This is a genomic window from Pirellulales bacterium (assembly GCA_019636335.1).
Lineage (GTDB): Bacteria > Planctomycetota > Planctomycetia > Pirellulales > JAEUIK01 > JAHBXR01.
Genome location: JAHBXR010000010.1, coordinates 115,343 through 173,013, shown reverse-complemented (window position 1 = coordinate 173,013; position 57,671 = coordinate 115,343). Strand labels below are relative to the sequence as shown.

Below are 57,671 nucleotides of genomic sequence, written 5' to 3'. Positions count from 1 at the left end.
GTTCGAGGGGGGGATCGCCCGGAGGAAGATGAAGTAGTTGGCGATCGTTTGCGAAGCCCAACTGTGGGGGTTCACGACGACGAAGACATTCTCGGGGCCGCCCCCTGCTCGGGCGGGTCGGATCCCCAGCGAGAGGGCGACGAGCGTGCAGAGCAGACAGAGCAAGTTCCAGCGAGTCGCGCGGCGACAATGCATGCCAGGGATATCCTGCGAGACGGGGCGGCCAAGCGGAGAGCCGAGCGAGCGCGGCTCGGTGCGTCCTTCTTCGATCTTAAGCCCCTCTTCCATTGGGGTGTAGTAGCGCGAGCCATTCTCCCGCAGGACGAGCCAGCAATGCCGGACGATTATCTTGGGACGCGGCGTTCGCTGGCTCGAATTGGACAGTCGGTTTCTGTGGTGGCTATAATCGCGCGAGCCGTGAAATCCGGCACATTCTCGCCGGTCGCGGCCGATTCAACCAGGGAAGCCCACGCTTATGTCTATGCTCGATCGCCGTACGTTCTTGGGCTCGACCGCCGTGTTGGCCTCGGGCGCGACGCTTGCCCGCGCCGCCGACGAGGCCCCCCAGGCCGATCTCGACCCCAGCACGCTGGGTCGCACGCCGCACACGAAGTTCGCCGTCAACGTCGAAATGTGGTGGGGTAAGCTCCCCTTTCTCGAACGGATTGCAAAGGCGGCCGACTACGGTTTTCCGGCCGTCGAATTCTGGCCATGGCGTGGCAAGGATCTGGACGGCATCAACAGGATTACGCAGGAGCGTGGCCTTGAGGTCGCGCAGTTTACCGCGTGGGGCTTCCGGCCGGGCCTGAACGATCCCAAGAACCACGAGAAGTTCGTCCAAGAGATCGAGGAAAGCTGCGCGGTCGCCAAGAAGATCAACTGCAAGAAGATGACCGTCGTCGGTGGCGACGATCAGAAGGGGATGACCCAGGCCGAGATGCACGAGCACATTATCGCCGGGCTGAAGCTGGCCGCTCCGATCGCCGAGCAGCACGAGGTGATGCTCATTCTCGAGCCGATGAACATCCGTGTCGATCACAAAGGACACTGTCTCTACGGCAGCGAGGCGGCGGTCCGCATCTGCCGCGAGGTGAACTCTCCGATGGTGAAGATCAATTGGGATCTCTACCATATGCAGATCAGCGAGGGGGATCTCTGCGGGCGCCTCAAGGAGGGCTTCGATCAGGTCGGTTATCTGCAACTCGCCGATCACCCCGGCCGCAACGAGCCAGGCACCGGCGAGGTGTACTACAACCGCGTGTTGAAGCAGGCCTACGATCTGGGCTACCAGGGCTACGTGGGGCTCGAGTTGCGTCCCAAGACCGACGAACTGGCCGCCGCCCGGGCCGTGGCGCAGGCCGATCTCTGGTAGCCAGCCGGTGACACCGCGGCGCGGAGCAGATTTACCGCTAAGACGCGAAGGAATTCAGGGAAGGGTCGTTGCTTGATGAACGGCCCTCAAGCGTAAAACAGACAAGTGGCACAGGCTGCCGGCCTGTGTGTTCGAGTGTCTGCGGAACGTGGCCAAGACGAAACTCAGCATCCCTTCGACCGGTAATAACCTAGATACCAACTCCCCTACCCCAGCACCCTCACCGGGAAGCCCAGGTCATGACTCTTGCCTCACGCCGCCGTTTCACGTTGCTTCTGACGCTCAGCCTGGCCCTGCTGGCCGGTTTTGCGTCGACCCCAGTCGCTATTCAGCAAGTAGCAGCCAAGGATTCCAAGAAGCCCGACGTCGTTCGCGGCGCCACCGAGGTGATGGTGCCGATGCGCGACGGCGTGAAATTGGCGACGAACGTCTTCAAGCCGAAGGGAGAGGGCCCCTGGCCGGTGATCGTCACGCGGACCCCCTATAGCAAAGACGGTCAGTTCAGCGCCCTCTGGCCGCGCTATACGGCGGCGGGCTATGTGTTCGTCATCCAAGACACACGGGGAAAGTTCCGTTCCGAAGGGGACTACCGGCCCTTCGAAACCGACCGCGTCGACGGCTTCGACACGATCGAGTGGGTCTCGCAGCAGGACTGGTGCAACGGCAACGTGGGCATGTCGGGCGCCTCGGCCATGGGCATCACGTCGCTGGCCGCCGCCTGTGAGAAACCGCCGGCGCTCAAGGCCGCCTATGTCATCGTGGCCCCCGAGTGCTTCTGGAACGAGGCGATCTTCATCGGCGGCTGTTTCAAAGAGGCCGACACGGTGAACTGGCTCAAGAATCAGGACGCGCTCGATCAAGTGCCGGAGCGTCGTGCTGCGATTGAAAACACGGAAGAAGAGCACCGCATGGATCTGATCTATCATCGCTCCAGGATCAGCATCCCGATCTATCACGTCGGTGGCTGGTACGACATCTTCTCGGTCGGCACGCAGGGCAATTTTGCTTACCTGCAAAATCAAGGCGCCGAAGGCGCCCGCGGCAAGCAAAAGCTGAAGATGGGGCCCTTCGGACACGGCAACTTGAAGGGGCTGTCGTACAAGGACGGCGGCAGCCTGCTCGGCGCCTTGAAGGATGAGATTCGCTGGTTCGACTATCACTTGAAGGGTGAAGACAACGGCATCATGAGCGAGCCGCCGGTGCAGTATTACCAGATGGCCGGCGCGCAGAAGAAGGCCTTTTCCGACAAGAACAGTTGGCAAACGGCGGCGAACTGGCCGCTCGAAGCGACGCCGAAAACGTATTACCTCACCAACCCGCACGGATTGGTGACCGAGAAGCCGACCGCTGCCGGCAGCGCCACGACCTACGCCTACGATCCGGCCAAGCCCGTGCCGACGATCGGCGGCGCCAATCTCTCGCTCGACATCGGCCCCCTCGATCAACGCGAGGTCGGCGAGCGCGAAGATTATTTGCGGATCCAGACCGCACCGCTGGCGGAAGACCTGAAGATCGCCGGACCGGTCTATGTCGATTTGTACTGCTCGACCGACGCGCCCGACACGGACTTCATGGTCAAGCTGGTCGATGTCTATCCCGACGGTTACGAGGCCCTGCTGCTCGACGCGCCGGTCCGCACGCGCTACCGCGAGGGACGCGAGGCGGGGCAGGTGAAGATGATGGAGCCGGGCAAGCCCACGCAGATCCGCGTGAATCTCGGCGGCACGGCGAACACGTTCGAGGCGGGGCATCGCATCGCCGTCCACATCACATCGAGCAACGCACCGCGGTTCGAGGTAAACCCGAACACGGGCGAGGCCCCCGGCTCGAACAAGCTGCCGCCGAAAGTGGCGCACAACACGATCCACCACGACGCCGATCACCCAACAGCACTGGTGCTGCCGGTGGTGGAATAGATCGACGTCGTAGGCAGATTCGTGGACGGCGTCATGCGACTCCTGCGACGATCTTTTAATTGAATACTGCTGCTTGTGCTCGGCGTGGGTTTGTTAACGGATGTGTTCCGAACTGGAAGCACGAGCGCTTGACCGGCTGGCGTAGTGGCAAACTGGCTGCGTAATCTACAAGTCAATCAGTTCAACGCCGTTGCCCTAGGTTCGATTGCTTCGTCGATACCCTCTTGTTACCCTGGTTGTTCCTGCAATCTGATACGCGGCAAGGGGGCAACTATGGGACTGGACCAGACTTCGAAGTTCTGTCGGATCTGCCAGAAATCAACTTTGTGGGCACGGCCTGGTACGAATCACCTTATCCATCTGTTGGTGACGTTATTTCTTTGCGGGTTCTGGTTGCCCGTCTGGATTCTTGCGTCCATCAAGATTGGCGGCTGGCGTTGTCAAACGTGCGGCTATCGCGGTAGCACTGTCGGCCGATTGGTCGCCTTTGTCGCGGTCCCCGTAGTGTGCGTCGGGTTGTTCCTAATTGCGCTGGGCGCGATTGCCGCCAATAGAGGATCGAACACTGCAAGTGCGCCACCAATACGCTACCAGCCATCGGCAGCAACCACAGCAGCGGAATCGAAACCGGTCATGGTTTCGGATGATGAGCCAGACGCCGATTCTGCCGGCATAACCGCAGCATCGGAATCCTCAATCGAGACTGAATACAGAACGTGGGTCGATGCGACGGGGAAGCACAAGACCGAAGCCAAGTTTGCGGGCTTGGCGTTCAGGCAAGTGACATTAGAGAAGCGAGACGGATCTCGCGTGACGTTACCGCTGGAGAAACTTTCAGCGGAAGATCAAGCATGGATCGAAGTGCCACTCGTTGCCTCTTCGCCGGTATTGGCTGGGGAATATGACATTGTAAGATCGTGCGAACTACGCTCCGGCCCCGGCCCTGACTACGAACGCAAGGTAAATCAAACAGCAACCGATAAGCTTGGCAAAATCCACTATCTGTCAGTGGATTCATCAGTGACCGTGACCGTTTTGCAATCGAAAGGTGACTGGGCCAAGATTCAGGTGACTCAACCTGATTTTCTCCGCGAATCGCATCGTGGCTGGGTGCCAAGAGACGTATTACAAGGCGGTGCGGCTACGAACAAGCGCGATGGATGGATCCGTTATGCATGCCGCGTTTACTCTGCACCGGATAAGTCATCAAAGTTAGTCGGCTATCTGACTTCGCCTTCTTCGGTAGGCGTGGCCGATGACCGTAGCGGCTGGCTCAGACTACTACATGGCCCCGTCAAGGACGAAGCCACGGACGAATTCTTGGAACTCTCATTCGATCCGGGCCTCTACATCGAGAAACCCAACTTCACCACGGAGATTCCAGCCAACTGGAATCAATAACGCAAAGGGAGTTACTCGCAGATTTTGTGCGCCTAGCAATAGAGAGCGCCTTAAGCGCAATGCTGAGAATCGCCGTTCCTACCCAATCCGTCGCCCGCGCGACGGGTTCTTCACCAGCTCGCACTGTTCGGCGGCGGCGATGGCCGCGCGGTAGATGCCTTCGGCGTCGAGGCCCAGATCGGCCAGCAGCTCGCCTCGTTCGGCGTGTTCGATGAAGCGGTCGGGTACGCCCAAGCGGCGGACGTGGCTGGCGTCGAGGCCGGCGTCGGCGGCTGCTTCGAGCACGGCGCTGCCGAAGCCCCCTTGCAACGCCCCTTCCTCGATCGTCAGCACGAAGGAGGCATCGCGGATGGCCCGCAGGATCGTTTCGGTATCGAGCGGTTTGACGAAGCGGGCGTTGATGACCCCCACGTCGAGCCCTTCGGCGCGGAGCCGTTCGGCCGCTTTGGCGGCACTGGCCAATTGCGTGCCGCAGGCGATGAGCATGCCGTCGGCGCCCCAGTCGATCACCTCGGCACGGCCCAGTTCGATCGGCGCCGGCGTGCGTTCGACTTTTTCGACGTTCGCCTTGGGATAGCGGATCGACGCCGGGCCGTTGTGCGCCAGCGCGAAGTCGAGCATGGCGGGCAGGTCGTTTTCGTCTCCAGGGGCCATGACGACCATGTTGGGGAACAATCGCATGTAGCCCAGGTCGAACATGCCGTGGTGCGTGGGACCGTCGGGTCCGGTGAGGCCCGCGCGATCGAGCAGGAAGGTGACGGGCAGGTTCTGCAGCGCCGCTTCCTGGAAGATCTGATCGTAGCTGCGTTGCAGGAAGGTGCTGTAGATGTCGACGATCGGCCGCAAGCCCGCCTTCGCCTGGCCGGCGGCGAACGCCACGGCGTGCGACTCGCAGATGCCGGTGTCGAAGAAGCGGTCGGGGTAATCCTCACGCACCTGCTCGAGCTGATTGCCCTGGCACATGGCGGCGGTCATCACGGTGACGCGCGGATCGCGCGCCATGGCGGTGTGGATGGCGCTGCTGGCGACGGCCGTGTAGGCCCGCGACGACGATTTCTTGATCGAGACGATCATCTCGTCGGAGCGTTCGAAGGGGGCCGGCGTGTGGAAGAAGACGGGATCTTCGGCGGCTGGCTTGAAGCCGTGCCCCTTCTCGGTCACCACGTGCAGCAGGACGGGGCCGTCGAAGTCCTTGACCATCTCCAGGTATTTGCACAACTGGCCGATGTTGTGGCCATCGACCGGGCCGATATAGCGGATGCCGAGATCCTCGAACAGCATGCCGCCGTGCAGGCCGGCTTTGATCGAGTCCTTGGCTTGCGAGAGGAAACGCTCGAACGGCGCGCCGACGACCGGCACGCTCTCGACGATGCGCTTCACTTCGTGCTTGATGCCCGTGTAGAAGGTGGCCATCCGCAGGCGGTCGAGATACTCGGCCACGCCGCCGACGCGTGGGCAGATCGACATCTTGTTGTCGTTCAAGATGATCGTCATTTTCTTCTTCAGGCCGCCGGCGTTGTTCATCGCCTCGAAGACGATCCCTGAGGGGAACGCGCCGTCGCCGATCACGGCTACCGCGTGGCGATCGCTTTGGCCGGGGACGAGGTCATCCCCCGACTTGAGCCCCAGCACGGTCGAGACGCTGCACCCGGCGTGACCCGTCATGAACAGGTCGTATTCGCTCTCGTTCGGGTTGGGGTAGCCCATCAGGCCCCCCTTGGTGCGCATCGTGCCGAACTCGTGGAAGCGGCCGGTGATCATCTTGTGCGGATAGATCTGATGCCCGGTGTCCCAGATCAATCGGTCGCGGCGGAAGTCGAACACGGTGTGTAGCGCCAGGCACAGCTCGACGACGCCCAGGTTCGAGGCGAAGTGGGCCGTGCGGTTGCTGACCAGATTGCAGAGCGCATCGCGCATCTCGCTGGCCAGTTGTTCGAGCTCCGCCAGCGAGAGCTTGCGCAGGTCGAGCGGCGAATCGATTTTCGACAGGAGATCCATCACCGGTCCCTTTCCACGACGTATTGCGCGAGCGCTTCGAGCGGCGCCGCGGCCGGGCCCAGGGGGCTTAGGGCGGCACGCGCCTCGCGCACGAGCTCCTCGGCCTGGTGGACGCTTTCCTCCACGCCCAGCAAGCCCGGAAACGTCAACTTCCCTCGATCAGAATCCTTGCCGACGCGCTTGCCCAGTTGGGCTTCGTTCCCCCGCACGTCGAGCAAGTCGTCCGTAATTTGAAACGCCAGGCCGAGTGCCCGACCATATTCGTCGAGCGCGGCGAGTTGCTCGTCGGTCGCCTCGGCGGCGAGTCCCCCCAGCGCGAGCGAGGCCCGCAGCAGGGCCCCCGTCTTGCGACGGTGGATGGCCTCGAGCGTGGGCAGATCGGCCACGCCTTGTTGTTCGGCGGCTAAATCATCGGCCTGTCCACCGACCAGCGCGGCGGGGCCGGCGGCGGTGGCCAGCGTGTAGCACATCCGCGCGGCAACGGCCGGCTGGCGGACGTCGCGGGCGATCGTCTCGAAGGCCAGGGCCTGCAGGGCGTCCCCCACGAGGATGCCCAGCGCCTCGCCGTAGACCTTGTGGCAGGTGGGACGACCGCGTCGCAAATCGTCGTCGTCCATGGCGGGCAGGTCGTCGTGGACCAGCGAGTAGGCGTGGATCATTTCGACCGCACAGGCCGCCGGCAAGGCCGCGTCGAGCGTGCCGCCGCAGGCCTCGGCGGCCAGCACCACCAGCAAGGGCCGCAGGCGTTTGCCGGGGGCCAGCAGGCTGTAATGGATCGCCTCGGCGAGCTGTGCCGGACAGTCGGGGCCCAACTCGCAGCAGCGCGCGAGCGCGGCTTCGATCTTTTGACGCGACTCGTCGACGAGCTGTGGGAACTGAGGTTCGATCTGGACCATCGACGGCAGGCGTGAATCGGGTCGTGCTTCGGAACGTGAGATTAACCGCGGATGCGGTCCGGCCCGTAACGCCGGTCCCGCATTTCAGCGTCCATGGAAAAGAGAGGCCCCCCCCAGAACCCCACGTTCGCCAGCAGTTCGAACCCCATAAGTTCGTGCCCCACTTATGGTTTTCATTCTAGGCGACGGTCGCGAGGCTGAAAAGCTGCCTCCCAAGATCGGCCTGGAAGCCGGGTCGCTCCGGGCGTCCCCTGCTTGTTGGCCGTTCGTGGTCGCGTACGGGATACGTGACCCTACGAAAGGCTCAGAACAGGCCCGGGCCTTCGTCGCAGGGCTCTTCGGCTAGGGTGGGCTTGCGACGGGGCGATTCGGCCGAATCGTCGGCTTTGGCCGTACGGCGCCGACTGCGGCCGCGGGCCTTGGTTTCGAGCGAGAGGGCCTCTTCCTCATCGAACGGGACGACCACCGGGTTCCCCTCGGCGTCGAGCCCCGAGAGGAGCATGATCTTTCGCTCGGCTCCTTCGAGCAGCGTGTGGCACTGCCGCAGTAGCTTGACCCCCTCTTCGTAGCGCGCCAGCGACTCGGCCAGCCCAATCTCCCCCTCTTCCAACTCGCGGACGATCTCCTCGAGCCGGCCAAGGGCCTCCTCGAAGCGGGGCGGTTCGGCGGCGGGTAGAGGTTTCTGTGAAGCCATGACGTTGCGCAGTTTCCGCGAGTCGTTTTGACGGTGGTAGCAGCAGGTGTTCTACCTCCGCCGATGGACAGCGCGAAGGTGCGAGAGCCGCTGGCACGGGTGCCATTCCGAAGTCGCCATCGCTTGCCAAGCGGAACACACCCGTGTCCCCACGGTCTCAGCCCGGCGTCTTGAGCAAGGCAATGACAGTGCCGGCGCCGAACCAGGGGAGCGCGCGGCCCAGCGTGCGGACGACGTTGCGATCCACCACGGCGGCCGTTTCGTAGCAGGTGCGGTTCCGCCGGAGCAGCGAACCGGTCGCGCGGAATGCGACCGTGCGGAAGATGGAATGTTCGCGCCGCAGAATGAGGATTTCGCCCAGGCGGCGCATTTCGTCCTGCAGCGAATCCTCGGGCACGCGTTCCTCGTGGGCGCTCATTGCGTGAACGTCGCGCAGAAAGCCGGGGAGCAGCTTGCCCAAGTGGGGGCGATCGATCGCTTCGGCCAGCAGTATGAACGAGCCGGGCCGCAACGTTTCGGCATTCTGCGAGAGCGTGGCCGCCTTGGCGGGCGAATGGTGCAAAATGCCGAAGTAGGTCATCAGGTCGACGCTGCGCGGCTTCAGCGGGAGACGATCGGCCGTGCCCAGCAAGTAGAGGGCGTTCTTATGCGGGTTGCGCGCTCGGTTCAGCTTGAGCGCCGCGAGCGAAATATCGGCGGCGATGTAGAGCGTGCTGGCATCGCAATGGGGCGCCAACAGCATGTGGAAATTCTGGCCTTCGCCGCAGCCGACTTCGACGATGCACTTGCCGGCCAGAGACGTTTCGGACAGCACCTGCGCCACGAGATCGTCGCGCTCCCACAGGCGGTCGTTCCAATTCAGCTCGATGTCGTTCGCAAGCTGCTCGGCATATTGCTGATTCCAGTATTCCTCGTCTTCCCACTCCCAGCTCTTCTGGCCGGCCCGGGTGGCCAGCACTTCGCGCGTGCGCTGGCAGGCAGACTGCAAGGGGGCATCGCTGCCTGCCTGCGCGGAAATTTGCTCGATCAGGGGCAACTCGACCTCGGCATTGCGGGCCGACGACGGCAACAGCAAGGGAATGTCGTCTGTGGCCGGATAGACCAACTGCGAGTCATGGCACCAATAGCCCAGCGTGTGGCCATCGTGCTCGATGGACGCGAGCGGGCCACCGGATTCGGGACAACAACAGTAATCGAGCACCGCCTGAGCCGTTCGCCGAGCTCGATCCATGCGTGGTTCTGCTGCTGGGTCCAATGTCGATCCTCTCCTTTCGCCGCCACTGCAAGGCAGCACGAGTCTGTTCCGTCGTGCTGGGTGCAAGCATCGAAGTGTCGCACCTGGCATTTTGATGAGCCGCGACGCGGCGGTCGGCGCAAGGCGAACGAGGGATCAATCCACCGACTGCGGCACTACGATTCGCGCGTGTTCGAAGTCGCTGCGGCGCGGGCGCGTGAGCTCGTCGACCGATTCGGCGAAGGCCGATTCGCCACGACCCTTCTCCGCGAGCGACCAGGGAATTGCGATCGTAAAGGTACTCCCCTTGCCGAGCTCGCTGTGCAGCGAGACGCGACCGCCGAGCAGGCGACACAGTTCCTTGACGATTGACAACCCCAGTCCCGTGCCGGAGTATTCGCGGGTCATGGCATCGCCGCTGGGAATGACCGTCATCCCCTGGCGGAATTTTTCGAAGATGTGGACCTGATCGCTTTCGGCGATGCCGACGCCGGTGTCGGCCACCACGAGCTCGAGCTGGCCGGCGCTATCGCGACGCGCGGAGACGACGATGCGCCCCCCCTCGGGCGTGAACTTGATAGCGTTCGAGAGCAGATTGTTCAGCACCTGCTGCACCTTGCCCTGGTCCTGGTGGAGCGGCGGCAATCCGGCGGCGATCTGCGTCTCGAGATCGATGTTTTTCTTTTCGGTCAGTGGCCGCGCCATGTCGCACTGGGCGGCGATCACATGCTCGATACGGAAGTCGGCCAGGCGGAGCTCCATCTTGCCACTCTCGATCTTGGCCAGGTCGAGAATGTCGTTAATCATGTCCAAGAGCATCTTGCCCGACTTCTGAATGTTCTGCACATAGCGCTTCTGCTTGTCGTCGAGCGAGCTGATCGACCCGAGCACGTCGCTGAAGCCGATGATGCTATTGAGCGGCGTGCGCAGCTCGTGGCTCATGGTGGCCAGGAAGTCGCTCTTCAGGCGGTTCATCTCGAAGAGCTGCATGTTCACCTGCGCCAGCTCGTCGACCTTGTTGTCGAGGTCGGCGTTGACCTGCCGCAACTCGCCTTGCGCATCGACCAGGTGGCGCAGCATGCGATTGAACGCCACGCCCAGTTCCTCGAATTCGTCGCCCGTGTGAATCTCGGCGCGCGATTGCAGGTCGCCGTGGCTGATGGCGTCGCTGACATCGCGCAGATGCTTGAGCGGCTTGACGATCACATAGCGGACGATGACGTAGGCCGCGATCATCGCCAGGAAAACCGTGACGATGGCCGTGGCGAGCAGGATCGCGCGGTTGCGATTCAACTCGGCGCGGGTCGACTTCTCGGGAATCTCGACCTTGACGACCGAGAGCAGGTCTCCTTCACTGAGCGAAAGATTGCCACTCAACGCCGCATGGCAAGTGATGCACGACGATTTGGCGCGGACGGCCTGGTAGTAGAGATATTTTTCGCCAGTCGGGTCGTAACGCTCGACGAACTCGACATGGGGATCGGCATCTTCGGCCGCAAGTGCCGAGGTCGGGTCGGTGGTTGCTGGTGGCTCGGCCGGTCGCGTCTTTAGAAAGTAGGCCAGGATCGCGTCTTCATCGGCGCTCTTCGGCTGATGGGCCGCTTCGGAACTGTCGGGCCGAATCGTGGTCCAGCCGTATTGCTGATTCTGCAGCGTCTCGCTCAGTCCCTGCGCGAAATCCTTTTCGTCCTGGGTGTTCGTCCCCTCCCAGTGCTTGAGGGTCATGATGGTATCGACGAGCAACCGGCCGCGCGTCTGATTCTGGCGATAGACGAGCTTCTCGGTTTGCTGCCCATACCACCAGAAGCTGCCTGTGATGAGCAGCAGCAGGCAAGCGCCGAACAGAAAACGACACTTGCGCTCGAGGCTGGTTTCGCCGAGGACGCGTTTGAAAGAACGATACGACATGCGGTGGCCTTGGGGTCGGACAGCGCCTGCTACTATTCTAGAAGCCTGGGAATACGCGGGCCAAGGCCAAATCGCTCCGCCGCTGTAGGGGGCCCCTGCCCGCTCACGCCGCAGGCGTCAATGGCTAATCGAATCCTAACCCGAGGCGTCCGCGAGGAGATTCTTGGAAAAAGCGTCGAGCACAGTACTCCCTCACGCTGCGGTTGTGACCTAGGCACGCGAACTACAACAGCTTGAGCGAGCGAAAGTGAGCCTGTACCACTTCTTCCCGAATACGCATCTTGCTTGCCCCTGCCCACTGACCCCTGACCACTCACGCCGCAGGCGTCAATGGCTCGCCGAGCGCCGCAACCGCGGCCACCAGGGCCAGATCATGTCGCGGTGGCACGCTGCGCAGATCCAGCAGCAGACGATCTTGCCGCACGCGTCCCACGACCGGCGGATTTCCCTGTCGCAGGGCAGCGGCCAGGCGATCAACGCTCCCGTCCGCTGGAGTCAAGGCGACGCACCACGTGCCGATCTGTTGGGTGAGAATCGAATCGCCGCCGAGATGGGTAACCTCTTCGATCGGTTCGGCCGTGGCGATGGCACTCGAGGCTGCCATTTGCAGTGCGAGTCTGGCCGCGCGTTGCTTGAGATTCTCGAGCGATGTGCCCAGCAGTTGCAGGAGTGGGATGCGGGCCAGCGCCAACTCGGATTGGCGGTAGAGACGCAGCGTGGCAGCGAGCGCGGCGAGCGTGAGCTTGTCCACTCGCAAGCCACGTGCCAGGGGATGCCTGGCGATGCGCTCGAGGTGCGTGCGTCGTCCGACGAGGATACCGCATTGCGGGCCGCCGAGCAGCTTGTCGCCGCTGAAGAGCACGACGTCCGCGCCCGCGCGGATGCTGTCGACGGCGACGGGCTCGCCCGGCAGGCCGAACCGCGCGAAGTCGAGCATGGCCCCCAAGCCGATATCGTGAATCACTGGCAGGCGATGTTCGTGCCCCAAACGCACCAACTCGGCGAGCGACGGAGAGGCCGTGGACCCGACGACGAAATTGCTCGTGTGGACGAGCATGATCGCGGCCGTGCGCTCGTGGATGGCGGTGCGATAATCGTCGAGGTGAGTCTTGTTGGTGGCGCCTACCTCGCGCAGCGTGGCGCCACTGGCGGACATGACGTCGGGCAGACGATAGCTGTCGTCGACCTCGATCAGTTGTCCGCGCGAGACGATCACCTCTCGCCCGGTGGCGAGCGCCGCCAGGGCGAGCATGGTCGCTCCGGCGTTGTTGTTGACGACGAGCGCGGCCTCGGCGCCGGTCAGATCGCGCAGCAGCCCTTCGACCGCGACGATGCGCTGCGAGCGTTGTCCCGAGCGCAGATCGAGCTCGAGGCTGGCGTACTCGCTCGAGGCGGCGGCCATCTCGTCGATGGCTTCGTCGGCCAAGGGGGCGTGGCCGAGATCCGTGTGCAGCAGGATGCCCGTGGCGTTGATCACCGGCCGCAGGCTGGATGTTTCGTCTTGTTGGATGCGGCGCGCGATCTTCTCGGCCAGTTCGCTGACGGTGGGCAGCGTGCGATCGGCGGCCGCCTGCTGTACTTCGTGACGCAGGTCGTCGAGCACGGTTCGCACGCGCGAGACGACGACGTTATGGCTGACCTTGTCGACGAGTCCCTTGAGCGGGGGGCTTTCGAGCAACTCGCTGACACTGGGCAGGTTACGCAGCACATTGGTGGGCATGACGACACTCGAGCGTGCAGACGAGGCAGGGGGATACTTCTCGTGTTCACCATCATACCGTCTACCGGCAGGCGAGGCAGCCTGTGGACGGCCGCGCAACAACACAAAAAACCGAAGTGCCCGTGCGCTGGAGACGCACCGGCACTTCGGTCCGGAGAGTAGGAACGAACAAGATTCGGTACGGCCTAACCAGGCGTGTGCGGCGTGGTGCAGACCTGCAGACAGTGGCTGGTGTTGCCCGTCTGCGTGCAGTTTTGTCCGACGGCGTCGCAAGCGTCGGGGGTGTCGGTGAAGGCGCTCGCCGAGGTGGCCGAGTGATGGCCCGTGGTGCCGCCAAAGCTGAAGCTCTGGTTGATCGTGCCGATGGCGTCGGCCACGTCGCCGAGTTCGGTCACGACGGCGGTGCGCACCGAGCTCAAGCCGGTGACGACGCCGATCACCAGCAGCGTGGCGATCAGTACCAGTTCCGAAGAGACGATGGCGCCCGCCTCTTCCTTCCACAAACGGTGCAATACGAGCATGCGAATCTCCCAATTCAACTTCGTTGCAGGCTGCCCACACGACATCCATGCCGGATGGGCGTACGAAAAAAAGCGCAAATTCTACGTGAATCGAAACGGACTGCTCGACCCCGCGCGCGGCGAGCCGCGCGGACGCGAGCGGGAACGTAGCGAGCGAACGTACGAAGAGCAGCAAACGAACGTGCATCGCGCGTTCCGTTGATGAGTTCCGCGCGACACGAGACACAAGGTGAAATGAGGGGGCGGACGGTATCAATCTCGCCGCCGCGTGTCAATAAATCTTTCTTCGCTACGTTCCCGTTCTTGCTGGGGGCTGCGCTGCTAGCATGCTTAACGCCTTGCCCCCAGAGGATCCTGCCGTGCCAGCATCGCGCGGAAGTGCCGAGGCTGGTTTCGGTCCCTCGCAGCAGGCCCTACAATGTGGGCGAGCTGGTTGTGTGGACGATCTGCCACCGGCGCGTCGCGCGCCGCGAATCGCGAGGAGAAGCCAACTTTGAACGATCTACCGATGGAAATTGACATCGCCGCGGTGAAAGCGCAGCTCGACGCGGGGAACGACCTGCTGCTGCTCGATTGCCGCGAAGCGGACGAATACGCCACCGCCCATATCGCCGCCGCGCGGCTGATTCCGATGAGCGAATTGCAGCAGCGCGTGGGCGAACTGGACGAATACCGCGCGCGGCCGCTCGTCGTGCATTGTCATCATGGTGGTCGCAGCTTGCGCGTCGCGGCGTGGTTGCGGCAGCAAGGGTTCGCCCAGGCACAGAGCATGGCGGGGGGCATCGATCAGTGGTCGGTCGAGATCGACCGCTCGGTGCCCCGATATTGATGCCCCGTGGCATGTTACAGGTCGCGCCTCGAGTTGGCGGCGAAAACTGCTTTACAGGACGCCGCCGGCGCGGCTATGCTCGCCACGTTCGCAAAGGATGGTGTTGAACAGACGCCGAGCGAAACGAGCCACGAGACGATGGGCGTTCACGGAATGCTGCCCAATCGTTTCTCCACGAGCCGGCACGTCGCGCGTCGCGTTTGAAAGGCATTCGCACGCCAATCCACAGGAAGGAGTTCGCGCGTATGGAGACGCACCTCAAGGAGGCGATGACCGCGGGGCTATTGGTCGAGATTCTCGATCCGACCGGCCAATACATCGGCCAGGCCGTTTTCTTCGACTATCGCGGTCGTCCCGTGCCTGCCGTCGGTGACACGATGAGTTGTCAGATCGTGTCGTTCGTCTCGGGTCGGCGGGAGAAAATCGTGGGACTGGTGCGCACGCGACATTTCGACGTGCAGCAGCAAGATGACGGCCAGCCCTGCGTCTGGGCTCGACTCGAAGTCGAACAGACCGAAGTGACCAAGAAGCCCCCCCGCCGCACCCCGCGCTTCTCGACCAACTGAGTGGTCAGTGGTCAGTGGTCGGAAGTTTTGATGTCCACGGCTCACTAGCCACTAGCCACTAGCCACTAGCCACTTCGTCTCGCGTGACTTCGAAGCCCAGGTCTTCGATCATGCGGTAGTCGGCCTCGGGGATCTGCCCCTTGGTGGTGAGATAATCGCCGACGAAGAGTGAATTTGCCGGGTAGAGGCCCATCGGCTGCAGGCTGCTAAGATGCATCTCGCGGCCGCCGGCGATGCGGATTTCGCTCGTCGGGTTCGCTAGGCGGAACATGCACAGCGTCTTCAGGCAGTAGCGGGGATTCAGATTGCTCAGGCCTTGCAACGGCGTGCCGTCGATCGGATTGAGAAAGTTGACCGGAATCGATTCGGTCTGCAAGTCGCGCAGCTCGAAGGCCATCTGGACCACGTCGCGGCGATCTTCGCCCATGCCCAGGATACCCCCCGAGCAGAGCTCGAGACCGGCGCGTCGCACGGCGCGGAGCGTCTCGAGGCGATCCTGATAGGTGTGCGTCGAGCAGATGTCGGCGTAATGGGCCTCGCCGGTGTTCAGATTGTGGTTCACGCGATCGACGCCGCAGGCCTTCAACTCGGCGGCCTGTGCGTCGCTCAGCAGACCCAGGCAGGCGCAGATCTTCAGGTCGTGCGCTTCCTTGATGCGCGGCACCACCGTGGTGATGGCCCGCATCTCGGCCTCGCTGGGGCTCCGGCCGGAGATCACGATGCAGTAGGTCTTGGCCTGACGCTCGGCGGCAATGCGGGCACCGTCGAGCAGCTTTTCGGCACTCAGCAGGCGATACTTGGGGATTTCAGCATCGGAGACCTTCGACTGCGAACAGTAGCCACAATCCTCCGGGCAGAGCCCGCTCTTGGCGTTGACCAGGAAGTAGAGCTGCACGCGATTGCCGAAGTAGCGGTGCCGCACACGGTAGGCCGCCGAGAGCAAGTCGAGCAACTCGGCATCTGGCGCATCGAGGATCGAGAGGGCCTGCTCCTCGGTAAGGCGGTGCCCGTCGAGAATGCGGGTAGCCAGATCGTGCCAGACGGTGCCGGCGGAAGGGGCGACGTTCGGTCGTGCGATGCAGTCGATCATGTGTCGCGTCTCGCGGATGGCTTTCTGTGGCCCCTCAACCAGGCGGCGATCGATGGTTGGGCCGAAACGTCCTAAGTATCGCTACAGCACGTCTTGTCGCAAGGTGGAAATACGGTTTGAGGGGCCTTGCGGCTTCGTGGGCCTGCCCCGTGAACTTGGCACTCTGCGGCTTATGGGGCAGAATAGCCGTAGTGATCGTATGGTCAGAGGTTCCTGGCCTGCGACCTTGGGAGACCATGATGGGCCGTCTGCATCTGGTACGTGTCGGCGCCAACGGCCAAATCGGGCGATTTGGTTCGTCCGATGCCCGCCATTACGAGCGCGGCACGCGTGTTGTCGTACGTACCGAGCGGGGGCTGGAAGTGGGGGACGTGTTGCTCCCCCCTGGCGCTCGTACCGAAGCGCTGGGCGAAGAATCGGACGGCACGATCCTGCGGCGTCTGACGGTCGAGGATGAGTTACTCCTTGCCCGGCTTTCGCGCCACCGCGCGGCTGCTCTGCACGCCTGCGTGCGGAGAATCGAGGAGTTGAAGCTGCCGATCGCGCTGGTCGACGTCGAGCAACTGTTCGACGGATCGACCCTGGTGTTCCACTTCCTGGGGCCGCAGGTGCCCGAGCTCGACTCGCTGATGGAAGAGTTGGCCGAGGCGTACGAATCGAAGGTGCAGTTCCGCCAGTTTGCCGAGACGGTGACAGCCGGCTGCGGACCGGGCTGCGGCACCGAAGAAGGCGCCGGCTGCGGTTCGTGCAGCACGGGCTGCGCCGTGGCAGACGCTTGCTCGACGCGAAAACGGGGCTAAGCAACTTGTCGATGGCGCGAGGCCGTCGATCGCGAAACTTACTCACCCTGTGCCGCGGCGAATTCCTTCGAGTTTTCCACGTAGTGGGCGGCAGCCAGGCGATTCATTTCGATCTCCGGCTCGGTCAGTTCGCGTTTCCACTTGCCGGGCACTCCGAGCACGAGCGAGCCGGGTGGGATTTCGACCCCCTCGGTAACGACCGCCCCGACGCCGACGATCGAATTCGCGCCGATCTTGGCGCCGTTCTGCACGACGGCCTTCATGCCCACGACCACATTATCGCCCACCGTGGCGCCGTGGACGACGGCGCCGTGTCCGACGGTGACCCCTTCGCCCAGCGTGCAGGGAAAGCCGGGATCAGCGTGCAGGATGCAGCCGTCCTGGATATTCGAGCGTGCCCCGACGCGGATCGGAGCGCAGTCGCCACGCAGCACCGCGTTGAACCAGACGCTCGATTCTTCCGCGAGCGTGACGTCTCCCACCACTACGGCGCCGCGCGCGATGAAGGCGGTGGGGTGGACTTGTTCGGCACGAAAAGTGGCGGGATGGCTCATCGGAACGGTTGCCTGCTCCTGGAAAAAGTACCGGCGCCCAGCATCAGCTCACCGCGCTGGGCTGGGGAAACAGCCCGATTCTACTGGTCCGGCCTGCTTGGGCAACCGCCCTCGTCTCGGCATTCTGGCACGCCGTAGGCTTGACTTTGGCCGCCAATGCACAAGACTGCCAGCAGCCCAGAGGGAGAACATCGTATGAGTTGGTCGTGGAGAGTTGGAACCGTCGCTGGGATTGGCATCTTCATCCACGTGACGTTCCTGATTCTGATTCCGTTCATCTTGATGAGCGAGTATTCCGCCGGGGGCACGCTACAAGGCGCGCTCAAGTCGATGGCGCTGGTGGCGGCGATCTTCGGCTGCATCGTGCTGCACGAGTTGGGGCACGCCCTGACGGCGCGTCGCTTCGGCATCAACACGCGCGACATTACGCTCCTGCCGATTGGCGGCGTGGCGCGGCTCGAACGCATGCCGGAGGATCCCTGGCAAGAGTTTCTGGTCGCCATCGCGGGGCCGGCGGTGAACGTGGCTATTGCCATGGTGCTGGCGATCGTGCTGCTGGTGACGGGTTCGCTGTCGATGGTCTGGGACTTTGAATTCATTGGCGGTCCATTCCTCGGGCAGTTGCTGTTGGTGAACCTGTTCCTCGTGCTCTTCAATCTGATCCCGGCCTTTCCGATGGATGGCGGTCGCGTGCTCCGCGCCCTGCTGGCCAAGACGACGGGCGACTACGTGAAAGCGACTCAGACGGCGGCCAGCGTGGGGCAGGTCGTGGCCATCCTGTTCGGCATGGTCGGGCTGTTTACCGGTCAGTTCATGCTGATCTTTATCGCTTTGTTCGTGTACATGGGCGCGCAGGGCGAATCGCACATGGTGCAGATGCGCTCCGTGATTTCCGGCGTGCCGGTTCGTGCCGCGATGATGACCCGCTTCAAGGCGCTCGACGCGGCGGAGCCACTCTCGCGGGCGGCCGAAGAACTGCTGGCGGGCTCGCAGCAGGACTTTCCCGTGCTGGAGCAAGGTCGCGTCGTCGGGCTCCTCGATCGCACAACCCTGGTCAAGGCCCTCTCCGAGCGGCCGCACGAGACGCCGATCTCGGCAGTGATGCACAAAGACTGCCGTACGGTAGAAGACAACGAGATGCTGCAGGCCACGTTCGACCGCATGCAGGAACAGGGCTGCCGGACCCTGCCCGTCGTGCGGCAGGGGCAACTCGTGGGGCTGGTGACGCTCGAAAACGTGGGCGAGCTGCTGATGATTAACGCCGCCCGGCAGACGCAGCGCCAGACCAGCAGCCAGCCCTCGCCGGATCGCATGTTCTAGCATGCTGCTGAAAAAGGTCCGTCGTGGCCTTTTTCAGCCTCGCGAAGTGCGGAGTTGAACTCCGCACCGCTCGCAAAATAACGACTTCCGTCGCTATTTTGTGATCGCATCCATGCGATCCTATCAGGCTGCTGACTTTTTCAGCAGCCTGATAGGGGCCAGACGCCCCCCTCCGCGACGGCCGCGAACTATGCTGGAAGGGTGTCGATTTCTTCGTCCGGCACCGGCGCGCCCGCGCGCGAGCCCTCTATGAACAATCCGCTCGAATCGGCCCAAGCCTGGAGCATTCAGCCCTGGGGAACGCCGGCAGAGCTCGTGCAGCCCCTGCTGCTGGCCCTTTCGCTGGGACTGCTCGTCGGTCTGCAGCGCGAACGCTCCGAACGGAGTCTCGCCGGGCTGCGCACGTTCCCGCTCATTACCGTGTTCGGCACGATGTCGTCGCTGCTGGCCATGCGCTTTGGCGGTTGGATCGTGGCTGCCAGCCTGCTGGGGGTGGTGGCGGTGGTCGCGATCGGCAACGTCGGACTGCGCCACAGCGGCAAGCGTGCGGGGCAGGGAACGACCACCGAGATCGCCGTGCTGCTCATGTTTGCCGTGGGCGCCTTTCTGCCCGTGGGTCCCTGGGTGATCGCCGTGGCCGTGGGGGCCGGCGTGGCGGTGCTCTTGCAGTTCAAGCCCGAGCTGCACGGCCTGGCGGCGAAGCTCGGCGATACCGAGCTCGACGCGATCATGCGTTTCGTGCTGATCTCGTGCGTGATTCTGCCGGTGCTGCCCAATCGCGCGTATGGCCCCTTCGACGTGCTGAATCCGTTCGAGATCTGGTTGATGGTTGTGTTGATCGTCGGCATCAGCCTGGCGGGCTACATCATCTACAAGTTTTTCGGACGCAACGCGGGCATCTTATTGAGCGGACTGCTGGGGGGCGCCATCTCGAGCACGGCCACCACGGTCAGTTACGCCCGCCGCGATAACAGCACCATGGCCGCCGCCGCCCTCTCGACGCTCGTCATCCTGCTCGCTTCTTCGGTGGTTTATGCACGTGTGTTGATCGAGGTGGCGGTCGTAGCACGCGACTTCGTCATCGTGGTGCTGCCCGCCGTGACGACCATGCTCGTGCTGACGCTCTTGCCGGTGGCGTGGCTGGCACGCCGGGCGGCGCACGAAGCGGCGCCCCTGCCCGAGCAGGAGAACCCCACCGAGCTGCGCTCGGCCCTCTTGTTCGCCGGCGCCTACGCGGGCGTGCTGTTTGCAATGGCCGCCACGAAGGAGTATGTCGGCAATCAGGGCATGTATGTGGTGGCGATCATCTCGGGTCTGACCGACATGGATGCGATCACGCTTTCGACGGCGCGGCTGGTGGCCGATGCGCGACTCGATCCGCAGGCTGGGTGGCGCTTGATCGTCGTGGCGATCCTGTCGAACCTGGCGTTCAAAACGGCCATCGCGGGGGTGCTGGGTGGAACGCATCTGCTACGACTGTTGTTGACGTTGCTGGCGCTGCCCACGCTGGGAGGCATCCTCTTGATCTGGCTGCTCTAAACAGCGTGCAACCTGTGGGTGGTGCGCCGTTTGAGGGAAGGTCATCGAAGAACTTTTTGACCCCGCCGTGCGTAAAACAGATGGAGGGCAGGAGGTGGCAAGGAGGCAGGGAGGAAAGACAGGCCACGTTCCCAGAGGAGGTGTCCATTCTGTAGCCTGGACTCAACGGAAGAGAGCCCCGCACGCCGAGGGTGAGCTTCGGAGATACGTGGCGAGCATGGCCCAGCCATCGCCCGCATCCTGCATCCGGGGAAAACCCGACTCACACGCCGTCGGGGCTCGTGGCCTGAGGCCGGTGGCAACGCCGGCTATTTCTTTGCGCGCGACTCGTCCGAGGTGACGAACCTTTCCCTTGAAGTCTTCTTTTCCGCGCGTCCACGTTTACTCGACGCGATAACGCTCGGCGAGGGTAGTGCATACTCGTCGAACTTGCAGCGCGAGATCATCGGTCGTGTCGACTTCGAGGTCAACGTGCGATGTTCCCGAGGCTGCCGCCGCGGCCTGCTGTTGGGCGAATAATTCGGGCCGCGCTTCCGAGAGACTTCCACCGGCCGCCGCACGCGCGCGGATACGCTCGAGGGCGATCTCGCGCGGACAAGTTGCCCGCACGCGGAAGATCGCTCCCCTGCCCTGCTCGGCGAGCTGTTCCACCTGCTCGATGGCCTCTCCGCCCAGGAAGGTGCCGTCGAGGACGAGCGACAGGCCGCGGTCGAGAGAAGCTCTCGCCCGCGCGATGAGCTCGCGATAGACGCGCATGCGCGCCTCGGGCGTGTAATGGCCCTCGCCAAAACCGGCCGGATGCTGGCTCTGGCCGAAGAGCTCGTGGCGGATCGCATCGGTGCTGAAGACCGCGGTGCCAAACTGCCGGGCGAGCGCCTCGGCGAGCGTCGATTTGCCTGTGCCCATCAGTCCACCGACCACGAGCAACAGGGGGCGCTCGGAGCGGTCGCGATAACTGTCGGCAAGCTCGAGATAAGAGATGGCCTCCTGCAGGGCCCGCTCGCGCTCGCTTCCCTGCGCCTGATCGGCTCGCAAGGCGTGGACCTTGGCCCGCACGGCGGCGCGATAGCTCTTGAAGAACGTCACGAGCCGCGCCGGAGGCTCGTCTCCGGTCGCCCGGCAGCACGAATCGAACAACCGCGCGCCCAGCGACGACGCGCCCAGCCGGTCGCACTCCATCGCCAGAAACGCTAACTCGTCGGCCGCGTCGAGCCGGCGAAATTCGTCGTTGAACTCGATGCAATCGATCGCCACGGGAGGCTCGAGCAGGTAGATGTGCTCGGGTCGGAGATCGCCGTGTCCGTCGATGATGCGCCCCTCGCGTACGCGCCGCTCGAGCAGCGCCGGCGCGAGCGCCAGACAGCGAAGCTGCGCCTGGTGGACGCGTTCGACGAGATCCTGCGGCAGGCCTCGCTCCTCGCGCGCCAGCTCGCGACGATTGGCGCGCACGTGAGACTCGATCGCCGCGCGGTACTCGCCCGCATCGACGGCCAGCCCGGGCGCTTGCCGGTAAAAGGTGGCCAGGCGTGCCGCCACCCGTTCGAGGTCGGCCTCGGAGACGTGCCCGTCGCGGATCAGGCAATCGAGCCGCTCTTCATCGGCCAGCCGCCGCATGCGCACGGCCCAGTCGACCGTGGGGCCAACTCCGGCGACGTGCAGGCTGCCCACGTCATCGCGCGTGATGGGGAGCACGTCGAGATAGACATCCCGGGCCAGGCGGCGATTCAAACGCAACTCGGCCTCGCAGGCCGCGCGACGCTTCTCGGCCGTGCTGTAATCGAGGAAGTCGAAGCGGACCGGCTTTTTCAGCTTGTACGCGAACTGCTCGGTGACGAAGACCCAGGAGATGTGCGTCTCGTGCAGGACGATCTCGCGCGGATGTTCGGCGTAGGCCTCGGGCCGGCTCAGTTGCTCGACAAGCGTGGGCGTGGCGTCGTGGTTCATGTCAACCGCCACCATGACGTATCGCGTGCGTGGCGGCAAGGGAGACCGCATGGCGCGTGCGGAATGAGGGCGTTCCTTGGTGCGGCATTCCTCTTCGGATCCCACACTCGCACTCATGTGGCACGTGACGCCACCGTCGGCCGCGGTTGCGATGGTCGACTACTTGGCTTTAGCCGCTTCGTCGACGCTGATCAAGCCGTCGCCATCGGTATCGAGCCGGTCGAACGCCGCGCGCTCGCCGAGGAACTCGCGGCGCGAAATATCGCCGTCCGAGTTGCGATCCATGGCCTGGAACCATGCCGGTCCCAGCGTGGGAGAAGCGGTGACCATCGAGGGGACCGCCGAGAACACGAGGAAACCGTTCAACTGGTTGTCCGAATCGGAAGCGCCGCCGACCTCGAGGCGGTAGCGGCGCGGCATGTCCTCGCGCTGAATCGAGCCATCGCGATCCCGATCCCACTGTTCGAGCATCGCTTTCAACTGGCGCAGCTCGCGCACGCTGAGACGTCCGTCGCCGTTGGCGTCGAGCAGTTGAAACAGGCTGCTGCCGTTGTCGCCAATGCGGACTTCGCTGCGGCTGGCGTTGGTTTCTTCAATTGCCTGGAAGTAGGCCAGCCATTCCTCTTCGAAGATCATCTTGTTGTTGTCGGTATCCACCTGGCTGAAGGCGTTCGTTCCCAGGTAATTGCGACTTTCCGCTTCGTCGAGATAGCCGTTGTTATCGCCGTCGGCCTGCTGGAAGATCTGCTTGCGCGCCTGCGACTGGTCTTGCCTGGAGTCTTTTTCGCTGGCGCGGATTTCGACTTCGCTCGTCGTCCAGCGCACCGTGAGCTGCCCTTTCGTCGCGGTCACCGTGGCCGAGGCGCCAGCCGCGGGCGAGGCCATGCCGTGGGGCGTGCAGAGCTCGACCGTGGGCGTATCCGATTTCTTCGCCTCGCAGCGCACGATCGCCTCGACCTCCGGCTGGAGCTGTGCGTACCAGGCGAGCAACTCCTCTTCGTCGAGTTGGGCGTTGCCGTTCGTGTCGACGCTGGCAAAGTGTTCCTCCGGGACTGGCCATTCCAGGGCGCTTAGCATGCCATCACCGCCGTCGCCAGTGGGACCGTTGTCGAAGGTCTTGATCAAACGCTGGATGAAACCGCGCGGCGACTCCTCAGGCAAGCGACCGAGCGCCGCCGGGCGATCGGGGGCTTGTGCCGCGCCGGCCGGCCGGACAATTCGCCGATTGAACGAGATCGGACTGACGTCGGGGTTCAACTCCATCACGTTGAACATCTCGTCGTCGTTGGCGTCGAGCTTGCGCAGGTGCCGGAGCGGATCGGCCACTTCGTCGAGCGTGAGACGCTCGTCCTGGTTCACGTCGAGCCGTTCTCCAATGCCCGACCAGGGCGTGGGACTGGCCACGGCATTGCCACCGTAAGGATTGTTCCCCACCGGGGTGGCGGTGAATTGCACGGCGGCACAAAACGGCCCCAGAAAGCCGATGAACTCGCTGAACGAGACACGATCGTCTTCCACCTCGGTGTCGAAGTCGAGCAGCCCGAACGGTTGCGACACGATTTGCCGCTCGACCTGTTGCCGCGCCGAGGCGAGTTGTGCCCAGGGCCCGCGCGCGAGCTCCCGATCGTCGAGGTCGCCGCTACGATCCTGATCGAGCCGTTCGAAGAGGCCCACCAGGTAGTCGCCCCAGCGGGCCTGGTAGCTCAGGTCGCCGCGGCGGATGTGGAGCCGGATGAGGTGCGCGCCATCGGGCACCAGGAAGAGCACGTCCTGAATGTCGTCGGTCTGCGCCACCGCGGGCGTTGCCGGCTCGCTCGCGTCGTCTGCCACGGCGGCGATGCTCGAGAACAACAGCAGCGCGGCGGCGAGCGCGGCCGCCACGCCGCATTGCTCGAAGTGGAGGGGGCGACTCATGCCAGGCACTCCCGCAAGGGTTTCGCCTCGGGATCGGCCAGGCGAATCGGCCGGCCAACGTTCGACATGTTCTGCTTCAGGGGATCGAGCCCCAGGGCCATCACGATCGTGGCGAGCAAGTCGACCACGGCGACCGGTCGATCCACGACTTCTTGCCCGTCGTCGCTCGTCCGACCGATCACCTGTCCTCCCGCGACGCCGCCACCGGCGAGCACGGCGCTCCAGGCGTTGGGAAAGTGATCGCGTCCGTTGCTGGAGTTGATCGTGGGCGTGCGGCCGAACTCCCCCATCCACACGATGAGGGTCGAATCGAGCAGGCCGCGCAGCTTGAGATCCTCGACGAGCGTGGCCCAACCGGCGTCGAGCAGTTCGGAGAGCCTGGCCACCGAGTCGAAATTGTTCTGGTGGGTGTCCCAGCCGAAGACCTGTTGGTCGGGCAGGCCGTTGAGCGAGACCTCGACAAAGGGTACGCCCCGTTCGACGAGACGCCGCGCCAGCAGGCAGCCTTGCCCGAACGGGTTGCGGCCGTAGGCGTCGCGCAGCGTAGCGGCTTCGTCCTGCAGGTCGAAGGCCTTGATCGCGGCGGAGCGCATCAGGCGATCGGCCCGCTCGTACGCCGCGCGGTGACCGGCAGTGACGAGCCCCGGCCGGCGCGACGCGAACGAGCTCTCCATGTCGTGTAGCATGGCCAGGCGCTGGTCGGCCTGGGAACGGGTGACGCCGCCGGCGAGGCTCAGGTTCGGCACGCGCAGGGCCTGATCCACGGCATCGTCGTTGGGACGCGCGACCGCCACGCCGTACGGATTGCCGACGACCAGCGGCGCGTGCTGCGGGCCAAGGAACCCCGGCGAGAAGGCCCCCGGACTGATGAAGGGATTCATGCCCACCGAGACGCAGTTGGGCAGTTCGGAATCTTCGAGCCCCATCTCTTTGCCCAGCAGGCAGCCAAGTGACGGGTAGAGGACGGGGCCGCCGGGAAGATAGCCCGTGTGCATCTGGAAGGTGGCCCGGGTGTGGTCCCCTTCTTTCGTGTTCATCGAACGGATAATGGCGAGTTCCTTCGCCTGCCGGGCGATCTTGGGCAGGTGTTCGCTGACGCGAATGCCCGGCACGGCGGTATCGATCCCCTGGAAGGGTCCGCCATTCTTGTGGCCGGTCTTCAGATCGAAGGTGTCGGTCTGACTGGGGCCCCCCGACATCCAGAGCAAGATGCACGAGCGATGGCGGGCCGGATCCTCCGCGCCCCGCGCCGCCAGCGAACCGAACCAGGGAGCCGCGGTGGCGCCCACGGCACCGGCGGCCGCCATGCGCAACAGATCGCGGCGCGAAAGCTGCCCGGCGAGGGCCTGTCCGCGCGAAAGTTTACCTGGCATCGTTCTGCTCCTTGCGATGAAAGACGCGCGATCTAGTGATTGGTGAGGAACTCGCTGCTGTTCAACAATGCCCACAGCACGTCGCTCAGGCGCGCGTCGCGCTGCTGCTTGTCAGCCGAATCGATGTAGGTGGTGTAACGCTCCAACTCGTCGGCGCGCGGAGGACGCGTGACCGTGGCGAGGTAGAGCAGCTCGAGCCGATCGCGCGTCGTCAGTCCGGGAAAGGCGAGCACGGAGGTCATGAGCCGGGTCGTGGCCCCCTGCATGCTCCGCGGCCGGTCACCCGTGTAGACGGCGTTCTTGCCGGTCTGCGTGGCGCCGGCGACCAATTCGCCGTTCATCAGCGTCAGCGCCTGAATGATCGAGGTCTGGGCCTCGGTCAGATCGTCGCTGCCGCGTGTGAACGTATCGAGAAAGGTCATCCGCGAAACATCGGTTACGAACGGCGACTGCACGTTGGGATTGTGGTATAGCACGGCCTCGTCGAAGCTGGCCAGCAACCGTTCGGCGTCGAGGGCCCGCACCGGCATCACCGCGAACAGGCGGGGATCGGCCTGTCGCTCGTCGCTCACCAGACTCGAACGCTGATAGGCGCGCGTCGAGACCAGGGCCCGCATCATGTACGACAGGTTGAAGTCGTGCGCGACGAACTCGCGCGCGAGCAGCTCGAGTAACTCGGGATGGCTGGGTGGATTGTCGGCCGAAAAGTCATCCACCGGATCGACCAGGCCATGGCCGAAGAAGTGGGCCCAGAGACGATTCATCGTGGCCTTGGCAAAGTAGGGATTCTCGCGCGAGGTGACCCATTTGGCCAACGTCGTCCGCGACGATTCCTTTTCTGCCCATTCGGGCGATTTGCCGTCGAGAAACAACGCCGGCACGACCGTCTCCGTTCCGACGATGGTGATCTCGTGCCGGTCCGGCTCCTCGACGATGACCGAGAAGGGCTGGTCGGGCTGTTGTTTCTTGACCCCCGAGAAGAAGCCGGCCAGCGACCAGAACTGCTCGCGCTTCCAGTTGTCGAAGGGATGGTCGTGGCACTGGGCGCACTCGATCTGCACCCCCAGGAAAAGACGCGCGGCGCTGGCGGCCAGGTTCTCGGGCTTGGCGTCCTTGGCGATGTAGAACGCCAGGGGAGAGACTTCGTAGAAATCAAAATCGCCGCGATTGCCGTCGGCGCCGGGCAGTTCGTACGAGATCAATGCTCGCACGAGCTCGTCGTAGGGCATTTCGGCCAGGAACTGCTGTCGCAGCCAGCTCTCGAGGCTGGGGGCCATGAAACGCAACTGCTGGTTCGCGTCCATCTCGGGCAGCAGCAACCGTCGCCAGACGCGAGCGAGATTCGTCGCGTGGGCGGGTTCCGTCAGCACTCGGTCGACCAGTTGCTCGCGGCTGCTATAGAACGGGTTCGACAAAAACTCGCGCGCGGTCGAGACGGGAGGAATGCGCCCGGCGAGATCGAGGTACACCCGGCGTAAAAACTCCGCGTCGGTGGCAAACTCGCCCGGGGGAACTTCCGCTTCGGCCAAATGCCGGTCGAGTTCCGCATCGATGCGGCCAGCTAGAATGCGAATCTCGTTCCAATCGCTCGACGGCGGGCGGTCGGCGCCCCAGACGGACGCTGAGAAGCCGCAGACTTCCAGCATTACCGCTACGAGCACGATCGATGCCATACGGCTCCGCATGGGAAGCCTCCTCGAATTCGGTGCCTCACTACTGGTCCGCCGCTTCCTCGGTGGCCGGTTCCGCCGGGTCTTCTTCGGCGGTTTGCACGGCGACGTCATCAATGCGCAGCATGCGAGGCAACTCGTCGCGCACGACCTTTTCTTCCAGGAAGAGAATCGATCCGTCTGCCATCAAGACGTGAAAGCCCAGGGCATGCCATCCCCCCAGCGGATCGCGGGGGTGGCCATCTTCGCGGAGCGGGATGTCCTCGGGCCTGGTCCAGGGCACATGCCGCATCGATTCCACGAGGAGAATCGTGTTGTTCGTTCCATCCTTGACCTGCGAGATCTTGGTGCCGCCGAACTCGGGAAACATCGTATGCGGACCGACCACCGCATAGAGGGCCGCTTCGGTCGAAGATGCGCCGACGACGTCTGGCGCCGGTCCGGCGTAAACCTTGGGCATCCTGGCGAGCAGCGTCCGGTTATGCTCGCTGTCCCAAGGCTCGTCGAGGTGAAACTCGCCGTAAAGCGCCTTTTCTTCCTCGCCCAGGTAAGGCAACAATGCCACGCGCCAGCTCAAAAGCGGGGTGCCCTGCTCGTCGCAGATCGCCTGGGGGGGGAAGAAGCCCCGAGCGGAATGATGCTGGTGCATGGCGATCCCCACGCGCTGCAGGGGCTTCACCGATCGCGCGCGGCGCTCGACGAGCGCGGGGGAATTCAGCACGCCCGCGGGCAGCTCGCGCAAGGCAGGATCGGGGGACTCGGCGAACAGGGCCTCGGCCGGCACGCCGCCCATGCCGGCGAATTGTCCCACCGATTGGATCACCATCGGCATGACGGCGGCCATCTTCATTTCCAGTTGCACGCCGACGGCGGCATGCGAGGCCTGTTGCTCGATGCGAATCGACTCGAACATTTTTTCGGCGAGCCTGGCGTATCGTTCGCGGCTGGCGGCGTCGCTTCCGGCGGCGCGCTGGAGCTGCGAATCGAGCAGTTGCTTGCGATTCGAGCGGACGAGGGCCACGAGCGCCTTGATCGACTCGGTCCCTTTCTTGGCCGCTTTCTCGTCGGCAAAGGCGAGCGCGGCGTCGAGCCGGCATTGCTCGCGATCGCTGGCGATGAGCGAGATCGCCGTGGCCTTCTCGAGCAGCGACTTGGCCAGCGAGCCGATCAACCGTTGATCCCCCAGACCGGCGGCGATTTTTTCGAATTCGCCGCGCACGTACTCGGCATCGGCGGCGATGGCCAGCGCGGCCGCGGGCACCTGCTGGATCGTCTCTTTCCACGGCGGCGCTTCTTGATTTCGATGCGCGTCGATAGCCCGTTTCAGATCGTAGTCCTCGGCCACGACGTACGTCCGTTCATCGACCGGCCAGAAGCGGAGCGAGGGCTCTCCCGAGATCGCGTAAAACACCGTCTCGCCGTAACGCTGCTCCTCGAGCTTGACCGGGTAATTCTGGAGCTTCTGCTCCCAGTCGATGGGAGACTTCGTGCGAAAGACGTTCAACTCGAAGATCAGATTCGTCCCGTTGCCGTCCCTCGCGGGACGTTGCGGATCGGCTTTCAAGCGGACGAACGTGATTTGTTCCAACTGACGGATCGAAACCGGATTGGTCAGACCGGTCCGCAGCGCATTGATATTGGCGTCGGCAATTTTGAGGCCTTCGCGCCCGAGCAGCAGATGTGGCCGTACCGCCACCATCATCGCGGCGTCGGCCGGTTGAACGTCGAGGGCCAGCGGACCCAACGCCGCCGCCGAGTCTGACGAAGGGTCCGACTTGGTGGGTGCGGCCGGATCCGCGGCGCGAACGATTCCCCCCAGGGCAGCCAGCAAGATCAAGCTGCAGAAAAAGCAGCGCGGGCTGCGGCGCTGTTCGGCCCACGGATTGGACATCGCTGCCTCTCCCGCTCTGGTCCAAAGGACGAAGGCCGCTACAGGCCATTCGCCCGAGGTGCTCGTTATCAACCGTCCCCACGGCTTGTTCGCCGAGCGACCGTCATCATAGGGAACAAAAGAAACCGTTGCACGGAAAAACTTGTCGTGGTTTGCTGCCGCATCCTCGACAATGCGAATGGTCCTCGCTGCACGGGCGCAGCATCGCGGCGTGGAGTTTCTCTGTTCCCCAGAGAGGACGCCGGCCATGGTGCCTGCGTCCCGCACCGCGGAGAAATAATTAGCGTGGCCAGAGTTTTACTAAGGCCTCGGCATCGCGGCCGTAATGTTGTTTGAGGGCCTCGTCGAATTTCTGTCCCCCGCGCAGCGAGGCGAGGAGTGCCCGATAGCGTTCGGGGCTGGTCAACAGAAACTTCACGAAGCCGTAGCTGAGCGGATCGACTTCGGCCGGCACGACATTGCCGGTCAGGAAGGCCTGGGGATTGGTCAGTTTGGCGCGCGCGGCTCGGGCGGCCTCGTCGAGGGCGGCCCGATCGGCGCCGCGTGGTTCGAGCTGCGCCGCCAATGCCAAGGCCGAACCGCGCGCAAACCAGGCGGGCACCTCGGCCAAATGCTCGAGATACGCGCCGATCAGCTCGCGCGTGAGCAGCCCCGACGCCCGTGCCGGGTCGGCCTCGCGCGGCAGCACGAGACACGAATAGGCATCGAGGATGTCGTAGCGCCAGTGGGCATCTTCCGTCGCTTCGGCCTCGCGCCCCTCGACCATCTGGGCAAACTCTCCATAGTCGAAACGGCGCGCCAGAACAAAAAAGGTCAACCGTCCGCGAATCAACGGTTCGCCCGTGGGCAGATTGACGTACTTGGCGAATCGCGTGGCTGAGGCCTCTGCCAGATCGGCCAGTGGCGCTAACTCGGCGGCGGGGCGATCCCCCACGAAGAGAAACTGCGGCGTTTCGTGCTGCGCCGGCTTTTCGTCGGGAATGGCCAAGTGCCATTTCTTCCTGGCGTAATCGACACGTTCGGCGGAGAGTTCCTCGTGCGACATCTGGCTCGTGCGATAGATCTCGGCGATTTCGTCCGTGGGTCGACGTGGATCGAGACCGTCGAAGGTGGCCCCTTCGTTAATCCAGGTGACGAACCTGGCAATGGTCTCCTCGGGCAGGGCCGGGCGGCGGAGCGGCATGCGTTCGCGCTCCGGGGCGCGCAGCTTCTGGATCAGCAGACTTTCATCGGCTTTGCCCGGTACGAGCAGAGCCCCCGTGTTCCCCCCCCGCAACAGGCTGTTGAAGTCGTCGAGGTTCAGATTCGCCGAGGCTTGGTTGCCGCCGTGGCAACCGATGCATTGAGCCACCAGCACCGGCGCGATATCGCGCGAGAAAAGAACCGTTTCGTTTCCTTTCGGCCGGGCCACCATCAGGGCATCGGTCATGGCTGGCATGGCCGAGCCCGCCGGCACGAGCCGATCGAGCGGGGTGTTGGGATTGTCGCCATCGAAACGGGCTCCCCCCTTGATCCATGCTTCGAGCGTGGCGAGCTCTTCGGACGGGACGCGACCGCCGCCGCGCGGCATGTCGCCCGAGCGAATCGATTCGACGAGCCGGCTCGATTCGCTGTCTCCCGCGACAACGACGGGTGAGCCATCGGCTCCCTGTCCGATCGCCGCGTAGCTCGACATGCTCAGTCCGCCGCGGGTGCGTCTCACGTGACATGCCCCGCAGCGGGCGAGCAGGATGGGCGCAACCTCTTTCGAGAAGCTGGGACCGGCCGGCATGCCGCTGCGGCCGAGCTTCTCGCCGAGCAGCTTTTCCATGCCGGCGAGACGCTTTTCAAGGGGAGCGGCCAGGCCGCGCGTCTCGCGCTCGTCCCCCGAGGCGGCGAGTTTCTTGAGCTCGTCGCGGGCCGTGGAGAGGGTCTTGGTCGCAGCGTCGAGGTCTTTGACGCGAATCTGGCGGTTGGCCTCGCGCAGCAGGTCCTGGATCTCTTTGGCCGCGGCCTTTTGCTCGGGCGTGACCGCCGCGCGGGCCGTGTCGGTCATCAGGGACCACGCGCCCGCCAGCGCAAGAACTGCCAGGAAATACCGCCAGGAGCGCATGCCTCTTTCCTTCTCTGTTTAGCTGCGATCGAGGGGCTCTGTTCCACAGGCGCGAGAAGGCGGCCCGGCGGACCGCGATTCAAGAACGCCCTCAGACCGCTGCGATCTTACGCCGATTATAGCCGAGCGCGGCGAGGAACACGCAATCCGTGCCGAGAGAAAGGGGGTAGACGCCCGAAACCGGCCGATCAGCGAAGGCGGGGCGCATGGTGGCGGCGCACGATCTGGCGGTCGGCGCGAGGACGGCCCGGCCACTGGTAGCCGTAGCGCACGGCGAACCACTCGGCGAAACGCTCACGGTCCGTGTAACCGCGATTGCGATGATCGAGCAGGTGCCCGAGCTCGTGGATCAAGATGTTGTTCAGGTAGAAGTCTCGGATCGCCTCTTCGGTCCAGAGGAGACTCCAGGCCGAACCGCCGGTGTTGACCCAGCGTCCGCCGTACATCTCGGCCTCGACCACCTGGCTTGGCTTGGGGGGCCAGTTGTAGTTTTCGGTGAGGCTCTCTTCCATCGGATAGAGATAGATCGTCGCGCCCCACTGCATGCCATAGCAGGGAAAGCTTTGCTTCTTGCGCGTCATGCGGCTCAGTTGCAGAAACTGCAGCGGACGCAGCAACTCGCTGGGCAGCTCGGCGAGCCGGGCGATCACTTCCTCGCGCGTGACGACATGGCGGTAGCCGGCGCCCGGTTTCTGGACGATGACGCTGTACGAATTGCTTTCCTCGGCCGGTTCGTGCCAATCTTCGGGAGGCAGGAACGGCAAGCGCGCATCGGCGGGCCCGACGCGAGCGCGACTATTGCGCGGCACGGCGTGTCCATGCGATTTTGAACGCGCCGAGGCGTTCATCTGTCGCATGTGGACCACGCGGCTGCCGAGTCGTACTTTGGCGTTGCGAGCCATCGAGGCGCGAACCAGGAACTGGGGGAACAAGGGGAAGCGTACGTGCTTCGGACCAGCGAATCACTCCTCGAGAAGGGCCGATCGGGCCGAGGAGGCGCTCCGTCTGGATACGTGTGTCCAAAGCAAAGGGCTGCCGGCCTTCCAGCCGACAATGCCATCCTAGGGAGCCCCCGGGCCGTAAAACAAGTGAACATCGCAAGTGCCTATTTGGCAGCACATTACGACAGTCAAATGGGGACTTACGTCGAGGGTGTCCAGCGGTAAAAAAGCCTGGAAAACAAGGCCTCCCGCGCCTGGAGAGCCTGGAGACGACAGGTGTCGTCACTCGGCCGCTTCGTTTCCCGCCAGGCGTCGCTCCCCCCGGCGCGCGGCGCGATATTATCTACTATTGTGGTACACGATAGAAAACGGCGCGCGATCAGCGAGCGCTTGGCGTCTGGGCCAGCTCGCGCCGCGTGGCCCGCACGCGGTCTTGCACGATGGCCGGCAGCTTCGAACCGAGCAGATTCGCGCCGTCGAACCAACCGTGCGGTTCGGAGAAGACCAGGTGCCACTCGGCCAGCAGCGCGCCGGGTGGTTCGCTCAGCTCGGTAAGCTGCACGTAGCCCCCCACGCCGCCGTAGGGCTGCCAGTCCCCCGTGGGCTCGAGCCGCCCCGCGGCATCGCGCTCGAGTGCTCGCCAGCGGTTGGGAAAGTCGGCGTCGCGCGCAAAACGGGGATCGAGCTCGAGCGCGGCGACGAGCGATTTGCCCGCGCGGCTCCAAGCGGAGCGCACGGTGCCCTCGATCTCGACCTTCTTGAGCAAGGTGAAGCTGCCGTGGGCGAACTCTTCGCGCCGCTCGTCCTTCGGCGGCAGCTCGATGCCGCGCGCCGCGAGGGCCGCTTCGTCGAGCGCGCTCCCCTGGCCGCCGACGTCTTCGTTTGGTTCTTCCGCGTGCAGGAGTCGCGACGGCACGTCCCCCTGGGCGAGCTCGTCGAGGCTGCCGTAGGCGATGAAGTAGACGTCCACGCGGCGCGCGGGGGCCTCGCCGTCGAGAAGCTCGACGTGCAGGATCTGCGGCGCGACCGCCGACTTGCGAGAGAACTGCTGAAACGAATAGGAAGGCTTCACGAGCTCGCCGATGGCCGCTTTCGCTGCGGTGGCATCGGCGCCGGCGGACAGCAGAGGGGGCGTGAGCGAAATCGCCTTGCCGGGCGAGATCTGGACCCCCTCGTCCCGCAGCCGGGCATAGAGGGGATTGTTGGTCTCGTGCGATTGCCCGGTGGTCAGGGTGGCCAGGGCCAGAATCAGGGAAGAGATCATGAGCGGGGTTCTTGGGGGTTCAAGCGATCTTCGGCCAGGCGGCCGTCGCGCATCCGCAGCACGCGCTGGGCGCGAGCAGCCACCTCGTCGCTGTGCGTGACCACCACCAGCGTCATCCGGCCCTCGCGGTGCAGGCGGTCGAAGAGCTGCAAGATCTCCTCGCCGGTGCGCGAATCGAGGTTGCCGGTCGGCTCGTCCGCCAGGAGCAGCCGCGGACCGTTCGCCAGCGAGCGGGCGATGGCCACGCGCTGTCGTTCGCCCACGGAGAGCTGAGCCGGTCGATGCCCTGCCCGATGCGCCATGTTCACCTGCTCGAGCAACTCCAAGGCCCGCTGCTCGCGCTGCCGGGCCGAGAGCGTCCCCTCGAACATCGGGATCTGCACGTTCTGCAGCGATGTGAGCGTGGGGAGCAGAAAGAAGCTCTGAAAGACGAAACCGATCTCGCGCGAGCGAAACCGGTCGAGATGGCGCAACGTGGACAAGGGTTGGTCGTCGAAGTAGACCTCGCCCGAGGTCGGTCGGTCGAGCGCCCCCAGCAGGTTGAGCAGGGTCGACTTGCCGCTGCCGCTGGGACCCATGATGGCCACGTATTCTCCCGCCGCGATAGAGACGTTCACATCGGCCAGCGCATGGACGTTGCCGTTGGGATAGTCCTTCGACAGGCGTTCCGCGCGCAAGAGCGGCGTCGGGCCGGGCGCGCGTCCGTCTGGTCGCGGCGCGCTAGCAGTCGAGTCGTGCGGCGGCGTGGCGGTCGTCGGTTCAGTCATGGGCGAGTCCTTCCGTGGGAAGCAGCCGCGCGGCGCGTATGGACGGATAAAGGGCCCCCACCAAGCCGACGAGCGTGGCCATGCCCAGTCCCTGCAGCATGACAACGGGAGCGATGCGCCCCTCGATAAAACCGCTCACGGCGGGCAAGGTCGCCAGCCAGCGCGTCGCGAGGATAGCGCCGATCGTGCCCAACACGGCGCCGCTCAGGCTGAGGATCAGGCATTCGCTGACGATCATCTGCACCACGCGGAGCTTGCGCCAGCCGATGGCCCGGAGAATGCTGATCTCGCGGATGCGCTCGACCACCGACATGAGCATCGTGTTCAGCACGCCGATCGTGCCGACGCTGATGGCGATGACCGACGTCATCCAGGCCATCGAGTGGATCATGCGGATGTGCATGGCGCTCGAGACGTATTCGCGCGTCGGCAGGGCCGAGATCCCCAGCGGCTGGCCATCGGCATTCTTGAGCGCGTTGATGTCGTCGCACAAGCGATCGACCGAATGGTCCTCGCGCTGCGTTAGATCGGTGATGACCGAGTAGCCGGTCACGGCGCCTTCGCGGGCCATGAGCCGTTGCGCTTCGGCCAGCGGGATCGTCACGCCGCCGTTCTCGAACACGCTAAAGCTGCGGTAGATGCCCACGATATCGAAGGCCTCGCCCTGCAGGGTGATTTTCTCGCCCACCTGGAGGCCCAGCGTATCGGCCAGCGTCTTGCCCAGCACGGCGACGTGAGATTCCCCCGCTTCGTAGGGGCGCCCTGCTACGAACTCGAGTCCTTCGAACAGCACGGTGTCTGGTTCCCAGCCCTGCAGCAACACGCTGATGACGTTCTTGTTCTGGGGATAGTCGATCAGCTCGACGAGCCCCGGCGCGGCGTCTTTCACGCCGGGTACCTGGCGAATGCGCTCGCCGACGCTCATGTCGAGCTCGCTATTGAGCTGATCGAGGACCCCCGCCTGGACGACGACGATCTCGACGCCCCGCGCGCCGAACGAATCTGCGGTCGACTGTTCGAAGCCGTGCGAGATGCCCAGCAGTGCCACGGTCGTGCCAATGGCGACCGCCACGCCGCCGATGGTCAGCAGCGACCGGGCGAATCGCCGCAGCAGATTGTGACAGATGAAGGTGGCAAACCACATGGGTGAGGATCCGGAGCTCGTTGAGCGTTAACGTTCTTGTGCCAGGGGCGAGTTCTGTCGAGCGGCCAACGCGTCGAGATGTTTCGCCACGCGGGCCACGAATTCGGCAGGGCTTTCGAGCAGCGCCAGATGCTTGGCGCCAGGCACGAAATCGACCGTGCAGTCGGCCACGTGTGCGGCCAGGTAACGGCAGGTGGCCTGAAACGGGGAATGCTCGTCGTACAGCGCGACGACCGGCACTTGCAACTCGGCCAGGCGCTCGGCGGTGAGGCCCGCCGCAGTGAACGTGTCGCGTGCCGCCGAAGTCGCCGCCAGCGGAGCGAGTTGCGCCAGCCAACGTATGGCAGGCGGGCCCAGCCGCGTTTCGATGATCGTCCGTTGCTCGGAGGTTAGGTTGGCCACCGCCGTCAACAAGCGAGAGAAGTCGACGCGCTGGCCGACGTCGAGCCCCGCCTCGTCGAGCACCTCGGCCAGTCCGCGCCACACCTCGACCCGTTCCATCTCGGGCTCGAGCTCGGCCAGGCCGGGGAAATAGGAATCGCAGAGGATGAGGCCCGCCACTCGCGTGGGCTCGAGCGAGGCCAGATGGGCCGCCACCACGCCGCCGAAACTGTGTCCCACCAGGTAGGCGGGGCCCAGCTCCAGGGCGTCGCACAGTCGGGCCAGGTCGCCCGCCATCTCGCGCGAGGTGTAGCCCGCGGGCGGGGCATCGCTGGCGCCGTGGCCGCGCAGGTCGTACGTAGTGACGCGAAAGCGGTTGGCCAGGGCGGGCACGATGCCGCTGAAGAGCCACATCGCCAGGTTGCTCGTGAAGCCATGCAGCAGCACGACGTCGGGACCGCTGCCCGACTGCTGGTAATGGAACTTCAGACCATCGAGCGCCACGTGCGGCATGCAATCAGCATCCTTGGGGTGCCGTGCTGTCGGACGTCGCCAGGTGCCGCTCGAGGAAGGCCACGATCTGGCCGACCGTCAGGTCCTGCTCGCCGGTGGCGTTCACCACCGCGAGCAATTCGTGAAACGGCAGCGAACCACCGAAGTGCTTTTCGAGCATCTCGCCCAGCACGACGGCATCGATCGAGCGAAAGCCCAGATCGCCGAAGAAGCGCGTCTCGGGCGTGATGGCTTCCGGGTACTCGCGGCCGGGAAAGTTTTGCAGCAGGGTCACGACGTCCGTCGAAATCTGTTCCGAGGTCCAATCACTCATGGGGCAATCTCCGGGCAGCAGGCGGCCGCCACAATCAAGTCTCCTTCGCGCGCCGTACGTACGGCAAGGGGTGAATGCAAGCGATGTCCCACGCGGGACGCCAGCGCATCGGCCGGCTCGAATTCCAGGATACCACGGTGGTGGTCGAAGCGCTGGGGCACGAGCCGCGCGAGTTCTTCGGCCCGTTGCGGACCGAGTGCCCGCCGCAAGGCCTGCCGGGCGACGGCCAGTCGGGCTGCCGCTTCATCCGGCGCGATGCCCGCCCCTTCGAACAGCAGCAACTCGCTGGCAGAGGACGCGCCGGCCTCGTCCACCGAGAATTCGTCGAGCCGCACGAGCGCCGCCCCCGGGCGACCGTCGAGCGAGGCGATTCCGACCATGGCTCGTCTCGTGCAGGCGAAATCGATGCGCGGGAAGCCCACCGGTCGCTCGTTGCTGCGCAGCGTGGCGCCGACGCTTCCGTCCGGTTCGGCTTCGATCTCGATATCGGACGGATAGAGGCGTTCGCCGCATTGATGGCGCCACAAGATGCGCGCCGCGTCTTTGGCGGCTACACGCCCGAAGAGCCAGCCGGCGCGCTGGTCGTCTTCCTTGACGGCGCGGAACGCCGCCTGCTCGACGGGGCTCAACGTCACGCGCACCGCCGCGGCGAGCATGCCCGGTTGGACCAGGTCGTCGCTCGGCTCGAGCAGCACGGCCCAGGAACGGGTCTCGGCCGGGGCGGTCTCCGCCGGCGTGGGGGGCGCGGCGATCGGCCAGTCGCGGCTGATGAAGTATTCGTCCTTGGGCCCGTGGAAATTCACCTTGTCGACCGGCAGATAGAAGCGCCAGCACTTGACGCCGGTGAAGCGGCACCAGAGGCGTCCCTCGGGGGTGAAAACGTCGCCGTCGTGCGTGAAGCGCCGCGCCGAGGCATGCGCGATCCAGGTGCGGACCTTGAGCTCCGTACCGGCGGCGGGAGGGGGCGAGAAGAACTCGATCTTTCCCAACTCGTAGGGCAGCAGCACGCGCCCGGCCTGGTCGGGTTGTTCCAAGTGCCAGCCTGCCGCCGGGTGCATCGCCACGTCGATCGTCACCGGGTCGAGCAGAAAGCCAGGTTCGCGGCGCGACGCGAACAGGTTGTCGCGCGGCTGGATCTGGATCGTCGCTTCGATCCCCTCGTCGCCGAAGCCGTTGAGTTGCGTCACACCCTGGAAACGCGGCCCGTGGAACAAACCGCGGTAGAGCTCGTAGAGGCCGATCGTATTCGGTCGCGCACTGGTGAAGGCCGCCGGCTTGGGGGCCGGAGGAATGGGGTAGCGTTGCGCCAGCAGGACGCGTCCCAGGGCGGCCACCGCGCCCCGTTTGGCGGAGCCGTTGTTCGCTTCTTCCACGCCGGCATCGGGGCCCAGATCGCGCACCTCGACTCTCACGGAGACCTGCTCGGCCGGCACGTCGGGACGCTGCTCGATGCTGGCCTTCACCTCGACCGTGCTGATGGGATCGTCGAGCGCCAGCCAGCGAATCAGGGTGACGTCGTTTACCGAGATCGGCGCGTGTCCCGGTACGAGCCGCGCCGCCACTTCGGCCATCATCTCGAGCGTGAAGGTCATCGGCATGACCGGCAGGCCGTGTTGATTGGGATCGACCTTGCTCACCTCGCGCCCGCCGACGGTGTGGTCCTCGGCGTAGAGATCTTCGCTCAAGTCCAGCCGCCGCCGCATGACGATCCGCTCGCCCGCCACGTGCTCGACGATTTCAGAGACGAGCGGACCGGGCACGCTCAACAGATCGTGTGGAATCTCGCACGGCGCGGCGACGGTCGCGGGAACGGACCCGGGCGTTGCCACGGGTTCCGAGGGAATGGTGGGCACGGCAGCGAGCGGAGTGATTTCCGGCGGTGTCCGCCAAAGCTGCGGCGCCAAGCGATTCGTGCGCACCCCGCGCCGCCGCGCGAGAAACTGCTCGGTGATGGCCTGCTGATCGGCCAGAAACTGCTCGGAGAGCGCCAGGTGCCGCTGCATCACCTCGGCACGTCCGCCGCGCGTCTCGGCGCCAGGAAATTGGTTCATCGGGGCCAACGTCGGTTCGGCGACGGCGAGCGGGAGAGGCAATTCGGTCGCCGCCGGGGCGTTCGATTCCTGGGGAATGGTGAAACGAGCTGGCATAGGTTCGATCGGCGTCGTGTTCGATGGCTCGCAGGTCGGCTGCGTCGCGCGCGAGGGATGAAGATAGGCGAGACGCACCGGCACGCCGTGTACGAACAATTGCGCCACCAGGTGCAACAATTGCGTCATGCCTCCGCGACGCTGCACGTCGGCCGGTACGGCGAGGAACTCGCGCCCGCGGAGGGTGTCCTCGACAAACGAGCTGAGGTTGCCGCGCGGTCCGGCCTCGACGAAGATGCGCACGCCGGCGGCATACAGGTTCTCGATGGCGTCGATGAACCGCACCGGCGAGGCCCAATGGGCCAGTGCCAGCGAGCGGATCGCGGCCGGATCGGCGGGAAAGGGCTGGCCCGTGGTGGCCGAGTACACGGGGCGGCTGGGAGCGCTGAAACGAACCCCGGCGAACATGTCGGCCAAAGGGCCCAAGAGCGGCTCGAACAACGGCGTGTGATAGGGCCGCGCCAGCGAGAGCCGCTCGTACATCGTCTTGCGCGACTGCAGCGCGGCTTCGACCGCGGCCATCGGCGCCGGCGGACCGACAAGCACCGTCTGGTGCGGGCAGTTCTCCATGGCCACGTGGACCAGTTCGATCTGCGGCGTGCCCGCGCTCGTCAACTGGGCGAGCAAATCGGCGGCTGCGCGCGGCGCGATCCCGGCGGCCAACAATACGCCGGCATGGGCGTCGCTGGCGTCTTCCTGCTCGCGCAGCGTACGGAGCATGCCGGTAATCGGCGACTCATCGTCGCGATCGAAGACCCCTGCCGCGCGCAAAGCAGCCAGTTCGCCGGCGCTGTGTCCCAAGACGACATCGGGCTCGACGCCCAGGCCCTCGAGCACCTGGTGAATACCCCAATCGGCGGCCAGCACGCTCAGCATGGCGTTGTCGAGCGAGCGAAGTTCATTGTCGAGGGCTGCGCGCTCGGCAGTCGCGATGTCTGTCGGCACGTCGATGAAGCGACTGATGGGGCGCTCCTGCGTCTGCGAAATCGCCAGGCGTTCGTCGCACCAGGTGAAGCAATCGCGTACCACGTCGAATTGGTGAACCAGCTCGCCGAGCATGCCGAGATACTGCGCCCCTTCGCCCGGGAAGAGAAAGGCGAGCTTGCCCCGTGGCGCGAGGGGCCGATCGGTGAAGTACAACCCCGTGACATCCTGGATCTGATGGCAATCGGCATCAGCCAACCGTCCGCGTGCCCGTTCGAGCCGCTTGAGCAGGTCGTCTCGCTGGCCGGCGATGATCGCCAGCCGCAGCGACGGGGGATCAAGCGGAGCGCTGGCGAGCGCCCCGGCCAGTTCGGACAGATCGAGCGCCGGCTGGGCAGCGACCTGCTGCTGACAGTGCTCGATCGCGGCGATCAGTCGAGCGCGATCGGGCGCGGCGAAGACGAACAATTCGTTCACCGTGGCCTGTATCGCCGTGGCTTGCGCCGTGCTGCGTGGCGAAGCCTGCGGCGCAGGTCCGTCGGCGACCGATCCGGCGTGTGGTGGTGGGGTCATGGCTACGTCCTATTCGGCCATTGGCCGCATCTCTGGGCGTTACCCGTTGTGTACAGGTTGCACGAGATTCGCGGCTCCCCCGGCGATGACGACTTCACTTTCTCCCTTTTCGCCGTGCCGCAACTCGTCGAGGACGAAGCGCGGCCCCTCTTCGGGCGAGATCAACTTGAGTCCGCGACGCACGAGGTGCTTTTCCAAGTCGGCGACCATGCCGAGCCCCGACCAGGGTCCCCAGGCGATGGCGAGCACGCGTCCCGGCCAGCGGCGATCGAGATACCAGGCCAGCTTGCTGAGGAACTCGTTGGCGGCGGCGTAGTCCGATTGTCCACGGTTACCGTAGCGGCTCGCCAGCGACGAGAAGAAGACGCAGAACTTCAACTGCTCGGGCCGCACGTGGCGGCAGATCGTCAGGGCGCTTTCCACCTTGGTGCGGAAGACGCGATCGAACGATTCGGGCGTTTTGTCGGCCAGCAGCTTGTCTTCGATCACCCCGGCGCCGTGGATGACGCCGTCGATTCCGCCGCGGCGCTCGTGGAGGTCCTCCAAGAGTCGGCCGAAGGCCTCGCCGTGGCGGACATCGAGCGAGTGATACTCGACCGTGGCGCCGGCGGCACGCAGGGCGGCCAGGTTGCCGCGGATTTCGCGGTCTTGCAGCAGCCGCTGATAGGCGGCTTCGACGGCTGCCGGGGCGATGGCTTCTCCCGCGGCGCGCAACTGTTCGATGAAGATCGCCTTGAGCCTGGCGGTGTCGTTTTCGCCGAGTGTGGCCGCCGCTTCTTCCTCGGCGGGCAACGGAGAGCGTCCCACGATGACCAGATGGGGCTGAAAGTTTTTGGCCAGTTCCAGAGCGACGGCCGCCGTGATCCCCCGCGCGCCGCCGGTGATGAGCACGGTCGAATTCGGCGCCAGGGGCGCTTCGTTCGTGGCGCTGGCCTCGATCGTGGCCTGCACCGGTTCCCAAGTGACGCGACGTCCTTCGAGATAGCCCACTTCGGCCGGGCCATCGGCATCGTTCAATTCGGCCAGCAGGCGCTCGGCCAGCTCGTCGGTCGAACGCATGACGTCGAGATCGACGACCCGCACCAGGGCCTGGGGCCATTCGAGCGCGACACACTTCATAAAGCCGACGATCGCCCCGTGACCGGGAAAAACTTCATCGGACGACGTTTCGGCGAAGCCCAAGCCACCGCCGATGCCGGTGCCGGCCAAGAGGAGCGCCCCCCCTGCCTCGGCCGCCTGGCGGAGATCCTGTTCCAGGCCGCGCGCCAACAGATAGAGCGAGCGCACGTCGCGATAGGCGCGCGTGGCCCATTGGTCGCCGGTCGGTAGTTCGGCCAGCGGCGCGAGATGCACCAGCCCACCGATCTTGCCGACGCCTGAGCGAATGCGACCGAGCATCGCTTCGACCGACTGTGGATCGGCGAAATCGGCAAAGAAGACGCCATTCGCTTCGACGTGGCCGTTCGTGGGGGAGCCGTTCATGCCTTCGGCATGACGCACGATGACCAGTTGTTGCCCGAAATCGGCCAGCCGCGAGGCAAATGTTCGTGCGATACCGCGGCCGTCGTCGGTCACGAGCACGGCGCCGCTGGGGATCAGCAACGAGCCTCCCGTCGGAAGCGGGGCATCGATCAACTCGACCAGGGCCCGCTGGACTTCGAGTTCCGCGGCGGCATCGCCGTTCGTCGATGCGGCAGCCGTAGAGGCCGCGTTGCCGCCGGCATCGTGCGCGCCGTTGCTGCTCGCCGCGGCGGGTAGCGCCTGGGTGGCCGGAGCCGCCAGGGCTGGCTGTCCTTGGGCGTCGCCGCTGAAGAGCGCCTTCTCCAGGTATTCGAGGATGCCGCGCAGATTGCGAATGGTAGTCAGCTTTTCGAGCTCGATCGTGTCTGCCATATCCGTGCCGGCGTCTTCGATCGACTCGGCGAGCGTGCCCAGGATCTCGACACGTTTGATCGAGTCGATGCCGAGATCGGCCTCGAGATCGAGGTCCAGATCGAGCATCTCCTTGGGATAACCGGTGCGCTTGCTGACCAACTCGAGCAGACGGGACGAAATCGTTTCGAGATTGAACTCGACAGCCGCGGGAGCCGCCGCCGCGACGGCGGGCACGGCGGCCGGCTCGGCGTTCGTGGCGACGACGGCGGACGCTGGTGTCACGGCAGCCGAGGCTGCTGGCTGCGCGACCGGCGCCGCGGGAACCGGGGGCGCTGCATAGGCGGGCATGGCCTGCGGCGCGTACGCAGCAAGCGCCATGCCCTGCTGCGGCGCACTCGTCAGTGGCGCCACAGGGGCTGCTTCGGGGGCGCCCCCCAGGTAGGTCAGCATCACGCTGCGCTGCGTATCGAGAAAGCGCGCCATCAGGTCTTGATAGCGCAGCATGACCAGGGTGGCGTCATCGGCCGCCGCTTGAGGAGGTACGGGCGTCCAGCCGGCGGCGGAGCCATTTCCATGAGACATCGAAGAACTCTCCGTGGTGTTCCTGACCGGAACCGAGGGCGCGGCAGCGCCGGTCGGAGCCGGAGTTTGGGTGGAGCGATTGGTAGTAGCAGAAGCGGGCGGCGCCACCGGTGCCGGCGGGGCGGCACGTTCAACGGGCGAGGCTTGGGCCGCTCTTGGCTTGGCTCCGCTCGTCGCGCCGTTGTCCTCGGACTTTGGAAACTGGTAGTCGAGGAGACGCTGCCCCAACAGCGGCGGCTCAGGACCATTCAGCGGACGCGAGCGAACGCCATTGACGAGCCACGTGCTGGGCGAAGGCTTGCGCTTGCCGGTCTCGACGGTGAGCTCGTCGAGCGCGAAGGGGTGCGACTCGCGGCCGGCGTACATGGCGCCCAGCGACAGCGGTACACCGGCCACCGACAGTTGCGCCAGGGCATGCGCGAGTTGCACGAGGCCCGGTCGGCCGGAGTTGTCGGTCGCGACCGCCACGTGCGGACGCTCGCCGAGAATCTGTCCGACAAGCCCCGTCAGCACGCCTTGTGGGCCGACTTCGACAAACGTGCGAGCACCGGCGGCATACATCGCCTCGATCTCTTCCTGGAAGCGCACGGGAGACGTGAGATGCTCGACGAGCGACGCCGCGATCGTGCTGGCGTCGGCCGTGTGCGGCTCGGCGGTGCGATTCGAGTAGACCGTCTGCTGCGGAGTCCCGATCGTGCAGGCGGCGAGGGCCTCGGCCAACGGCTGCTGCGCCGGGGCGATATGAGGCGAATGGAAAGCGGCCGAGACGCTGATACGCCGCCCGCGAATGCCTTGCGCCTTCAGCTTGGCGAGCGCCGCGTCGACGGCTTCGATGGTGCCGGCGATGACCGTCTGGGTGGGGGCATTGCGATTGGCGATCGTGATGCCGTCGCTGGCGGTGAAGAGCTGTTCGAGCTTCGCGGCTTCGGCCTCGACGGCCGCCATGCCGGTGGGCACATCTCCCACCGCTGCCCGCATGAGGGCACCGCGGCGGTGCGATAAGCGAATCACGTCGTCGAAGCCGATCGCCCCGGCGGCGGCCAGCGCGACGTATTCGCCATAGCTGTGGCCGGCCAGCATGCTCCCCTGCAGGCCCACGTCGCGCAGCACGCGCAGCATGGCCAGGCTGGCCGCCCCCAGGGCGGGCTGGGCCACGTCGGCACGGGCCAACTCGTCGCGCGCGGCTTTCTCGCGTTCGTCCGAGAAGCTCGACGCGGGATAGATGTAGCGACCCAAGGAACGATCGAGCGTGCCGTCGAGGACCTGTTGTGCGCGATCGAATACCTCGCGAGCGGCCGGGAAGGCCATTGCCACCTGGTCGAGCATGTTCGGGTATTGCGAACCCTGACCGGGGAAGAGCAACGCCACTTCGCCGCCGGCCGGCTTTTCGCAGAAGTAGACGCCGCGCGGATCGCGATGCTCGGTTTTGTTCGTGCGCAGCACATCGAGTGCGGCCGAGAGACGCTCGTTCAACTCGGCGCGCGAGCCGGCGACGATGGCCACCGTGGGATGCGCGGCATTTTGCGACGATGCGCGAGCCGCCGCGGCCGCCAGATCGACCAGCGCCGGCTGGGCGCCGCCGGTAAGCCGTTCGCGGCAACGTGCGACCGCTTCGGTGAGTGCCGCCCGGCTGGCGCGGCGGAAGAGGAACAGTTCGGCGGGCCAGTCGTCGAGTCCGCGTCGCGATTCCTCGAGGAAGCTGCCGCGGTACTCCTCGAGCACGACGTGGAAATTCGTGCCGCCGAAGCCGAACGCGCTCACGCCGGCGCGACGCGGCGTGTCGCCGCTGTGAATCCACGGACGGGGCTGCGTGTTCAGATAGAGCGGGCCGTCGGTGAAGTTCGCATTCGGGTTGGGGGTTTCAACGAGCGTCGGGGGCAATACCTTGCGCTCGAGCGAGGAGGCGACCTTGATGAGGCCGCCGATGCCCGCGGCGCACTTCGTGTGGCCGATGAGCGATTTCACCGATCCCAGGGCGCACGATTGCGGCTCGGCGTCCGCTTCTTGCCACACGTGGGCGAGCGCTTCGCTCTCCGTGCGATCGCCGACGACCGTGCCGGTGCCGTGCGCCTCGACCAGTTCGATCGAGGCGGGCGAAACGCGCGCCTGTTCGTAGGCGCGTCGCAGGGCGCGGAGCTGGCCGGCCGCATTCGGAGCGGTAAGTCCCTTTTCACGGCCATCGCTCGAGGAACCGATCCCCTTGATGACGGCGATGATATGGTCACCGTCGCGTTCGGCATCGGCCAGACGCTTGAGGATCACGACTCCAATACCTTCGCTCAGCACGATGCCGTCGGCCTGGGCATCGAACGGGCTGCAGCGACCGCGACGCGAGAGGGCGTGCGTCTTGCTAAAGGCCATGTAGGCGAAGGGGGTCTGCACCGTGTCGGCCCCCATCGAGACGGCGACGTCGGCCGTCCCTTGCGTGAGCTCGCGCACCGAGGCGTCGAGCGCCGCCAGCGACGACGCGCAGGCAGCATCGATCGCCATGTTCGTTCCGCCGAAGTTGAAGCGGTTCGCCACGCGCCCCACGCCGACGTTGAAGAGAAAGCCGGGGAAGGAATCTTCCGTCCACTCGGGCAGGATCCACTGGCAGCGATCGATGATCTCGCTCGACTTCGACGGCATGTCGGGCAGATTGTCGATCAGCGGCAGACAGGTGCGGAAGCCGTAGGCCGTGGCGAGCGGGCTGCCGCCGCCACCGATGCCGAGGATCGCCGCCGTGCGCTCGCGATGGAAGGGGCGGCGCTCATAGCCGGCGTCGGACAAGGCGTGTTTGACCGCCTCGAGCAGCAGCAGTTGCAGCGGCTCGATCGACTTGAGCGACGCGGGGGCGATGCCGTACTCGAACGGATCGATCGCCACGTCGGGCATGAAGCCCCCCCACTTGCTGTAGATCTTGTCTTTGGCCAGCGGATCGGGATCGTAGTAAAGCTGCCAGTCCCAGTGCGTGGCGGGCACTTCGGTCACCGCGTACGACTTGGCCAGAATGTTGTGCCAGTAATGGCGCAGGTCGATCGCCTGCGGATAGAAGCACGACATGCCGATGATGGCGACGTCGCACGGTGGCGGAGGGGTGTGCTTGACCCGGAGGGGCGTGACGTCGGCGTCGAGGTGCTCGAGCAACTCGCTCGACCCGTCGCACACCTGGGCATGCAGTTCGGCCATCGTCGTCAGGCCTTCACGGAGCGACGACACCTGACCGATCATGTACATGCCGCGCGCGTACTGTTCCTCGGCGGAGACCTGCGCCAGCCGGGGGCTGCCGTCGTCGTCGACGCGATCGAGCCCCTTCGAGGCGACGCGCAACCGTCCGATGTTCATCCACTCGAGCGCGCGAACCAGTTCCTCGTGCGAGACGCCCTGCGCCTCGAGGCGACGCTTCTCGGCCTGGAAGTCGTCGTAGTAGGGAGTGCGGAGGCAGCGGATCGCGTGGCCGGGGCCCGTTTCGAGCAGCACGGTGTCCCGCGATTCGACCGCCTCTTGTTGGAAACGGGGCACGATGGCGCCGCCATCGACCGCTTCCTGGGTGAAGAGATAAGCGGTGCCAATGAGTGCGCCGATCGCCACGCCCCGTTCTGCCAGCGGCGCGGCGATGGCCGAGACCATCGCCGCCGAGAGGGCGTCGTGCAGTCCACCGGCGAAGGCGACGTGCAACTCGTTGCCACGGCCGCGCTCGCCCAGGTGGGCCAGCAGCAACTCGCACATCGTTTCCCACAGCACGAAGCTCGTGCGTGGGCCGACGTGCCCACCACACTCACGCCCCTCGAAGACGAAACGCTTCGCGCCGTCTCGCAGGAACATCGTGAGCAGGCCGGGCGAAGGGACGTGCAGATAGGTGGGAATGCCTTCGGATTCGAGTTCCCGCGCCTGATCGGGGCGTCCTCCGGCGATGAGCGCGAAGGGGGGACGGTACTTACGGATCACCTCGACCTGCTCGCGGCGGATCTCGGGCGGCAGAAAGCCCAACAGGCCGACGCCCCACGATCGCCCGGCGAGCCGTTGGCTCGTCTCGCTCACCAGACGTTCCACTTCCGGACCCCGCATCAGCGCCAGGGCAAGAAAGGGCAACGCGCCGGCGGCGTTGACCGAGTCGGCAAAGGGGGCCGTGTCGCTGACGCGCGTCATCGGTCCTTGCAAGATCGGGTACCGTGTGGCATGAGATGCGGCCAGCCGCGAGCCAGCCGCCAGAGGCTGCGTGCGACGTGCGGCCTCGACGTTTTGTCGGGAGCGGGTACGGATGGCCTCGATGATGCCTCCGACCGTGCGGTAGCGTTCGGCCAGGGTCGCGGCGAAAGCGATATCTTGCCCCAGGGCCAGCGGCAATTCGTTGGCCGAATGATTGAGGGCTTGCCGATCGACGCCGCTGGCCGACGCGAGCGAGGCGGCAATCTGTTCCAGCTTCTCGCCGTCGCCTCGCGAGCAGACGCGGAACATCTGCTCGTCGGCCGAGCGGACGATCTGCGTCTCGCTGCCATCGAAGGGGGCGAGTCGCGCGCGAATTTGCGCGCTGAGTGGTGTTTCGCGGGCGAGCAGCACCTGGCTATCGAGCACGACGCCCTGGGCGCCGCCGACCAGACAGGCCGCGGCGGTATTGAGCCCGATGCCTCCTTGTACCCAAACCAGCGGCAGCCGCGTCCCGGGGGACACTTGCGCGGCCCGTTGGTTCCAACGCTGCAAGAGGACGAACGACGTTTCCTCGCCGACACGTCCTGCGGCTTCGTGCCCTTTGAGCACGATACCGTCGCACTCGGCCGCCAGCGCGCGATCGATTTCGGCGGGCGAGGTCACTTCGAGCAACACCTGCCGGCCGGCGTCGCGCACGCGCGACACTCTCCGCGACAAGTCCGTTCCGGCCGACTCGGTGGCCGAGAGCAATACCCAACCGAGACGCTCGTGCGGCGCGGCGAGGATCTCGTCTGGCAATTCGTCGGCACGACTTCCCAGCCTCACGCCGAACGCGTTGCTGGTGAACTGTGCCAGGCGCTCGAGTTCTCGGTGAGCCAGATGTCGATCGATGACGTATTCGAGGTCGAGCGTGCCGCGGGCATCCGCGCGGCAAGCGGCGATCGCCACCGCCGAGTCGCAGAGACCCGCCGGCGTGAGCACCAGGACTTCGAGTTCGTGCATGGGCAAATCCTTTTCGGGAGCAAACGGCCGGCAGGGCCGTATCAGCATTCGTCAATCGTCCGTGTGCGGGGCGTGTGGCGCGGCGGTAGACCGTGGCGCCAAGTGACGCAGGGTCTTGCCTAGGCCCGCTATCTTGTCGAAATACGCCATCCCCGCTAGTAGTGGTAACCCATAAGAATACCCGATGGCCGGCGGGGTTTTGCACCCTTGGAGTCGGAAATCGGAGCAAGTTTTTCGGGCCGTCGAACCTCCGCGGCAACGCGACTGGGGGCCTTTGCTCATCGTCACTTGCGCCGCGGTGCGGCGTTCCGCCCGTCGTGGCACAGCCGGACGCGGGGTGCTTTCACTCCGGCTGTCCGATGGCGGCACGACTTCTCTTTGGCAAGCGTAGTCCAGTCCCGTTTGCAACGGTTCGCTGAATGGTTGTGAAAGATGTCCTTACTTGGGCTGCCGGGCGCAGACAGAAGCACAGAATCGATTCAGTCGATGCAATTAGCGAAGGCGGACAATGGAGCAGACGTGGTGGGGCGAAACGGCAGGTTCAGGTGGCAGCGTGGGCCGTTTCGTGGTGGCGTGCTGGCGATCTCGTGTCCTCGCCCAGGGCGTGCTGCAATTGTACGCAGATGGCCAGTACGGTAGGAGATTTCAAGAGGTTTAAGTGTTCGCCAGCGACGTCGTGCAATTCGATACCGCCGCTGGCCCACGGTTCCCAGCCGAGCGTGCGGTCGGCATGCATGGGAGTCGCATGATCGGCGGCGCGAAAGAGCGTGATGCGCCGATCGTAGGGACCTGGTCGATAAGCGACCACCGCCTGCATGTTGGCCTGGAATACTTCGTAGATGCGCTTTGCCTGCGAGGCGCCGGCGCCTGCGATCAGCAATTGCGCGGCCTCGGCCCGCCCGCGGAAATGCTCGAGTTGAGCGCTGGCGGGCATCTCGCGCAATCGTTCGAGCACCTGGCGATCATCGGTCGGAAAAAGCAGCTCGAGCATCGGCAGCAGATCGTCGGCGCCGAAGGACTCTCCCGGCCGTGGAATGGCCGCGTCGAGCAGTGCCAGCAACCCCACCTCGTCGCCGGCGGCTCGCATCTGCCGCGCCAATTCGAACGCGACGACTCCTCCGGTCGACCAACCACAGAGATGATAGGGCCCCGTCGGCTGGGCGGACTTGATCGCCGACAGGTAATGCGCCGCCATCGCCTCGATCGTCTCGTGCGGCGCCGTCGTGCCATCGATCCCGGCGGCCTGCAGGCCATACACGGGACGATCGTCGGAGAGCCTCTGAGCCAACTCCAGATAGCAAAACACGGTTCCGCCCGCGGGATGGACGCAGAACAACGCAGGCTTACCACCGCCGGCGCGCAGCGGCACGAGCGAGATTTCCTCGGGCGTCGCTGCCTCGCGTCCTAACAATTTCGCCAGATGGGCTACGGTCGGTTCCTCGAACAAGGCCGCCAGCGGCAAGCGCCGCGCGAACTCGTCTTCGAGCCGGGCCAGCAAAGTGACCGCGAGGCTCGAATAGCCCCCCAAGTCGATGAAACTGTCGTTCACGCCGACCGGCTCGACGCCGAGCGCTTGTGACCAGATCTCGGCCACGCGCGCCTCGACCGCATCGCGCGGCGCGACGTAGGGCGTGCTCGTTTCGCCGCGCGCACGCATCGGCTCGGGCAAGGCGGTCGTATCGAGAACGCCCTGCGCGTCGAGCGGCAGCTTGTCGACCACGCGCCACGCCAGGGGTAACAGGGGGGCCGGTAGTCGTGCCTCGGCGAAACGGCGCAATTGCCCCAGCAATAGTCCGTGATCGCCCGAGTCGATGCCGACCCGGGCGCCGCTCGCCGGCTCGACATAGGCGGCCAGTTGCGTCGCGCGCGTGCGCGAGGACGTGCCGACCACTGCCCCCCGCGCGACGAGTGGATGCAACTCGAGGACGCGCACGATTTCGTCCGGATCGATCGCGAAGCGGCCGACGCGCAACGACGCACGTCCAGGCCCGAGATATTCGATTTCTCCATCGGCGAGAAGCTGCGCGCGATAACCGGTCGGGCGCGGTGCGCTGCCTGCGCGAGAGTACCACAGCTCGCCGGGCAGATAGCTCGGCGCCGGTTGGCCGGCAATATCGCGCACCGAGAGACGCCCCTCTTCGTCGGCGAGTTCGCGCGGGGCGGAGGCAGTCAGCGAGAGATCGCGTACGCGGGCTTCCGGCTGCTCGCTCATTTGCGCGAGGAGTGTCAAGAACTGCTCCAGCACGGCACGGGCGGTCGTTTCGCTCCACCGCTTCGTGTCGTACAGCAAACGGAGGCCAAGCTCTTCGCCGGGGAGAGCCACCAGCGTGAGTGAATAGGCCGAGGTCGCGGTGCCGTGGATATCGCGGATCTGGAGAGCGCCGATCTGGCGACTGGCCGAGTCGCCGAGCGGATAGTTTTCGAGCACGACGAGCGTCTCGAACAAGCGCCGTTCGGGGGGCATGCCCGCGGCGCGGGCAATCGCGTCGAGCGGAACGTGCTCGTGCGCCTGGGCGGTTCTGCCCGCGGCTTGAACGGTCCGGCAGACGTCGCTCCAGGCGTCGTCGAGCCGCGCCGTCACACGCAGGGGGACGTTGTTGACGAAGGGTCCGACGATCGCGTCGACCAGTGGCAGCGAATGCGGCCTGCCCGCTACGGCCACGCCGAAGAGCAGTTCCTCACGCTCGAAGTGGCGGCCGAGCAGGATGGCCCAGGCGGTTTGCAGCCAGGCACTTTCGCCGACGCGCAAGGTTTTGGCTCGTTCGCGCAGACGAGCCGTGTCTTCCGGCGAGAGATGGCGTTCGATCTCGCCATGTCCCGTGCGATCGGGCCGCGGTTCAAAGGGGGCTCGCTCGAGGGGCAATCCACCCAGCGGCGTACAGCCGGCAAGCTGTTCGCGCCAGAACTGCTCGCTCGCGGGGTGGTCTTGCCGCTTGAGCCAGGTATGAAAGTCGCGGAACGGGGCCGCCGGGGGGAGTGGCATGCTCTGCTCCTGACGCTGTGCGGCGTACCATGTGAAGACCTCGCGCAACACGATACCCACCGACCAGCCGTCGAGGAGCAAGTGATGGCACGTCCAGAGCAACTGCCAACGCTCGTCCCCCAGCCGTATCAACTGGATGCGCCAGAGTGGCGCGCGGCGCAGGTCGAATCCCTGGCGGCGATCTTCGGCGGCCCATGCGGCGAGACGCGTGTGCTGCTCTGTTACGTCGGGTGCTCGCCAATCGAGCTCGCTGAAAGGAAGCTCGATCTGTTTATGCACGACGAGCACGGGCTTCTTCAGCCCTTCCCAGGCCGGTGCGGCGCGTAGCATCGCGTGCCTGGCGGCGATGGTTTCCCAGGCGCGCCGAAACAGCGCCACGTCGAGCGGACCTTCGAGCGTCGCGCGGAGCTGCTCGACCAGCAGCGGCGAGTCGGGCTCGGCCAGCGCATGCGCGAATTGCAGCGCTTGCAAGGGAGCCAGCGGGAGCAGGTCGTCGACGTTCTTCATGATCGGTCGCTCTCGGGTTCGTCCCGTTCGAGCAGGGCCGCGATGGTGTCGAGATCGTCCTGATCGAGATCGGCCAGGGGAAAATCCGAAGGCGTCACGCCGCCGGCCCCTGGCGCAAGACAATGCTCGATCAGCTCGCGGAGTTGGTCGAGATAGGCCGCCGCGAGTCGCTCGATGGTTTCGCGGCGATGGTGACCGGTGCCGTACGTCCAGGCGATCTGGAGCGCGCCTTGGTGGACGTAAGCGTTGATTTCCCACAGATGGGCACGCTCGTTGCGAGGGCCGTGGTCGGCGCCGTGGGGCTCGTCGACGGGTCGCAAAAGCGCTTCGTCCGCCACGAGATGATCGAACTGTCCCAGATAGTTGAAGCAGATCTCCGGTCGTTGGGCCGCGGCGAGTGTTGCACGCACGGTGTCGTCGTGCGACAACCAGCGCCACAGCCCATAGCCGAGGCCGCCGTTGCGAATCTGCCGCAGTTGCTCCTTCGTCTCGCGAATGAGGTCGCCGGGCGAGTTAGTCGCGGGAAGGCGAAGCACGACGGGATAGAGCGCCGTGAACCAGCCGACCGTGCGCGAAAGATCGAGATCCTCGGCCGCGGTTTCTCGCCCGTGTCCTTCGAGATGGAGCCGCACGGCGTGGTCACCGGTGAAGTCGGTCAGCACGTGGGCGAGCGCCGCCAAGAGCAGATCTTGCGGTCGTGTGCGATAGGCCAACTGGGCATCGGTGAGGAGCGCCTGCGTCATGTCCGCGTCTAGCGCGACGCGAACCGTGGCACTCGATTCGACCGTGTTCGTACGCTCGCTCGATTCGCATGGCAGCCGGCGGTTTTCAGCCGCGGTGGAGAGCCAAGAGGCGGCTTCCTCGGCGATCTCGTGGCTGGCTGCGTACTCGCGAAGCCGATCGCTCCAATCGCGATAGGAAGTCGTCTTGGGGGGCAGGACAGGTGCTTGGCCACGCTGAAGTTGGCCGCACAACAGGTTGAGATCTTCGAGCACGATGCGCCAGCTTACGGCGTCGATCGCCAGGTGATGCACCACGATCAGCAGCCGGGCCGACTGCGATGCTCCACGGTCGAAGTAAACGAATCGTGCGATCGGTCCTCGCGCGAGATCGAGTCCGGCCTGAATCGCGGCGGCCGCGGCATCGACGGCGGCGACGATTTCCGTGACATCGATAGCGGTCGACTCGACACGTTCGAGCATGGGAGCCGCTTCTGTCGGTAGGCCCCTTTGCCGCCAGGAGCCGTCCGGCTGCCGTTCGTAACGCATTCGCAGGGCATCGTGATGTTCACCCAGCAGGCGTAGGGCCGTGGCGAGCACTTCGCTGGAAAGCGCGGGATCGACCTCGAGTAAGACCGACTGGTTGAAGTGCTGCGCGTCGGCCAGCTCGAGCGAGAAGAACTCGTGCTGGATGGGCAGTAGCGGAACCGGGCCCACCACGGGACCTTGTTCGGCAAGCACCGCCGGCGCGAGCCCCACTACCGGCGCGAGCTCGGCAATCGTCTGGCGCTCGAGGCATTGCTTCGGCGTGAGGCGCAGACCCTGCGCGCCGGCCCGGGCCACAACCTGGATCGTGCGAATCGAGTCTCCGCCAAGCTCGAAGAAGTTGTCATGCACGCCGACGCGCTCGATGCCGAGCACGTCGCGCCAGATGGCGGCCAACTGGGCCTCGAGCTCATCGCGCGGGGCGACGCCTGCATCGGATCGCGTGGCGCGGTTCCAATTCGGATCGGGGAGTGAGGCCACGTCGACCTTCGCCCCCGGCAGCCGCGGCAAGTGGGCCAGCACGGTGATTGCCGTCGGCAGCATGTGGCTGGGAAGCATATCGGCGAGGAACTCACGCAGATCCGCTTCGGTGGGGGGGCGATCGCCCGGGCTGCCGACATAGGCCGCCAGGCGGCGCGATTCGCCGTCCCCCAGCGGAACGACGATCGCTTCGTGAACGTCTTGGTGGCGCAACAAGGCCGCTTCAATCTCGCCCGGCTCGATGCGATAGCCGCGAATCTTCACCTGCTGATCGATGCGTCCGAGGAACTCGATGCTGCCGTCGGCGAGCACTCGTCCCAGGTCGCCCGTGCGATAGATGCGGTCGTCGGGCTCGAGGCCGAAGGAATCTGCCACGAACTTCCCGGCGGTGAGCGTGGGGCGGCCCCGGTAGCCGCGCGCGACACCGACTCCGCCGAGCGCGATCTCGCCGGCGACGCCCGTTGGAACGCACTGCAGCCGCTCGTCGAGGATGTAGACGCGATGGTTGGCCAGGGCGCGGCCGATGGGAATGCGCGGCGAACCCGAAGGGGCGGGTTCTTCGCGGCCGTCGAACAGCGTCGAGGTAATCGTCGCCTCGGTGACACCATAGGCGAAGAGGAATCGCACGCGATCGCGCGTCATCTCGCGCCAGCGGCGGAGAGCATCGCGCGAGACATTGTCGCCCCCGGCAATCACCAACCGCAGATGATCGAAGAGCGTGGCTTCGTGCTCCGCGTCGAACAACGAATTCCACACGGCGACCGGCAGGTGCAGCACGTTGACGCCGGCCGCGCGCGACCACTCGAGCAGCGACCGCCCGGCCAGCTCCGCCGGGGCCGGATGGAGCACGAGCGTGGCGCCGCTGGCGAGCGTGGGAAAGATCTCCTCGGCCGCGGCGTCGAAGCTGGGAGAGAGATACTGCAGCAACCGATCGCCTGGGCCTAACTCGCATTGTGCGGCGAAAGCGACAGCATGGTTGACGAGCCCCCGGTGCTCGACCTCGACCCCCTTCGGCTCGCCCGTGGAGCCCGACGTGTAGATGATGTAGGCGAGATCGCGCGGAGCGCAGCGCCGTTCGAGCGGTTGGGCACTCATCGAGTCGATCGTTCGCTGTTCGGCGTCGAGCAGCAAGAGCTGGCAGCCCAGAGTCTGAATTCCTGCGGCGAGATCGGCGCGGGTCAGCACGAGCGCAAGCCCGGCGTCGGTGATCATGTAAGCCCGCCGCTGCGGTGGGTAGGCGGGATCGAGCGGCACGTAGACGCCCCCCGCCTTGAGCACCGCGAGCATGGCCACGATCAGCTCGACCGACCGATCGAGCGAGATGCCGACGGGCGTTCCCGTCGTCACACCGTGTGCGGCGAGCAATCGAGCCAGCCGATTGCCGGCCGCGTCGAGTTCGTGATAGGTGACCTGCCGATCTTCGAGCACCAGCGCGATGGCCGTCGGATCGGCCGCGGCCCGTTCGGCGATGAGCTCGTGAATCATGCGGTCGTGGGGGAACGAACGACTCGTGCGATTTCGTTCGACGAGCTGCCGGCGCAGGTCGGCCGCCGGTGCCAGTGCCAATTGGCTGACGCGCCGGGCAGGCTCGGCCACGATCGAGCGGAGCAACGTCTCGTACGAGGCGAGCAGACGCTCGATGGTTTCTCGCTCGTACAAGTCGGGATTGAAGACGAGCGACAGTTGAAAGCCGTCGTGTCGCTCGTCGACGTTCAATGTCAGGTCGAAATGGGAGACCGGCGCGTGATCGTAGCTTGTCTCTTCGATCGTTAGCCCAGCGGTCTGCCGGGCACGCACCGGGATGTTCTGCATGACGAACATCACCTGCACGAGGGGCGGTCGGCTTGCGTCGCGCGGCGGTTGCAAATGTTCGACCAGCCGAGCGAAGGGAAGCTCCTGATGGGTGAGCGCGCCGAGCGTCGACTGCTTCACGCGATCGAGGAATTCGCGGAACGAAGGGTCGTCCTCGAAACGGCCGCGCAGCACGAGCGTGTTGACGAAGAAGCCGACCAGGCGTTCCAGGTCGCGATGGTGGCGCTGCGCGATCGGCGTTCCCACGGCCACGTCGTGCCGCCGCGACCAGCGTCCCAGCAAGAGCTGCCAGGCGGCCAGCAACAGCATGTAAGGGGTGGCGCGTTCGGCGCCGGCTAGCACGCGCAACTCGCCGCTCAACTCGCGGTCGAGCATGAGCCGGCAGACGTCGCCACGAAAGGTTTGCGCGGCGGGGCGCGGGTGATCGGTCGGCAACTCGAGTGGGCCCGGCAGATCGGACAACTCGCGAGACCAGTAACGCAAGAGAGCGTCGAGCCTGGCGCCTGGCAATTCGTGGCGTTGCCGCCGGGTGTAGTCCAGGTACTCGAGCGCGAGGGGCGCCAAGTCGGGTGAACGTCCTGCGACGTGTGCCGCATAATATTCTGCCACGTCGTCTTGCAGCACCGCCAACGACCATCCGTCGCAGACGATGTGATGCAGCGTCAGGAGCAGCGTGTGCTCGTCGTCCCGCGTGCGTACGAGCTGCGCGCGCAGCAGCGGTCCACGGGCAAGATCGAACGATCGCAGCGCTTCTTCTTGGGCGATGGATCTGAGTCGCGCTTCACGCTGGTCAACCGGCACGTCGCGCAGGTCGAGCTGCGCGAGCGGCAATTCGACCGGGCCGACGATCTGACGCGGCTCTCCCTCGACGAGCGCGAAGGTCGTGCGGAGCCCCGCATGGCGATCGACCGTAGCTTGTAAGGCGGCCTGCAAGGCCTGGAAATCGAGTTGCCCGCGCAGGCGCACCGCGGTGGCCACGTTGTAGAAGGGATTCCCGGGCGTCAGTTGATCGAGATACCAGAGGCGCTCTTGGGCAAAGGAGAGGGGCGCCCAACACGAGGTTGCATCGCGCGAGTCCGCTGAGCCAGCGGCAGTGACGGTGCGCTGGCCACGGCGCAGTTGCTCGAAGAGCGCCTGCTTCTCGGGCGAGAGCTGAGCCAGTCGTGCAGCGAGGGCTTGTGGCATGAGCGGGGAACTGCTTTCTACATGCTGCGAATCAACCCGACTGCCGCGAGTCGCGGAGCGAGCCGAACTCGGCACTGCCCCACCACGATCGTTCGTGCGTCGCATCGGTGTCGTTCGAGGGGAGTTGCGGCATGCACTCTCCCCGGCTGGCGGCTAGCGCCGCCTGGACTTCGTCGTCCGACATGCGTTCCAATTCCGCCAGCAGGGCCAATTCGGCGGGGTCGTCCAGTTCGGCCGAGGCGCTCATCCGTTCGGCGATCAACTCGGCCAGGCTGGCGATCGTGGGGCGTTCGAACAACTCGGCCAGGGTGATTTCGATGCCGTAGCGGGGAGCGAGCCGGTTGGCCACTTGTGCCGCCAGCAGGCTGTGCCCCCCCAGGTCGAAGAAATTGTCGTGGACGCCCACGCGCTCGACGCCAAACACGTCGGCCCAAGAGGCGGCCAATTGAGCTTCGATCTCGTTGCGCGGGGCGACGTATTCGACACTTGTGGAGCCCTTGCCAGGCTGGCCGCGTTCGGTGGCGTGCAACACATTCAAGCCCCCCGCCAGGTAACGCTCGCGGCAAGCGTGCCGCTGTACCTTGCCGCTGGTGGCTTTCGAAAGCGAGCCCTGCCGGATGAGCACGACCGAGTCGACGACGAGATCGTGCGCCTCGAGCACGGCGCGGCGTACCGTCTGCGCGACCTCGTCCAGGTCGAAGCGTTTGGGGCGTTGCACCTCGTGGACGATGACAACGCGCTCGCGCCCCTCTTGTTCGACAGAGAAGGCCGCGCCGCCGTGCGGCTTCAGCGCCTCGTGGCATCGTTCGACGGTCTGTTCGAGATCGTTGGGATGATGATTGCGCCCGTGAACGATGATCAGATCCTTCAGTCGGCCGGCGATGAACAGTTCGCCCTGGCGGAAGAAGCCGAGATCCCCCGTGCGGAGAAACGGACCGGCGCCGTCGGCCGTGCGAGCGCGAAAGGTGTGCTCCGACAACTCGGACTGTTCCCAGTAGCCGGCGGTGACGTTTTCGCCCTGGACCCAGATCTCTCCCACGTGTTCGTCCGCGAGACATTCGAGGGTCTGCGGATCGACGATTTGCACGCGTATGCCATCGGCGGAGGTGCCGCAAGCGACGAGCGTGCGGGCGTTGGTGGCAGCTTCGTTGACCGGAGCCGCGCGGTTTTGCGCCAGCTTGGCCCCGTCGAAGTGTTCGACGGTGGCGACGCTTGCGAGCTTGCCGGCCGCGACCATCAGCGTGGCCTCGGCCAGTCCGTAGCAGGGGCGGAAGCTTTCGCGACGCATGCCGTAGGGACCGAAGGTTTCGACGAACTGCTCGATCGTTGTCGCGCGGACCGGCTCCGCGCCCGACATGGCGATCTGCAGGCAACCGAGATCGAGATCGGCACACTCTTCGGCGCGGAACTTGCGCACGCACCATTCGTAGGCGAAGTCGGGCGCGGCGGTCGTCGTCGCGCGATAGTCGGAGATGGCCTGCAACCAGCGCAAGGGCTGCTGGAAGAATGCCACGGGCGTGAGCAGGATATTGCGCCGCGCGCTATACCAGCATTGGAAGATTCCGCCGATCAGCCCCATGTCGTGGTAGGTGGGCAACCAGGTGCAGACCAGCGCGTTGGGCACGTCGAGCGAGCGTTCCATC

General features: G+C 65.3%; 36 protein-coding genes (2 of these 36 running past the window's edge). 9 read left to right on the top strand and 27 right to left on the bottom strand.

All coding sequences use genetic code 11. The features are described from left to right. Positions 1-195, bottom strand: partial view of a TIGR03790 family protein gene (locus tag KF708_12150; GenBank protein ID MBX3413432.1) — the 5' portion only. The gene continues 2,028 nt to the left of window position 1, outside the view; the window shows 195 of its 2,223 coding nt (coding positions 1-195); its start codon is at positions 193-195; its stop codon lies off the left edge, out of view. Between the two features lie 280 nt (positions 196-475). Here KF708_12150 and KF708_12145 point away from each other — a divergent pair, with 280 nt between their 5' ends. The 3 genes from KF708_12145 (at position 476) to KF708_12135 (ending at position 4,689) form a co-directional block, all read left to right on the top strand. Further along, positions 476-1,372: a TIM barrel protein gene (locus tag KF708_12145; protein MBX3413431.1), complete on the top strand. Its 897-nt coding sequence runs from the start codon at positions 476-478 to the stop codon at positions 1,370-1,372. Between the two features lie 239 nt (positions 1,373-1,611). Next, on the top strand, positions 1,612-3,288 hold the full coding sequence (locus tag KF708_12140) for a CocE/NonD family hydrolase (protein ID MBX3413430.1): 1,677 nt from the start codon (positions 1,612-1,614) through the stop codon (positions 3,286-3,288). A 633-nt stretch (positions 3,289-3,921) separates the two neighbouring features. Next, positions 3,922-4,689, top strand: coding sequence for a hypothetical protein (locus KF708_12135; GenBank protein ID MBX3413429.1), 768 nt, complete (start codon positions 3,922-3,924; stop codon positions 4,687-4,689). Between the two features lie 78 nt (positions 4,690-4,767). Here the strand turns inward: KF708_12135 and dxs are convergent, their stop codons facing one another. The 7 genes from dxs to KF708_12100 all read right to left on the bottom strand — a co-directional run bounded on the left by dxs (position 4,768) and on the right by KF708_12100 (position 13,660). Next, complete coding sequence (dxs, locus tag KF708_12130; GenBank protein ID MBX3413428.1) at positions 4,768-6,687, bottom strand: 1-deoxy-D-xylulose-5-phosphate synthase; 1,920 nt, start codon at positions 6,685-6,687, stop codon at positions 4,768-4,770. Beyond that, positions 6,687-7,583 carry a polyprenyl synthetase family protein gene (locus KF708_12125; protein MBX3413427.1) on the bottom strand — a complete coding sequence of 299 codons (897 nt, stop codon included), beginning with the start codon at positions 7,581-7,583 and terminating at the stop codon, positions 6,687-6,689. The genes dxs and KF708_12125 overlap by 1 nt, the downstream gene beginning before the upstream one ends. A gap of 304 nt (positions 7,584-7,887) precedes the next feature. Continuing rightward, positions 7,888-8,277, bottom strand: coding sequence for an exodeoxyribonuclease VII small subunit (gene xseB, locus KF708_12120; protein MBX3413426.1), 390 nt, complete (start codon positions 8,275-8,277; stop codon positions 7,888-7,890). A 157-nt stretch (positions 8,278-8,434) separates the two neighbouring features. Further along, the gene (locus KF708_12115) at positions 8,435-9,508 is read right to left on the bottom strand and encodes a methyltransferase domain-containing protein (GenBank protein ID MBX3413425.1); all 1,074 of its coding nucleotides are present in this window, start codon (positions 9,506-9,508) and stop codon (positions 8,435-8,437) included. 159 nt (positions 9,509-9,667) lie between these two features. Further along, the gene (locus KF708_12110) at positions 9,668-11,419 is read right to left on the bottom strand and encodes a HAMP domain-containing protein (GenBank protein MBX3413424.1); all 1,752 of its coding nucleotides are present in this window, start codon (positions 11,417-11,419) and stop codon (positions 9,668-9,670) included. Positions 11,420-11,732: 313 nt separating this feature from the next. Beyond that, positions 11,733-13,139 carry an L-seryl-tRNA(Sec) selenium transferase gene (gene selA, locus KF708_12105; protein MBX3413423.1) on the bottom strand — a complete coding sequence of 469 codons (1,407 nt, stop codon included), beginning with the start codon at positions 13,137-13,139 and terminating at the stop codon, positions 11,733-11,735. Positions 13,140-13,324: 185 nt separating this feature from the next. Further along, on the bottom strand, positions 13,325-13,660 hold the full coding sequence (locus KF708_12100) for a hypothetical protein (GenBank protein ID MBX3413422.1): 336 nt from the start codon (positions 13,658-13,660) through the stop codon (positions 13,325-13,327). Between KF708_12100 and KF708_12095 the strand changes: the two genes are divergently transcribed. From KF708_12095 to KF708_12085, 3 genes are all read left to right on the top strand, one after another. After that, positions 13,659-13,862 carry a hypothetical protein gene (locus KF708_12095; GenBank protein MBX3413421.1) on the top strand — a complete coding sequence of 68 codons (204 nt, stop codon included), beginning with the start codon at positions 13,659-13,661 and terminating at the stop codon, positions 13,860-13,862. The genes KF708_12100 and KF708_12095 overlap by 2 nt on opposite strands. 216 nt (positions 13,863-14,078) lie before the next feature. Continuing rightward, positions 14,079-14,489, top strand: a complete 411-nt coding sequence (locus tag KF708_12090) for a rhodanese (GenBank protein MBX3413420.1) — start codon at positions 14,079-14,081, stop codon at positions 14,487-14,489. Between the two features lie 245 nt (positions 14,490-14,734). After that, positions 14,735-15,055, top strand: a complete 321-nt coding sequence (locus tag KF708_12085) for a hypothetical protein (GenBank protein MBX3413419.1) — start codon at positions 14,735-14,737, stop codon at positions 15,053-15,055. Positions 15,056-15,113: 58 nt separating this feature from the next. Here the strand turns inward: KF708_12085 and bioB are convergent, their stop codons facing one another. After that, a complete protein-coding gene (bioB, locus tag KF708_12080; protein ID MBX3413418.1) occupies positions 15,114-16,145 on the bottom strand; it encodes a biotin synthase BioB in 1,032 nt (343 codons plus the stop codon). Positions 16,146-16,381: 236 nt separating this feature from the next. On the opposite strand from bioB, the gene KF708_12075 reads away from it, so the two are divergent. Next, positions 16,382-16,945 (top strand): hypothetical protein, encoded by a 564-nt coding sequence (locus KF708_12075; protein MBX3413417.1) that lies wholly within the window; start codon positions 16,382-16,384, stop codon positions 16,943-16,945. Positions 16,946-16,983: 38 nt separating this feature from the next. On the opposite strand, the gene KF708_12070 is transcribed toward KF708_12075, so the two are convergent. After that, positions 16,984-17,499, bottom strand: coding sequence for a gamma carbonic anhydrase family protein (locus tag KF708_12070; GenBank protein MBX3413416.1), 516 nt, complete (start codon positions 17,497-17,499; stop codon positions 16,984-16,986). A 195-nt stretch (positions 17,500-17,694) separates the two neighbouring features. Here KF708_12070 and KF708_12065 point away from each other — a divergent pair, with 195 nt between their 5' ends. Together KF708_12065 and KF708_12060 are read left to right on the top strand one after the other, a co-directional pair. Continuing rightward, on the top strand, positions 17,695-18,819 hold the full coding sequence (locus KF708_12065; GenBank protein MBX3413415.1) for a site-2 protease family protein: 1,125 nt from the start codon (positions 17,695-17,697) through the stop codon (positions 18,817-18,819). Positions 18,820-19,068: 249 nt separating this feature from the next. Further along, positions 19,069-20,358 (top strand): MgtC/SapB family protein, encoded by a 1,290-nt coding sequence (locus KF708_12060; GenBank protein MBX3413414.1) that lies wholly within the window; start codon positions 19,069-19,071, stop codon positions 20,356-20,358. A gap of 381 nt (positions 20,359-20,739) precedes the next feature. Here KF708_12060 and KF708_12055 read toward each other — a convergent pair whose 3' ends face one another. The 17 genes from KF708_12055 to KF708_11975 form a co-directional block, all read right to left on the bottom strand. Beyond that, complete coding sequence (locus KF708_12055; GenBank protein MBX3413413.1) at positions 20,740-22,302, bottom strand: AAA family ATPase; 1,563 nt, start codon at positions 22,300-22,302, stop codon at positions 20,740-20,742. 159 nt (positions 22,303-22,461) lie between these two features. Continuing rightward, positions 22,462-24,216: a hypothetical protein gene (locus tag KF708_12050; protein ID MBX3413412.1), complete on the bottom strand. Its 1,755-nt coding sequence runs from the start codon at positions 24,214-24,216 to the stop codon at positions 22,462-22,464. Beyond that, the gene (locus KF708_12045) at positions 24,213-25,589 is read right to left on the bottom strand and encodes a DUF1501 domain-containing protein (GenBank protein MBX3413411.1); all 1,377 of its coding nucleotides are present in this window, start codon (positions 25,587-25,589) and stop codon (positions 24,213-24,215) included. Before KF708_12045 ends, KF708_12050 begins: the two co-directional genes overlap by 4 nt. A gap of 32 nt (positions 25,590-25,621) precedes the next feature. Next, positions 25,622-27,274 carry a DUF1553 domain-containing protein gene (locus tag KF708_12040; protein MBX3413410.1) on the bottom strand — a complete coding sequence of 551 codons (1,653 nt, stop codon included), beginning with the start codon at positions 27,272-27,274 and terminating at the stop codon, positions 25,622-25,624. A 28-nt stretch (positions 27,275-27,302) separates the two neighbouring features. Further along, complete coding sequence (locus tag KF708_12035) at positions 27,303-29,150, bottom strand: DUF1559 domain-containing protein (protein ID MBX3413409.1); 1,848 nt, start codon at positions 29,148-29,150, stop codon at positions 27,303-27,305. Between the two features lie 280 nt (positions 29,151-29,430). Next, positions 29,431-31,242 carry a hypothetical protein gene (locus tag KF708_12030; GenBank protein ID MBX3413408.1) on the bottom strand — a complete coding sequence of 604 codons (1,812 nt, stop codon included), beginning with the start codon at positions 31,240-31,242 and terminating at the stop codon, positions 29,431-29,433. A gap of 188 nt (positions 31,243-31,430) precedes the next feature. After that, complete coding sequence (locus tag KF708_12025) at positions 31,431-32,144, bottom strand: hypothetical protein (GenBank protein MBX3413407.1); 714 nt, start codon at positions 32,142-32,144, stop codon at positions 31,431-31,433. Positions 32,145-32,562: 418 nt separating this feature from the next. Further along, the gene (locus KF708_12020; GenBank protein ID MBX3413406.1) at positions 32,563-33,447 is read right to left on the bottom strand and encodes a hypothetical protein; all 885 of its coding nucleotides are present in this window, start codon (positions 33,445-33,447) and stop codon (positions 32,563-32,565) included. Further along, positions 33,444-34,214 carry an ABC transporter ATP-binding protein gene (locus tag KF708_12015; GenBank protein ID MBX3413405.1) on the bottom strand — a complete coding sequence of 257 codons (771 nt, stop codon included), beginning with the start codon at positions 34,212-34,214 and terminating at the stop codon, positions 33,444-33,446. The genes KF708_12020 and KF708_12015 overlap by 4 nt, the downstream gene beginning before the upstream one ends. Continuing rightward, on the bottom strand, positions 34,207-35,358 hold the full coding sequence (locus KF708_12010; GenBank protein MBX3413404.1) for an ABC transporter permease: 1,152 nt from the start codon (positions 35,356-35,358) through the stop codon (positions 34,207-34,209). Before KF708_12010 ends, KF708_12015 begins: the two co-directional genes overlap by 8 nt. Positions 35,359-35,385: 27 nt before the next feature. Next, the gene (locus KF708_12005; protein ID MBX3413403.1) at positions 35,386-36,252 is read right to left on the bottom strand and encodes an alpha/beta hydrolase; all 867 of its coding nucleotides are present in this window, start codon (positions 36,250-36,252) and stop codon (positions 35,386-35,388) included. 4 nt (positions 36,253-36,256) lie between these two features. Beyond that, positions 36,257-36,565 carry an acyl carrier protein gene (locus tag KF708_12000; protein ID MBX3413402.1) on the bottom strand — a complete coding sequence of 103 codons (309 nt, stop codon included), beginning with the start codon at positions 36,563-36,565 and terminating at the stop codon, positions 36,257-36,259. Next, the gene (locus KF708_11995; GenBank protein MBX3413401.1) at positions 36,562-40,209 is read right to left on the bottom strand and encodes a polyketide synthase dehydratase domain-containing protein; all 3,648 of its coding nucleotides are present in this window, start codon (positions 40,207-40,209) and stop codon (positions 36,562-36,564) included. The genes KF708_12000 and KF708_11995 overlap by 4 nt, the downstream gene beginning before the upstream one ends. Before the next feature lie 39 nt (positions 40,210-40,248). After that, positions 40,249-47,796, bottom strand: coding sequence for an SDR family NAD(P)-dependent oxidoreductase (locus KF708_11990; GenBank protein MBX3413400.1), 7,548 nt, complete (start codon positions 47,794-47,796; stop codon positions 40,249-40,251). Between the two features lie 541 nt (positions 47,797-48,337). Continuing rightward, positions 48,338-51,286 carry a hypothetical protein gene (locus tag KF708_11985; protein ID MBX3413399.1) on the bottom strand — a complete coding sequence of 983 codons (2,949 nt, stop codon included), beginning with the start codon at positions 51,284-51,286 and terminating at the stop codon, positions 48,338-48,340. Then, positions 51,283-56,028, bottom strand: coding sequence for an amino acid adenylation domain-containing protein (locus KF708_11980; GenBank protein MBX3413398.1), 4,746 nt, complete (start codon positions 56,026-56,028; stop codon positions 51,283-51,285). Before KF708_11980 ends, KF708_11985 begins: the two co-directional genes overlap by 4 nt. A gap of 31 nt (positions 56,029-56,059) precedes the next feature. Continuing rightward, positions 56,060-57,671: the 3' portion of an AMP-binding protein gene (locus KF708_11975; GenBank protein MBX3413397.1), read on the bottom strand. Its footprint extends 617 nt past the window's final position; only the last 1,612 of its 2,229 coding nucleotides appear in the window; its start codon lies off the right edge, out of view; the stop codon is at positions 56,060-56,062.

Coding starts and splice junctions, on each gene's coding strand:
- KF708_12145 (MBX3413431.1), top strand. CDS start 476: ATGTCTATGCTCGATCGCCGTACGTTCTTGGGCTCGACCGCCGTGTTG.
- KF708_12140 (MBX3413430.1), top strand. CDS start 1,612: ATGACTCTTGCCTCACGCCGCCGTTTCACGTTGCTTCTGACGCTCAGC.
- KF708_12135 (MBX3413429.1), top strand. CDS start 3,922: ATGGTTTCGGATGATGAGCCAGACGCCGATTCTGCCGGCATAACCGCA.
- dxs (MBX3413428.1), bottom strand. CDS start 6,687: ATGGATCTCCTGTCGAAAATCGATTCGCCGCTCGACCTGCGCAAGCTC.
- KF708_12125 (MBX3413427.1), bottom strand. CDS start 7,583: ATGGTCCAGATCGAACCTCAGTTCCCACAGCTCGTCGACGAGTCGCGT.
- xseB (MBX3413426.1), bottom strand. CDS start 8,277: ATGGCTTCACAGAAACCTCTACCCGCCGCCGAACCGCCCCGCTTCGAG.
- KF708_12115 (MBX3413425.1), bottom strand. CDS start 9,508: ATGGATCGAGCTCGGCGAACGGCTCAGGCGGTGCTCGATTACTGTTGT.
- KF708_12110 (MBX3413424.1), bottom strand. CDS start 11,419: ATGTCGTATCGTTCTTTCAAACGCGTCCTCGGCGAAACCAGCCTCGAG.
- selA (MBX3413423.1), bottom strand. CDS start 13,139: ATGCCCACCAATGTGCTGCGTAACCTGCCCAGTGTCAGCGAGTTGCTC.
- KF708_12095 (MBX3413421.1), top strand. CDS start 13,659: ATGCGAATCTCCCAATTCAACTTCGTTGCAGGCTGCCCACACGACATC.
- KF708_12100 (MBX3413422.1), bottom strand. CDS start 13,660: ATGCTCGTATTGCACCGTTTGTGGAAGGAAGAGGCGGGCGCCATCGTC.
- KF708_12090 (MBX3413420.1), top strand. CDS start 14,079: ATGTGGGCGAGCTGGTTGTGTGGACGATCTGCCACCGGCGCGTCGCGC.
- KF708_12085 (MBX3413419.1), top strand. CDS start 14,735: ATGGAGACGCACCTCAAGGAGGCGATGACCGCGGGGCTATTGGTCGAG.
- bioB (MBX3413418.1), bottom strand. CDS start 16,145: ATGATCGACTGCATCGCACGACCGAACGTCGCCCCTTCCGCCGGCACC.
- KF708_12075 (MBX3413417.1), top strand. CDS start 16,382: ATGATGGGCCGTCTGCATCTGGTACGTGTCGGCGCCAACGGCCAAATC.
- KF708_12070 (MBX3413416.1), bottom strand. CDS start 17,499: ATGAGCCATCCCGCCACTTTTCGTGCCGAACAAGTCCACCCCACCGCC.
- KF708_12065 (MBX3413415.1), top strand. CDS start 17,695: ATGAGTTGGTCGTGGAGAGTTGGAACCGTCGCTGGGATTGGCATCTTC.
- KF708_12060 (MBX3413414.1), top strand. CDS start 19,069: ATGAACAATCCGCTCGAATCGGCCCAAGCCTGGAGCATTCAGCCCTGG.
- KF708_12055 (MBX3413413.1), bottom strand. CDS start 22,302: ATGAACCACGACGCCACGCCCACGCTTGTCGAGCAACTGAGCCGGCCC.
- KF708_12050 (MBX3413412.1), bottom strand. CDS start 24,216: ATGAGTCGCCCCCTCCACTTCGAGCAATGCGGCGTGGCGGCCGCGCTC.
- KF708_12045 (MBX3413411.1), bottom strand. CDS start 25,589: ATGCCAGGTAAACTTTCGCGCGGACAGGCCCTCGCCGGGCAGCTTTCG.
- KF708_12040 (MBX3413410.1), bottom strand. CDS start 27,274: ATGCGGAGCCGTATGGCATCGATCGTGCTCGTAGCGGTAATGCTGGAA.
- KF708_12035 (MBX3413409.1), bottom strand. CDS start 29,150: ATGTCCAATCCGTGGGCCGAACAGCGCCGCAGCCCGCGCTGCTTTTTC.
- KF708_12030 (MBX3413408.1), bottom strand. CDS start 31,242: ATGCGCTCCTGGCGGTATTTCCTGGCAGTTCTTGCGCTGGCGGGCGCG.
- KF708_12025 (MBX3413407.1), bottom strand. CDS start 32,144: ATGGCTCGCAACGCCAAAGTACGACTCGGCAGCCGCGTGGTCCACATG.
- KF708_12020 (MBX3413406.1), bottom strand. CDS start 33,447: ATGATCTCTTCCCTGATTCTGGCCCTGGCCACCCTGACCACCGGGCAA.
- KF708_12015 (MBX3413405.1), bottom strand. CDS start 34,214: ATGACTGAACCGACGACCGCCACGCCGCCGCACGACTCGACTGCTAGC.
- KF708_12010 (MBX3413404.1), bottom strand. CDS start 35,358: ATGTGGTTTGCCACCTTCATCTGTCACAATCTGCTGCGGCGATTCGCC.
- KF708_12005 (MBX3413403.1), bottom strand. CDS start 36,252: ATGCCGCACGTGGCGCTCGATGGTCTGAAGTTCCATTACCAGCAGTCG.
- KF708_12000 (MBX3413402.1), bottom strand. CDS start 36,565: ATGAGTGATTGGACCTCGGAACAGATTTCGACGGACGTCGTGACCCTG.
- KF708_11995 (MBX3413401.1), bottom strand. CDS start 40,209: ATGACCCCACCACCACACGCCGGATCGGTCGCCGACGGACCTGCGCCG.
- KF708_11990 (MBX3413400.1), bottom strand. CDS start 47,796: ATGCACGAACTCGAAGTCCTGGTGCTCACGCCGGCGGGTCTCTGCGAC.
- KF708_11985 (MBX3413399.1), bottom strand. CDS start 51,286: ATGAAGAACGTCGACGACCTGCTCCCGCTGGCTCCCTTGCAAGCGCTG.
- KF708_11980 (MBX3413398.1), bottom strand. CDS start 56,028: ATGCCACAAGCCCTCGCTGCACGACTGGCTCAGCTCTCGCCCGAGAAG.